46 protein-coding genes and 2 rRNA genes (2 of these 48 only partly in view) are annotated in these 57,671 nt (G+C 61.4%); 25 read left to right on the forward strand and 23 right to left on the reverse strand.

Annotated elements, in window-relative coordinates:
• From N008_RS21410 to N008_RS06715, 9 genes are all read right to left on the reverse strand, one after another.
• Positions 1–1,097, reverse strand: partial view of a hypothetical protein gene (locus N008_RS21410; RefSeq protein ID WP_052381279.1) — the 5' portion only. Its footprint begins 364 nt before the window's first position; the window shows 1,097 of its 1,461 coding nt (coding positions 1–1,097); it begins with the start codon at positions 1,095–1,097; the stop codon falls past the left edge of the window.
• 135 nt (positions 1,098–1,232) lie between these two features.
• Positions 1,233–2,663 carry a hypothetical protein gene (locus N008_RS06685; protein WP_156109056.1) on the reverse strand — a complete coding sequence of 477 codons (1,431 nt, stop codon included), beginning with the start codon at positions 2,661–2,663 and terminating at the stop codon, positions 1,233–1,235.
• Positions 2,664–2,752: 89 nt separating this feature from the next.
• Entirely contained in the window at positions 2,753–3,136 is a 384-nt protein-coding gene (locus tag N008_RS06690) for a DUF6678 family protein (RefSeq protein WP_044018408.1), read from the reverse strand.
• Positions 3,137–3,224: 88 nt separating this feature from the next.
• The gene (locus N008_RS06695; RefSeq protein ID WP_044014713.1) at positions 3,225–6,689 is read right to left on the reverse strand and encodes a hypothetical protein; all 3,465 of its coding nucleotides are present in this window, start codon (positions 6,687–6,689) and stop codon (positions 3,225–3,227) included.
• 34 nt (positions 6,690–6,723) lie between these two features.
• Positions 6,724–7,200: a hypothetical protein gene (locus tag N008_RS23040; RefSeq protein WP_156109060.1), complete on the reverse strand. Its 477-nt coding sequence runs from the start codon at positions 7,198–7,200 to the stop codon at positions 6,724–6,726.
• Positions 7,201–7,302: 102 nt separating this feature from the next.
• Positions 7,303–8,751 (reverse strand): hypothetical protein, encoded by a 1,449-nt coding sequence (locus N008_RS06700; RefSeq protein ID WP_044014715.1) that lies wholly within the window; start codon positions 8,749–8,751, stop codon positions 7,303–7,305.
• A gap of 189 nt (positions 8,752–8,940) precedes the next feature.
• Positions 8,941–9,333: a hypothetical protein gene (locus N008_RS06705; protein ID WP_044014717.1), complete on the reverse strand. Its 393-nt coding sequence runs from the start codon at positions 9,331–9,333 to the stop codon at positions 8,941–8,943.
• Positions 9,334–9,500: 167 nt separating this feature from the next.
• Complete coding sequence (locus tag N008_RS06710) at positions 9,501–10,871, reverse strand: hypothetical protein (protein WP_044014719.1); 1,371 nt, start codon at positions 10,869–10,871, stop codon at positions 9,501–9,503.
• A gap of 266 nt (positions 10,872–11,137) precedes the next feature.
• Entirely contained in the window at positions 11,138–12,139 is a 1,002-nt protein-coding gene (locus N008_RS06715) for a sugar phosphate nucleotidyltransferase (protein ID WP_044014720.1), read from the reverse strand.
• 193 nt (positions 12,140–12,332) lie between these two features.
• Between N008_RS06715 and N008_RS06720 the strand changes: the two genes are divergently transcribed.
• The 3 genes from N008_RS06720 (at position 12,333) to N008_RS24010 (ending at position 14,282) form a co-directional block, all read left to right on the forward strand.
• On the forward strand, positions 12,333–12,911 hold the full coding sequence (locus N008_RS06720) for a LemA family protein (RefSeq protein ID WP_044014722.1): 579 nt from the start codon (positions 12,333–12,335) through the stop codon (positions 12,909–12,911).
• An 85-nt stretch (positions 12,912–12,996) separates the two neighbouring features.
• Entirely contained in the window at positions 12,997–13,458 is a 462-nt protein-coding gene (locus tag N008_RS06725) for a TPM domain-containing protein (protein WP_044014724.1), read from the forward strand.
• Positions 13,455–14,282 carry a TPM domain-containing protein gene (locus tag N008_RS24010; protein ID WP_044014725.1) on the forward strand — a complete coding sequence of 276 codons (828 nt, stop codon included), beginning with the start codon at positions 13,455–13,457 and terminating at the stop codon, positions 14,280–14,282. Before N008_RS06725 ends, N008_RS24010 begins: the two co-directional genes overlap by 4 nt.
• A gap of 84 nt (positions 14,283–14,366) precedes the next feature.
• Here N008_RS24010 and N008_RS06735 read toward each other — a convergent pair whose 3' ends face one another.
• Positions 14,367–14,966: a 3'-5' exonuclease gene (locus N008_RS06735; RefSeq protein ID WP_044014727.1), complete on the reverse strand. Its 600-nt coding sequence runs from the start codon at positions 14,964–14,966 to the stop codon at positions 14,367–14,369.
• A gap of 445 nt (positions 14,967–15,411) precedes the next feature.
• On the opposite strand from N008_RS06735, the gene N008_RS06740 reads away from it, so the two are divergent.
• The 8 genes from N008_RS06740 to N008_RS06775 all read left to right on the forward strand — a co-directional run bounded on the left by N008_RS06740 (position 15,412) and on the right by N008_RS06775 (position 27,912).
• On the forward strand, positions 15,412–16,152 hold the full coding sequence (locus N008_RS06740; RefSeq protein WP_044014729.1) for a hypothetical protein: 741 nt from the start codon (positions 15,412–15,414) through the stop codon (positions 16,150–16,152).
• A 35-nt stretch (positions 16,153–16,187) separates the two neighbouring features.
• Complete coding sequence (locus N008_RS06745; protein ID WP_044014731.1) at positions 16,188–18,971, forward strand: TonB-dependent receptor; 2,784 nt, start codon at positions 16,188–16,190, stop codon at positions 18,969–18,971.
• Positions 18,972–20,120 carry a DUF4249 domain-containing protein gene (locus tag N008_RS06750; RefSeq protein WP_044014733.1) on the forward strand — a complete coding sequence of 383 codons (1,149 nt, stop codon included), beginning with the start codon at positions 18,972–18,974 and terminating at the stop codon, positions 20,118–20,120.
• Between the two features lie 22 nt (positions 20,121–20,142).
• Complete coding sequence (locus tag N008_RS06755; RefSeq protein WP_044014735.1) at positions 20,143–22,557, forward strand: MG2 domain-containing protein; 2,415 nt, start codon at positions 20,143–20,145, stop codon at positions 22,555–22,557.
• A 158-nt stretch (positions 22,558–22,715) separates the two neighbouring features.
• Positions 22,716–25,601 carry a DNA polymerase I gene (polA, locus tag N008_RS06760; RefSeq protein WP_044014737.1) on the forward strand — a complete coding sequence of 962 codons (2,886 nt, stop codon included), beginning with the start codon at positions 22,716–22,718 and terminating at the stop codon, positions 25,599–25,601.
• A 134-nt stretch (positions 25,602–25,735) separates the two neighbouring features.
• Entirely contained in the window at positions 25,736–26,215 is a 480-nt protein-coding gene (locus N008_RS06765; RefSeq protein WP_044014739.1) for a DinB family protein, read from the forward strand.
• Between the two features lie 191 nt (positions 26,216–26,406).
• Positions 26,407–26,829, forward strand: a complete 423-nt coding sequence (locus N008_RS06770; protein ID WP_044014741.1) for a DoxX family membrane protein — start codon at positions 26,407–26,409, stop codon at positions 26,827–26,829.
• Positions 26,830–26,895: 66 nt separating this feature from the next.
• Positions 26,896–27,912 (forward strand): YpdA family putative bacillithiol disulfide reductase, encoded by a 1,017-nt coding sequence (locus N008_RS06775; RefSeq protein WP_044014742.1) that lies wholly within the window; start codon positions 26,896–26,898, stop codon positions 27,910–27,912.
• 81 nt (positions 27,913–27,993) lie between these two features.
• Here the strand turns inward: N008_RS06775 and N008_RS06780 are convergent, their stop codons facing one another.
• The 3 genes from N008_RS06780 to N008_RS06790 all read right to left on the reverse strand — a co-directional run bounded on the left by N008_RS06780 (position 27,994) and on the right by N008_RS06790 (position 31,674).
• The gene (locus tag N008_RS06780; RefSeq protein WP_052381281.1) at positions 27,994–29,394 is read right to left on the reverse strand and encodes an SGNH/GDSL hydrolase family protein; all 1,401 of its coding nucleotides are present in this window, start codon (positions 29,392–29,394) and stop codon (positions 27,994–27,996) included.
• A 22-nt stretch (positions 29,395–29,416) separates the two neighbouring features.
• Positions 29,417–30,676, reverse strand: coding sequence for an OmpP1/FadL family transporter (locus tag N008_RS06785; protein WP_044014744.1), 1,260 nt, complete (start codon positions 30,674–30,676; stop codon positions 29,417–29,419).
• Between the two features lie 167 nt (positions 30,677–30,843).
• A complete protein-coding gene (locus N008_RS06790; RefSeq protein ID WP_156109064.1) occupies positions 30,844–31,674 on the reverse strand; it encodes a cyanophycinase in 831 nt (276 codons plus the stop codon).
• Between the two features lie 281 nt (positions 31,675–31,955).
• Between N008_RS06790 and mgtE the strand changes: the two genes are divergently transcribed.
• Complete coding sequence (gene mgtE, locus N008_RS06795) at positions 31,956–33,341, forward strand: magnesium transporter (protein ID WP_052381283.1); 1,386 nt, start codon at positions 31,956–31,958, stop codon at positions 33,339–33,341.
• Positions 33,342–33,389: 48 nt separating this feature from the next.
• Positions 33,390–34,307 carry a CorA family divalent cation transporter gene (locus tag N008_RS06800; protein WP_044014746.1) on the forward strand — a complete coding sequence of 306 codons (918 nt, stop codon included), beginning with the start codon at positions 33,390–33,392 and terminating at the stop codon, positions 34,305–34,307.
• A gap of 147 nt (positions 34,308–34,454) precedes the next feature.
• Here N008_RS06800 and arfB read toward each other — a convergent pair whose 3' ends face one another.
• The gene (gene arfB, locus N008_RS06805; protein ID WP_044014748.1) at positions 34,455–34,862 is read right to left on the reverse strand and encodes an alternative ribosome rescue aminoacyl-tRNA hydrolase ArfB; all 408 of its coding nucleotides are present in this window, start codon (positions 34,860–34,862) and stop codon (positions 34,455–34,457) included.
• 188 nt (positions 34,863–35,050) lie between these two features.
• On the reverse strand, positions 35,051–35,488 hold the full coding sequence (locus N008_RS06810; protein WP_044014750.1) for a hypothetical protein: 438 nt from the start codon (positions 35,486–35,488) through the stop codon (positions 35,051–35,053).
• Between the two features lie 72 nt (positions 35,489–35,560).
• Between N008_RS06810 and N008_RS06815 the strand changes: the two genes are divergently transcribed.
• Complete coding sequence (locus tag N008_RS06815; RefSeq protein ID WP_044014752.1) at positions 35,561–37,615, forward strand: M13 family metallopeptidase; 2,055 nt, start codon at positions 35,561–35,563, stop codon at positions 37,613–37,615.
• Positions 37,616–37,813: 198 nt separating this feature from the next.
• Here the strand turns inward: N008_RS06815 and N008_RS06820 are convergent, their stop codons facing one another.
• Positions 37,814–38,284 (reverse strand): nuclear transport factor 2 family protein, encoded by a 471-nt coding sequence (locus N008_RS06820; protein ID WP_044014753.1) that lies wholly within the window; start codon positions 38,282–38,284, stop codon positions 37,814–37,816.
• Positions 38,285–38,562: 278 nt separating this feature from the next.
• Here N008_RS06820 and N008_RS06825 point away from each other — a divergent pair, with 278 nt between their 5' ends.
• Positions 38,563–39,276, forward strand: a complete 714-nt coding sequence (locus N008_RS06825; RefSeq protein ID WP_044014755.1) for a head GIN domain-containing protein — start codon at positions 38,563–38,565, stop codon at positions 39,274–39,276.
• 93 nt (positions 39,277–39,369) lie between these two features.
• Here N008_RS06825 and N008_RS06830 read toward each other — a convergent pair whose 3' ends face one another.
• Positions 39,370–40,998 carry a PA14 domain-containing protein gene (locus N008_RS06830; RefSeq protein WP_044014757.1) on the reverse strand — a complete coding sequence of 543 codons (1,629 nt, stop codon included), beginning with the start codon at positions 40,996–40,998 and terminating at the stop codon, positions 39,370–39,372.
• A gap of 424 nt (positions 40,999–41,422) precedes the next feature.
• Between N008_RS06830 and N008_RS06835 the strand changes: the two genes are divergently transcribed.
• Positions 41,423–42,562, forward strand: coding sequence for a DUF3667 domain-containing protein (locus N008_RS06835; RefSeq protein ID WP_044014759.1), 1,140 nt, complete (start codon positions 41,423–41,425; stop codon positions 42,560–42,562).
• 83 nt (positions 42,563–42,645) lie between these two features.
• On the opposite strand, the gene N008_RS06840 is transcribed toward N008_RS06835, so the two are convergent.
• The gene (locus N008_RS06840; protein ID WP_052381284.1) at positions 42,646–43,209 is read right to left on the reverse strand and encodes a hypothetical protein; all 564 of its coding nucleotides are present in this window, start codon (positions 43,207–43,209) and stop codon (positions 42,646–42,648) included.
• A 160-nt stretch (positions 43,210–43,369) separates the two neighbouring features.
• On the opposite strand from N008_RS06840, the gene N008_RS06845 reads away from it, so the two are divergent.
• Positions 43,370–44,317 carry a 3-oxoacyl-ACP synthase III family protein gene (locus N008_RS06845; RefSeq protein WP_044014761.1) on the forward strand — a complete coding sequence of 316 codons (948 nt, stop codon included), beginning with the start codon at positions 43,370–43,372 and terminating at the stop codon, positions 44,315–44,317.
• Between the two features lie 30 nt (positions 44,318–44,347).
• Positions 44,348–44,995 (forward strand): DUF6992 family protein, encoded by a 648-nt coding sequence (locus tag N008_RS06850; protein ID WP_052381285.1) that lies wholly within the window; start codon positions 44,348–44,350, stop codon positions 44,993–44,995.
• Here the strand turns inward: N008_RS06850 and N008_RS06855 are convergent.
• Complete coding sequence (locus N008_RS06855) at positions 44,969–46,960, reverse strand: matrixin family metalloprotease (RefSeq protein WP_044014763.1); 1,992 nt, start codon at positions 46,958–46,960, stop codon at positions 44,969–44,971. The genes N008_RS06850 and N008_RS06855 overlap by 27 nt on opposite strands.
• 392 nt (positions 46,961–47,352) lie before the next feature.
• On the opposite strand from N008_RS06855, the gene N008_RS23515 reads away from it, so the two are divergent.
• A complete protein-coding gene (locus N008_RS23515) occupies positions 47,353–48,030 on the forward strand; it encodes a hypothetical protein (protein ID WP_197062962.1) in 678 nt (225 codons plus the stop codon).
• A 124-nt stretch (positions 48,031–48,154) separates the two neighbouring features.
• Here the strand turns inward: N008_RS23515 and N008_RS06860 are convergent, their stop codons facing one another.
• A complete protein-coding gene (locus N008_RS06860; protein WP_044014765.1) occupies positions 48,155–49,063 on the reverse strand; it encodes a DUF72 domain-containing protein in 909 nt (302 codons plus the stop codon).
• A 469-nt stretch (positions 49,064–49,532) separates the two neighbouring features.
• On the opposite strand from N008_RS06860, the gene N008_RS21415 reads away from it, so the two are divergent.
• The 6 genes from N008_RS21415 (at position 49,533) to N008_RS06890 (ending at position 56,434) form a co-directional block, all read left to right on the forward strand.
• Entirely contained in the window at positions 49,533–50,309 is a 777-nt protein-coding gene (locus N008_RS21415; protein WP_197062963.1) for a septal ring lytic transglycosylase RlpA family protein, read from the forward strand.
• 44 nt (positions 50,310–50,353) lie between these two features.
• On the forward strand, positions 50,354–51,064 hold the full coding sequence (locus tag N008_RS06870) for an outer membrane beta-barrel protein (protein ID WP_197062964.1): 711 nt from the start codon (positions 50,354–50,356) through the stop codon (positions 51,062–51,064).
• Between the two features lie 116 nt (positions 51,065–51,180).
• The gene (locus N008_RS06875; RefSeq protein WP_044014770.1) at positions 51,181–53,649 is read left to right on the forward strand and encodes a penicillin acylase family protein; all 2,469 of its coding nucleotides are present in this window, start codon (positions 51,181–51,183) and stop codon (positions 53,647–53,649) included.
• Positions 53,650–53,773: 124 nt separating this feature from the next.
• Entirely contained in the window at positions 53,774–54,139 is a 366-nt protein-coding gene (locus N008_RS06880) for a hypothetical protein (RefSeq protein ID WP_044014772.1), read from the forward strand.
• Positions 54,140–54,291: 152 nt separating this feature from the next.
• Complete coding sequence (locus tag N008_RS06885; RefSeq protein ID WP_156109067.1) at positions 54,292–55,260, forward strand: hypothetical protein; 969 nt, start codon at positions 54,292–54,294, stop codon at positions 55,258–55,260.
• Positions 55,261–55,408: 148 nt separating this feature from the next.
• Complete coding sequence (locus N008_RS06890; RefSeq protein WP_044014774.1) at positions 55,409–56,434, forward strand: hypothetical protein; 1,026 nt, start codon at positions 55,409–55,411, stop codon at positions 56,432–56,434.
• A gap of 77 nt (positions 56,435–56,511) precedes the next feature.
• Here the strand turns inward: N008_RS06890 and N008_RS22660 are convergent, their stop codons facing one another.
• The 3 genes from N008_RS22660 to N008_RS06900 all read right to left on the reverse strand — a co-directional run.
• Positions 56,512–56,982, reverse strand: a complete 471-nt coding sequence (locus tag N008_RS22660; RefSeq protein ID WP_156109069.1) for a carboxypeptidase regulatory-like domain-containing protein — start codon at positions 56,980–56,982, stop codon at positions 56,512–56,514.
• Positions 56,983–57,394: 412 nt separating this feature from the next.
• Positions 57,395–57,506, reverse strand: a 5S ribosomal RNA gene (gene rrf, locus N008_RS06895).
• A 96-nt stretch (positions 57,507–57,602) separates the two neighbouring features.
• Positions 57,603–57,671, reverse strand: a 23S ribosomal RNA gene (locus N008_RS06900) (it continues 2,846 nt past the right edge of the window).

A 57,671-nucleotide genomic window follows, 5' to 3' on the forward strand; every position in this document is an offset into this window, starting at 1 on the left:
TCGATGTGCTGCTCGGCGCGGTCCTTGAGGTTGCGCAGCTCCACCTGGTGTTTCTGGAAGAAATCCAGCATCAGCTGCACCGAGTTGTTGTTGCCGCCGATGTACTGGCCCAGGTCGTTGATACCTTTTTCGAAACCCCGCAGCCGGTCCAGAATACTGTTCACGGCCTCGGCGGAGTGGTAGCCGTTCTGCAGCATCTCGTTCAGGCGCTGCTGGTAGCCGGTGAAGGCGCTGAACATTTCCGCCGACTCGCGCACTTTCTCAAACACCAGAATATTGGCCGCCGCCATCTTGTCGTAGCCGATGGTGTCGAGGCGCTCCAAGAAGTCGCTCTGCACCCGGATGTTCTGCGTCACTTTCTCCATGAGCGGGTTGAACAGCTCCACCTGGCCCACAAACTGCTGGTTGAAGGCATCGAGCACCGACTTGAGGTTGGTGAGCGAGCTGGCCATATCGGCGTGCAGCACCGGCAGCAGGCGGGCCTGCAGGAAGGTGTAGTACTGGTTCTGGAGCCGATCCAGCTGGTGGCGGGCCTGGCGCAGCACGCCGTTGCCGAGCAGCGTGAGCAGCAGCCCCACAAAGGAGCCCGTCATGGCAATGAGCACGCCGGTGAGGAAAGGCGTCAGCGCGTTTTCATCCGACACGCCGTTGCGGGCAATGCCCACGAGGCCCAGAATCACGCCCAGAAACGTGCCCAGCAGCCCCAGGTAGAGGGGAGTGGCCACCTCGGCCTGCACTGCATTGTCCAGCACCTCGCTCTGGCGCTCCGAAATGTCCTTCAGAATCCCAAAATCGGCCGCTGCGCCCTTGTTGTGGCGCAGGTAGTCGTTGGTATCGAGTAGGATTTCCTGGAACTCGGGCGAGGCGTTTTCGGCCTTGAGCAGGTTGGAGGCGAAGGATTCGGGCGGGGCGTCGGCGGCGTACTCGGGCAGGTCGCGGCCGTCGGGCAGCACAATGCGGTGCTCCACGCGCAGGCTTTCCTTGGGCGGATACAGCACGGCCAGTCGCCGGGCATTGGCCCGCGTCCGCAGAAACGTGCGAATCTGCAGCCCCACCACCACGGTCACCACCAGAACTTCGAGGATGATTTCAAGCATAGAACAGTAAAGTACGGCATTCCCACGCTGTCATCCTGACGAAGGAAGGACCTTATCACGTTAGAACAAGCCACTATTACGAGGTTCGTTCAAACGTAAAAAGGTCCTTCGCAAGCTCAGGATGACAGACGGTGTCTACTCAAACCGGATGGCAGCTTTCTGCTCGATCTGCCAGGAGCCGGCGGCTTTGCGCAGCACGCCTTCTTCCTCCGTCACGATGCGCGTGACCGGACCGGCGGGCTGCTGGTATTTGCAGGCTTCACGCAGGGAATATTGCGCGCTCTGGATGGCGTAGGCGTGCACGGCGGGGTTCTGCGTTACGCTGAACGTGGCCAGCTCGGGCCACTGCGGGTCCAAGTGAATCTCGTAGATGCTGTCGTGCTGGGGCTCGTCGGAGAAGTCGTACTCGTTGAACACGCCGTTTACGGGTACCTTCACGTAGCGCGTGCGGGGCAGGTCGGCGGCGGATACGGCCGGGGCAGCGGCGGGCGCAGTTGGCAGCTGCACGGGCGGTATCAGGCTGTCGAACTCCTCCTGCGGAGCGGCGGGGCTGGTTACCGGGGCAGCCGGGGCAACCGTGGGCGGCACCGGAGCCGGCGCGGGCGCTGCAGCCGGTACGGGTGGGACTACCGGGGCCGGCGCAGGCGCTACGGGCTGCGGAGCCGGGGCAGCGGGAGCTACGTTGGCTTTAGGCGCGGCCTGACGCTTCTGCAACTCCTGCTCCACGCGCTGCTGAATCAATTGTTCCAACTCGCGCAGCTGGGCCGGCGAGAACCGCTCGGCGGGTTTGCTGCTGCTGCCGGGCGTTGTTTGCAGGGCCAGAATTTCGTCCCGACGTTTGTCGATGCGGGCGCTCAGCTCCTTCTGAAACTCCCCGAGGCTCTTGCGCATCAGTGCGTACAGCACCAGGCTCAGCAGGGCCAGAATCAGCCCCAGAGGGCCGAAAAACTTGTTCATCAGGCTTTCCCCGGCCCCGGATGCGGCGGCTGGTGTAGGAGTAGCCACACCCGCCTCGTCCAGACCAGCGTCGCCGGGGGCGGCAGCCGTGGCCTCGTCGGTGGTGGCGGTGGTGTCCACGGTTTCGGTTTCGGCGGCGGCTTCGGCCGCGGGCAGGTCGCCGATGGGCGTGCCCTGGTCGAGGTAGTTTTTCAGGGCCGTTTCCAGCTTCGTTACGCCGGCCAGCCGGGCGGCATTGCCCTTGCGCGAAGGAGACGTGCGCAGCCGGTTGATGATTTCGCGCACCAGCGTCTGCAGGCGGGAGTTGTCGGAGCCCAGGCCCTTGTACATCACGCCCTGCACTTCCAGCGGTTGGTACAGCGCCGAGTACACGCGCTGCTCATCGGCCTTGATGCTGCCGGCAAACTCCTTCAGCGGACCGCCGCATTTCAACTGGCTTTTCAGTTCCGGGTGGCCCGTGTCTTCGTATACGAACTTGGCCGTAGCGCACCAGATTTGCACTTTGCGCTCCTCCAGCGTGGGCTGGCCGAGGGGTGTTTGGGCATGGCCGCCCGCCGCGAGCAGCAGCAGGCCGGTAAGCAAAGAAGCAACGCGGCGGGAAAGGGTCATAGGGTGTTGGGGGTAGAAAGGAACGGACCTGGTTCCCAGGGTTGAAACCTTGGGCTAGTCAGCGGAAGGATAAGCGGGAGCAGCCGTTATCAACTATTCGGTTTCAAGTAGCCATTTATTCTGAAGATTCCTTCTGCCTCGTCAAATGGAATGGAGTGTTTACACAAAGCCTGTCGAACCCACGAGCTAAAATCAGAAGTGGACTTATCTACCAACTGCCCCACATAGGTTCGGCGGGTCGAATCAATTTCTATCCACTCTATTATTCGTGCATCCCCGAGCTTGACCCATTCCCAGTCAAGGTGACAAAAGCTACTCCCAGCCACCGGGTCATCCAAATACTTGATGCGTACCTCCGGATTGAACTCTGGATGAGAAGTCATTTCCTGCGCCAGTTCCTTCCATTTCGTCCGGTTCATGACGGATGAAAGCTGGTTCGCGAAAATGAACTCCGTTAGCTTGTCATTTTGCATAAGACCAGACACTTTACTGCTAATCTTTTCAGAAGCATAGCCGCTGCCTAGCCCAGGGTTTCAACCCTGGGCCACCGCGCCAGTAGTGTTACGCCTGCAGTTCGCGGCTCAGGTTGTACAGCGCCTGTTTCAGCGGCAAGAAAAACAGGGTTTCCGGCAGAGTTTCGTCGCTGGAAAGCTGGCGCTGGAACTGGTGCAGGCCCAGGCTCAGGCTGTCCTCGATTTCGCGGAGCAGGATGTCTTTCACGCGCTGACGGTCCACGTCCACGCCTACTTCGCGCAGGTAGGGCGCTACGTCGTCGCCTTCGAGCACGAGGGTGAGGTAGTTGCGCACGTTGTCGAGCACCGTGTTTTTCAGCTCGGCATCTACCTGGTTTAGTTTGAGGCGCTGCTGGTTGAGTTCGGTGCCTTCCACGGCGCCGCTGTACTTCACGGGCTTGATGTTGTCGTAGTCGGTGGTGGTTTTCTCCTCGAACAGCACGCCGCCGTTGGTGGTGGCTTCCTTGGGGTTGTCGGCCAGGATGACGCGGAAGTTATGGGGCGGCTCCACGCCCGTCACAGCCTGGAAGATGGCCTTCGTAATCTTCTCAATGGCCACCAGCGAGCTGCCGCCGGCCAGCAGGCGCAGGTAGAGGCTGCCTTTGCCCGAGAAGCACAGGTAGCGCGGCGTTTTAAGGCCGAGGTGCTTGGTAAGCTGGGCCGTGTGGTAGATGATGCTGGTGTAGTGCAGGTAGAACAGCACCCGCAGCTGCCGGCCCTTACCGAGGCCCAGCGCCTGGGTGAAGCGCAGGGCATCATCGTACTTGAACAGCAGGCTGGTCACGTCGGCGGAGCCGAAATCGGTATTGCTGAGGGCGGCGCGCAGGTAGCCTTTGTACTCCTGGTTTTGCTCGGAGTCGGGCAGGCTTTCCACGTGGCCCACACCGAGGCGCAGCAGGCCGTTCTGCTTGGGCGCGCCCTGCACGCGGGCGTAGCCATCGCCCCACAGGTCATCACCGGCGAAGCGGAACGAGGTGCTGTAGGCCGGTTTCTGGTCGGCGAAGAGCAGCAAGTCGGTGGTGCCGCCACCGATGTCGATGTTCACCACGTTTTCGTCGCGGTTGGGTACTACCTGGTTGGTGGCGGTGAGGTAGTAGTACGGGGCCACCGACTCGGTGAGGCAGATAGTAGCGCGGCGCGTTTTGAACACCTGCTGGAACGACTCATCCCACACCTGCTGGAACTGGTTGCGCAGGAACCCATCGAAGCTCAGCGGCGCAAACCACACCACGCGGGTGTCTTCCAAGATGCCACCGTGCAAGGCCGCCTTGTGGCGCAGCAGCAGCAGAATTTCCCGGAAAAACGCCTCAATGCGGGCCACGCCCTGCGGGTCCAGCTCGGCCGACCACTTCAGGTTGGTCACGAACCGGTTCTGGGGCAGCTCGGCCGTGTTTTCGGTGTTGATGCTGAAGCCGATGTTGATGTTGCTGAGCACCTTGGCCGGCTCGTTGGCAAACGACGTAGTTTCGCACACGGCCGTCCGAATCGGAAACTCATACACCGAGCCGCCTTCGCCCACGAACGAGGGCACAAACTCGCGGTTTTGTAGCGTGGCAATGTTGTCCCAGATCTGGCCGGCGCCCGTACGGTAGCGTTGCGCGGCCGAAAGCCCCTGATCAGCTACCGGCGCGTGCAGCCACTCCACCTGTACATCGGCCTCGCCAATGGTAAGTGGGCGCGGATGGGCGCTCGGCGAATCGGCGTAGGCAATGTGGGTGTTGGTGGTGCCGAAGTCGACAGCAAACGTGAAGCGGCGGGTGCCGCGGTCCAGCTCGCGCCAGCGCGGCACCAGCAGGCCCCGGGCCGGCTCCGCCCCGATGGTGGCGGGCGGGCAGGTCAACTCCGCAAGGTCGAAGTGGGTGCCAGTGACTTCATAGTAAGTGCTGCCGGCAGTAGCCATACTCTTCTGGGTGCGCTCATAACGGGTGGCGCGGCGGGCGGCCCCCTGCTCCGTAATTCGCTCCCCATTCACGAAGAACGTGAGGTCGTAGCGGCGGTTGAGCATGGTGGGCGCGTTGTCGGCATCCACCAGCATCACTTTGTAGAGGTCATTGTACTCGGGCTGGTAGCGCACCTTGTAGAACGGGAACACGCCCACGCCCACGGCGGCCTTCACAATGCGGCCCTTCTCCAGAATCTCGCGGCCCTGGGCGTCCTTGGGGTTCTGCGGATTATGGTAGTAGCTGCGCTCGAAGGTGATGAAGCGGCCCGCCTGCACCGGCACCCGCAGCTGCACGCGCACGTGGCTCAGGTCGATGGTGAAGGTAAGCAGCTCGGCCAGCTCGTTTTCGGTGAAATACTCAAAAAACGCCTGTTTCAGCGGCAGCAGGTACGGAAAACGCGCCCGGCCCTGACCATCAGCCCCGTACTGGAACGTGACTTTGCCGGTGTGGAAGCGCTGGGTGTTCAGCTCGTAGGGCAGCTCCACCAGGGAGTCTTCCAGCAGGTCGCCCACCGTCAGGTAGGGGTACTTGAAGCCTTTGCCGGGCAGCACGCGGCTTTCCAGCGCCACCTCGTCGTAGTAGGGCACCGGCGTGCGGTCGTCCCAGGGCTGGCCGTTGAGGTAGTTGGCGCCGGGCATCGTCAGGTTGGGGCGCAGCACTAACGGGCGCGGCCGGCCCGTCGTCGATTCGCGGGTGGGCTGGATGAACAGGTCGGAGCTGGTCACGGCCGACTGGTCGGCGCGGCCAGGCAGGGGCACGCCTTTCACGCTCACCAGGTTGCCCTGTACGTCGGCCAGGGCCGGGTAGCGGGCGGCAAACTGCTGGGCGCTCCGGTCGCCCTGCATCTGAAGCTGGTTGATTTTCGAGCGGTCGAGGCCGGCGTATACGCTACCGGCAAACTCGCGGCGCTGCAGCTGCGGATAGGCCAGAAACAGCTCGTACACGAACTCCCGGAACTGCGGGTCGCGGTCTTCGAGCAGCACGGTCTGCTGGTCGAAGTAGTGGCCGCGGGCCTGGGGCCGCTCCAGGTCCAGGGGCGTCACGGCGGGGCCGGTGAACAGGATGGTCAGCGGCGAGGTACCGCCCAGCAGGCGCGTACCGCCCGCCAGCTCCGGCGACTCATAGTACACCAGGTACATGTCGGAGAAGTCGCGGAACCGCTCGTCCTGCATGTACAGCTGCAGGGTTTCGCCTAATAGGCGCGTGCCCTCGTCTTGCCGCATCCGGCGGATTTCGGCCTCGGCATTCCAGCGGCGCAGCGTGATTTTACGGCCGGCCTGGGTGTAGAGGTGGTAGTTGTAGAGCAGCTCCAGCAAATCCCAGAAGTGGGTGGTCAGCTCGTGGTACACCGAGCCGGGGTTGCGCTGCCCCTCCCGGGCCAGGAAGTCGAAAGCCGTTTCAAACAGGTGCATCCGCGCAAACGGCGTCGGGATGCTCACGGCCAGGTTGCGCGACTTGCCCCCCGCGGGGTCGGTCACGGTGTTGATTTCGGTGCTGGTGACGGGGGCGGTTTTCTGCCAGCCCTGCACCTGCTGGGAGCCGTTGTTATGTAAGCGAAGGACTTTGGCCATTTGCTGCTTGGAAAGGTCTTTTTTGGGTGTGGTTCTAACGATAATTCTCTAGCAATCTGCCTATATCATGCTGCGGGTTATCCGCAAACAGATCATCATACCCACCGAAAGCATTTTTCTCTGTAGTCGGAATAAAAGTCAGGGTAGCGTACTCATTGTGATAAATATGAGACGACAATTTCTTACCGTCTGCAAATGAGAAGACTACTTCTACCTCCCAGTCGCCAGGTATTCGCCCTTGGCCTATTCGGTATTTAGATAAGCCCTTGTAATAGCGTACCAGCGTGTTGATAAACGTTGAGTCTTTTATGACTACAGCTTTATTAACGATAGATGGCCTGGAAGGAAAAGGCGCTAAGGTGACTGATGTGACATTAGCTGCTTCTAGTTTCTGAAGTTCTAATTGTCCCTGTTGCACATGGGTACGACTAGAGGAAGACGAAGAAACCTGTAGCACAAGAAAACCTGCTAAGAACCCTAATAGAAGCAAGCCTTTAATCTTGATACTCATCCTACAAGTCATTCAGGTAAACAACATCAGCGCGCGGGCAAACCACCCCAGCCGCGCCTTCGGCACGGCGTCCCCTCCTTTCCAAGGAGGGGAGTTTTCGTTCTACACCACTTTCACTTTCTCCTCAAACGCCTTATCGGTCACATTATAGAACAGCTCCAGCAGCTTGCGGAAGTTGTCGGGTTCCTGGATGGACTTCTCGGTTTTGTTGAGGTTGTCGAGCAGGTAGTTGTGGCTGAGGCCCTTGTTGAAGAAGTCGTTCCACTTCTTTTCCACCGGCTTACCCAGGATCATGGCGTTGAAGTCGTCGGTCTGCAGGTCGAAGGGGCGGAAGGCGCGGCGGTTTTGGGCCAGCTCTTGCAGCCACTGGTCTACGCCCGAGTCCTGGCTGTGCAGGAAGGTGTTCAGCTCCCGGAAGATGGGCTCGTTGCGCATGGCGTAGTCCAGCTTCAGATTGTCGGCGTAGGGCGCTTTGTCGGTGGGCAGGTGCTGCTTGTGGTAGCGCGTGAAGTACAGGAACTGCGTGAGCTGCTTGGCCATGATTTCCCGCGTCTCATCGGGCAGGTGGCTGAACTGAATTTCCGGCGCGTCGGTCTGTAGGCCGTACTCGTGGAAGTGCGGGCCGCCGGTGCGCAGCTCGGTGGGCGAGTAGCGCATGAAATCCACGATGCTCAGGGCCGCCAGCAGCTCAATCACGTGGGCCTTGTTCTTCTGCTGGGTACCGCCGGGCTGGTTTTCGTAGGGCGTGTCGGGCGTGTCGGCGAGGTAGTACAGCGCGTCGAGACCCTGCAGGTTGTGCTCGTAGTAGCTGAGCGCCGCCTTGGTCTTGGTGAGGAAGTTGTTGGAGTCGATGACGGCGTTGTCCTCGCTCTGGAGGGCGAAGTAGGGCATCACCGTCACGGCGCCGGTGGGGGCGTCGCGCAGGTAACGGGCGTTACTGAGGCGGGTGTTCGAATCCTTCAGGTTCTTGAGCATCAGCGGGAAGCCCGCCGCGCCCGTGCCGCCGAAGATGCTCGACACGAAGAACACCCGGTCGCCGTCCTGGAAATTATCGGCGAAAAACCGCATTTCCGGGCTTTCCACCAGCTTATTCAGCACAATGCTGCCCACGTTGGGTGAGCCGCGGAAGCCAATGGTGAGCGGGCTTTCCAGGTTATCCTGCGTAAACAGCAGATCCACCAACCCTTTCGAGTCCACGCTCAGCCCGTCGTAGCTCAGGTACTGCCGGAAGCTCTGGTTGATGCCGCCGAAGTCGAAGATGAAGGTGTCCTTCACCGAGCCGTTCACGTCCTGCGAAATGCCGCTCAGCGTGCTGATGTCTGTCTTGAAGAAGCCTTCTTCGCGGGGGCCGAGGCGCTTGTAAATCTGCTGGTAGCTCTGCAGCAGCTGCACCGTGCGGTTCATGTCGCCGTTGTGCGCGTCGGGGTCGATGATGATGGGCACCACCCGGTCGCAGTTGGGCAGGTCCACGCCCGCCGCCAGCAGCATCGTGAGCGAGCGAATCACGCGGGAACCCGTGCCGCCAATACCGAATAAAAAGAGTTTAGCCATGAGTTGCTGATGTTGAACAAAACTCCCCTCCTTGGAAAGGAGGGGACGCGGCGGCTTTAGCCGACGCTGGGGTGGTTGATTCGTTGCTGATGTTGTTTATCAAAACAACCCAAACGTCATCGTCCAACGATTATCAACCACCCCTAGCCCCTCCTTTCCAAGGAGGGGAACTAACTTTTAGCTTTAGCTCTAGAACGGTGTCGTGCTGGCGTTGGTGGAGGCGCGCTTGAGCAGCATGGAGAACAGGAAAAACCAGAACATACCCAGGATGGCGTTCCAGGTGGCCAGCCAGTAGATGTAGCTGTGGTCGGTGACCTGCTGGGCGTTGGTCTGCCAGATGGTGACGAAGAAGGAAATCAGCGCATTCAGACCCAGGAAGATGGCCCAGTGCCGGCCCTTGTTGAAGGTAGCCACGCCCATGGCCCGGTTGATGAGCAGATAGAACATCACCACCAGCCCCAGCGAAACGCCCAGGTTCAGCAGCCCCAGGTTGGGGAAGATAACGTCGCGGTACACGGGGGTATCGGCGGGTGGTTGGGGGGCGCCGATGAGTTCGTAGAGGAAACGGAAGAGTGCTTTCATGAAAGGAAGTAACGCGAAGTTTCCCTTCGCGGGTGATGGAACGATACGACGAGGGGCGAAATTGTCAGGGGCGCGAAGCTTTTGCTTCGCGCGGTGTTGAACGACTATCGTGCCAAGTAATGTGGCGAGCAGTGTGCGTTTGTACGCGAAGCAAAGGCTTCGCGCTACTACTCGGCGGGCTGTACGGTCAGGGGCAGCTCAAACACCGGGCGCTTCTCCCCGGCCGCCTGCGGCTCCAGGCCATCGAGCAGGGAGATGAGGGCGAAGGTTTTGGGCGCGGGCGTGCCATCGTTGCGAGTGGTCCACTGGGCTACCCAGGCGGGGCGCTGGTCCTGGAGACGCAGCACCAACGGGCGGGCCGCTTTGGGCGCTTTCGTGAGGCGGATTTTGGCGAAGTGCGTGAACTTGCTTTCCGGGCCGCTGCTGGCCTTGGTCTGGGCTGAGGCAGCCTGCACGTCGAGCAGCTTGGCATCCGTGTCCACGCCCTGCAGGGTCAGGTTCTGCTTAAGGTAGGCCACGTCGCGGTACTGGCCGGGCATCTGCGCCAGGTTCAGGCCCACCACAAACTCCACCGGCTGCTGCGCCGAGGCTTCCGATACGGCCACCACGCGGTAGGCGTCGGCGGTGCGCTTGCTGGCCCCGGCGTCGCCGTAGTACCAGCTGCCCTTATTCTGGAACTTGCTCAGCAGCGAATACGCCGGCCTTGGGTACGTAACGCCGAAGTGGGCCTGCTTTGCGGGCTGCTGCTCCAGCAACGCGGCATCAAACTGCCGCACCGCCGCCGCCGGCCCCAGCACCCAGATGTAGTAGGGAATTTCGGTGTCGCAGCAGGCCGTTTTCTTACCGGCCGCCTTCAGCGCTGGGTAGTATGTGCCCCGGAAATCCGAGGTGTAACCGTACACCGACACGGCCAGCTCCGGCTGCGCGCCGTTGCGCTGCAGGGCGTCAGTAATGTCGGTTTTGATGTAGGGAATGGCCCCGGCGTTTTTCGGGGAGTAGATGAAGTCCGAAATCAGCACGCTCACGGTGCTAGGCTGGTAGTAGCGCGTCATCAGCGTATCGAGCACGGCGGGCAACTCGGTGCTTTTGGCTGGCTGCTGAATACCACTGCGCACCGTTGCCGAAATACCCTGGTAGGTATCGGCGTAAGGCTTCTCCTTGATGCGGAAAAACGCCTTTTTCCGGGCGGCCGGCGTCCGGTTGATTTCCGAGAGCAGCTGCGCCACATGCTGCTGAAACTTAGTATTCTCGCCGCTGGCCCCGGTTTTGGGCATGAAGCCTTCCATCGAGCCCGATACTTCCAGGAACACGTTCACGGCCTGCAACGGCTGGGCAGCGGCGCCACTGACCACATCAGTAGCTTCTTCGGAAGCATCGGGCGTCGGCGTGGCGGCGGGCGTAGCAGCCGGCGTTTCCGTTTTGGTATCCGCGGCGGCCTCCTCTCCTTTCATATCGGAGCGGGAGTAGCAGCCGGGCAGCAGGAGCAGCGTCAGGCCCAGGGCGGGCAGCAGGCGGGGGAAGGAGGTCGGGTAGCGCATCGGGCTAAAGTAACGACAATCTGCCCGCAGCGGATACATGGAGAGTAACTGAGTAGCGGAGTAACTGAGTAATTGTTCTGTCAACCAGCACAATTACTCAATTACTCCGCTACGTCGTTGGCAGTAGCGCAAACTTTGTAGTTCGCGTATTCACGCCGCAAGAAGAACCTGCCCGAACGGCGCGGGGACGCGAACTACAAAGTTCGCGCTACTTAGCTACCTGGCAGCACGATTACTCCGTTACTCCGCTACGCAGTTACTCTCCCCTAGCTGTAGTCGATTTCCGTGTTGTCGCCGATGTTGAGGCTGTGGCGGGTGCCGCGGAACAGGGCGTCGGAGCCCACGATGCAGTCGTGCATCACGGCGGAGCGCAGCTCGGAGTAGGAGCCGATGATGGAGTCGGTCAGGATGGTGTTCTTGACGATGGTCCGGTCGCCGATGGCCACGTTAGGGCCGATGATGGAGCCGCTGATCTGGCAGTCGTGGCCGATGCTGACGGGCGGGATAATGATGGTATCCGGAAACTCGGGGTACTCACGGCGCTTCAGGAACTCGGGGCGATTGAGCAGGCGGGCGTTGGCTTCCAGCAGGCTCTCCTTGCGGCCGCAGTCAAACCAGTTATCCACCGGCGTGGTGGTCATTTCGGCCCCGTCCTGAATCATGAGCATGAGGGCATCCGTGAGCTGAAACTCGCCGTGGGTACGCTGGTCCTGGTCGATGATGCGCTCCAAGGCCGAAGCCAGCCAGTCGGGGTTGGCAATCTTATAGAGCCCCACCATGGCGTAGTTGGACTTCGGAATGCGCGGCTTCTCCACCACTTTCGTCACGCGGCCACCAGCGCCAGTTTCCACCAGCCCAAACAACGAAGGCGTCTTCACTTCTTTCACTGCCAGCACGTTGCCGGGCATGGCCATCATATGTGGCAGGTCGATGTCCACGATGGTGTCGCCGAGCAGAATCAGAATGCCGTCGGCTTCGTGGCGGAACTGCTCCCGTGCCAGCCAGAGGGCGTGGGCAATGCCCTCGCGCGGCTCCTGTACGACAAATGAGCACCGTAGCTGCGGATACTGGCGGCGCACGTAGCTCTCAATCTTTTCGCCGAGGTAGCCGATGATAAAGACAAACTCCTGAACGCCGGCCACGCTCAGCCGGTCGATAATATGCCCCAGGATGGTGTTGCCGGCTACCGGGACCAGGGATTTGGGCTGCGTGTGCGTGTGCGGGCGCAGGCGCGACCCAATGCCCGCGACGGGAATAATGGCTTTCATGAACTACTGGCGTGGCGTAAGTCCGCAAAATAGCGAATCGAGGCGGGAGCAACGCCAAACACAACCGCTGTGGCGCGAATTCGTACTTTGCCGGCAGAAGGCCGCCTGTTTCAGCATACCCGGCCATATTGCCGGCCCCGGCCACCCTCTTTCTGCTCTGTTTTCTCTCCCTTTCATTTCTTTCCTACTCTTTATGAAACGCTTTCTTCTCTACTTTGCCGGCCTCGTGCTGCTGCTTTCCCAGTCGTCGTGCGGCTACAATGGCATGGTTGAGCGCGACCAGGCTGTAAAATCTCAGGTTGGCAACGTGCAAAGTGCCTACCAGCGTCGTTCCGACCTGATTCCGAACCTGGTGAACACCGTAAAAGGCGCCGCCAACTTCGAGAAAACCACCCTCACCGACGTAATTGAGGCCCGCGCCAAGGCCACCAGCGTGCAGCTCAACGCTGACAACCTGACGCCCGAAAACCTGAAGCAGTTTCAGGAAGCCCAGTCGCAGGTAAGCGCCGGTTTGGGCCGCCTACTGGCCGTATCGGAAAACTACCCCGAGCTGAAGGCCAACGCCAACTTCCAGGAGCTGCAGGCCCAGATTGAAGGCACTGAAAACCGCATCAACGTAGAGCGTAACAAGCTTAACACCGTTACCAACGACTACAACGGATTCGTGAAGTCCTTTCCAAACAACATTTTTGCGGGGATGTTCGGCTTCAAGGAGAAGCCTTACTTTGAGGCTGATGCTGCAGCGCAGAAGGCGCCTACGGTTCAGTTCTAATTTATTGGTTGTCGGTTGTTGGTTGTCGGGCCTGCCTGCAGGTTCTTGCGGCCGGCAACCGACAACTGCTTACTGACCACTGCCCATGAACAACCCTCTCACCACAGAGCAGGAAAAGGCCTTGGTAGAGGCCATCCGGCAGGCTGAAATCCTGACCTCGGGCGAAATCCGGGTGCATCTGGAAGACCACTGCCCTACGCCCGACCCGCTGGACCGGGCAGCGCAGGTGTTTGCCGAGCTCAACATGCATAAAACGGCGCAACGCAACGGTGTGCTATTCTATCTAGCCTGGCAGAGCCGGCAGTTCGCCGTTATCGGCGACGCTGGCATCAACGCCGCCGTACCCGACGACTTCTGGGAAACCACCAAGGAAAACGTGCTCCAGCTGTTTCGGCAGGAGAAATATGCGGGCGGACTCGAAAATGGCATCCGGCTGGTAGGCGAGCAGCTGCAGCGCTACTTCCCCTACGACGCCGCCACCGACCAGAACGAGCTCGACGATTCCATTTCCTTTGGTGGTGGCACGCCCCAGCCTCCCCGCAAATGACACACTCCACTCTGTTACGGCCGCCGCTCTGGCTGCGGCCGCTGCTGGTAGCGCTGCTGCTGGCTGTCTGCTGGGCTGGCGTTGCCCAGCAACTGCCCCCGCGCCCCAACCCGCCACGCCTCGTCAACGACTTGGCCGGTATGCTGCGGCCGGATGAAGTGCAGGCACTTGAGCAAAAGCTGGTCGCCTACAACGATTCCACGTCTTCGCAGATTGCTGTTGTAACCGTACCCACGCTGGGCGGCGACGACATTGCCAATTTTGCGCAGCAGCTCTACGAAAGCTGGGGCATTGGCCAGAAAGGCAACAACAACGGCGTCCTGATCCTGATTGCGGAGCAGGAACGCAAAGCGCGCATCCAGCCCGGTTACGGCCTAGAAGGTGCTATTACCGATGCGCTGTCCAAGCGCATTATAACTAATACCATCGTTCCGGCGTTCCGCGAGAAGCAGTATTACATCGGCATTGACAAAGCGGCAGACCAGCTGATTGCGCTGGCGGCAGGTGAGTACAAGGCCGACCAGACCAAAGCCCCGGCCCGCACCCGTTCCAACGACAGCAGCGGCTCCGGCTGGATGTTCTGGCTGATTATCGGAGCGCTGGTGCTGTTTATGCTGCTTCGCAACCGCGGCGGCGGCGGCGGCGGTGGCCGCAACCGCGGCTTTGGCGGCGGCATGATTCCGCCCATCATCTTCGGCGACTTCAGTGGCGGCCGTGGCACCTTCGGGGGCGGCGGTGGGTTCGGCGGCGGCAGCTCCGGCGGCGGCTTCGGCGGGTTCGGCGGCGGCAGCTCCGGCGGCGGCGGCGCCTCCGGCGACTGGTAAACGAGTAGCTGAGTGGTTGTTCTGGTGCCTGCTTTACGTGCACTCGAACGATTACTCAGCTACTTTTCTAGCCCTGTTGCTCAGCTACTGATTTACTGCTTTGTATACCGGCAACTCGTAGAATGGGCGCAGAAGCTGCACTACGTCCAAGGCGTCAGCCAGAGCTTGGTGGGCCACGGTGTCGTCTGAGAAACCGGCGCGGGCCTTGCATATCTGCATGGTGGGCAGGCGGGTGTCTTTGTGCCAGTTGAGGTAGAAGGCAGCCGGATCGAGCATGGCGGGTTCGGCGCGTACCAACATGCCGTAACCTGGTAACTGACGCAGGAAGCCTAAGTCGAAGGATGCAATGTTCTTGCCGGCCATCGCTACTGCTACGCAGTCTTTTTTATCAGTTTTGAATCCCTGGGCCAGCAGAAACTCCCGCAGTTGGGGCAGCAACTCGTCGGGGGTGCACAACTCGGGGTTGGGTTCTTTGCGGGCCAACTCCTGTAGTAAACCAGCATTTAGAGCCAAGGCCCCGGCCGTCCCGGTTAGCTCCGGATACCGCACCACCCGGCGAAACGCCGGCAGCTCAGCTAGCGGCAGCAGGTGCCGGGTGTCTTCCACCACGGCGGCCAGCTCCAAAATCTGGTGCCGCTCAGGGTTGCCGCCGGTGGTTTCAAGGTCGAGGGAGATGTAGCGCATAGGGGCTGCTTACGGCATACCGAGCGGCTGGTTTGAGCCATGCCGCTTGCGTCTCTGCAACTATACGCCAGAGCCGGCCACGCTGCTGCGCGCAGCTTATTGCCGTAGTGGCGCACCCTATACGCTCCGGCCCGACGGCACAACCGCACTTCCGTCCATGCCACGGCGGCGGCAGCAACGTCCACCCAAACCACTACTCCCCTTACTCACGCCAACTGGCCGGATGGCTACTGCCGTCAGACAGAAGCATTGACAGCGCGCCAAACCGGGTTACATATAGTTAATGCAATAAATAGCAACCGCTTACGCACTGCTCATTTTCTTTCTTTTATGCTTATCTGTCAATCCCAACTACCTATATTTACAAGGCACCACCTGCCATTGCTTGCGCTATATTGCGGGCAGGCACGGGCATTATCCAAGTTATTTACTTTCTGTATTTGCTATGCTACGACTCGTATTACTCACGGCTTTGCTGGCGGCTGGTTACCCTTCGCTCTGCCAGCAGCTACCTGACAGTACTACCCTGACCTACAATCCGGCAGCGTATGTCCGGCAGGAATATTATCAAAACGAAATAGGCTTGACTAAATTATACAACGGCCCCGAATACATTGATTACACCAAGCTCTATACTACTATCAAAGGGCACCAGTTCTTTTTATCAGACCAGAAGCTGAACGGTAGCGTCACGTACGACAATCATTTATTCGAGAACGTAAAAATAGCCTACGACATAGCACGCAACCAGGTAGTTGTGCAGCATGCCAATAACCCATTCACTTTACGGCTCATCAACAAAGACATACAGAATTTCACTATCGACGGCCACTACTTTACGCGGATAGTTGCGGACAGCAGCAACCAGGCCGTTATTAAGACTGGTTTTTATGAGTTGCTGCTAGACAAAAGCTTCAGGGTTTTTGCACAACGCAGAAAGGGTACGCTGGAGAAGATAGAGGAGCAGAAAATTATTTTAGAATTCAATCCTGAAATCCGATTATACCTGGAAAAGTCCGGCATTTTTTATGATATCAACAGCCGGAAAAATCTTATTCTGGCATTAGGAAGCAAGGAAGTTGAGTTAAAAAAATACATAAAAAGCAACAAGCTTAAATTCGACACAAAACAGAGGGAATCCAGCATTATAAGTGCCGTTAATTATTTCGAGCAGCTGCCCCGTTAGGCAACTCTTTCATATATCTCCCCCGCTCTTCCGCTATGATACCTTTCTATCGACGACTACTGCTAGTGCTGCTGTGCCTGACGGGGGCAGGGCGCGAGGTGAGTGCCCAGCAACGGCCGCCGGACCGGGTGAGCGGCCGCTTCGACCATACGCTGTTCATCGACTTCGTGCGGCAGCTGGAAACCCAGGTGCCTACGCACTTTTTCTTTGAAGAAGCCGCCGTCGATAGTGTTTTTGTGACGCTGGAGGCCCACGACGAGCCCGTGGAAGCCGTGGTGGCGCGGGCGCTGCAGGGCACGGCCTTTTCGTGGGTGGCCGACGAGGAGCACCGCATATTCGTCACCGCTGGCCCGCGCATCAGGACAGAGCTGCCGGCCGACTTTTTCCGCCCCGGTACCGGCGGCGCCCCCGCTGACCTCCCTTCTGACGAGCCGCTACCGGCTACCACGGTAGCGGGCCGGGCACGCTACGTGCGCGAGGCCGAAGTACGGCTCTACGAAATTGGCACCGGAGGCACTGGCAACGGGCGGGCGACACTGGCGGGGCATATCCGGGACCTGAAATCGGGGGAACCCACCATCGGGGCGACCATCTACGTTGGCGCAACCGGCGTGGGCACCAGCACCGACCAGTTCGGCTACTACTCGCTCACGCTGCCCACGGGCCGCCACGAGCTCAACATCCGGGGCATTGGCACCAAAAACACCCGGCGGCAGGTGCTGCTGCGCTCCAGCGGCAAGCTGGAAATTGAGGTGGAGGAGGACATCACCCCGCTGAAAGAGGTGGTGATTGAGGCCGAGAAAGACAAAAACGTGTCGGGGATGCAGATGGGCCTGGAAAAGCTCGACATCAAGACGATGCGGCAGGTGCCCACGGCGTTCGGCGAAACCGATATTCTGCGGGTGGTGCTTACGCTGCCCGGCGTGAAGTCGGTGGGGGAAGGCAGCACCGGCCTCAACGTGCGCGGCGGCAGCACCGACCAGAACCTGATTCTGTTCAACGGCACGACCATCTACAACCCGTCGCACCTGTTCGGCTTCTTCTCGGCCTTCAACCCCGATATTCTGCAAACGGTAGAGCTCTACAAGAGCGGTATTCCGGCCAAATACGGCGGCCGGTTGTCGTCGGTGCTGGAAATCAAGACGCGTGAGGGCAACAAGAAGAAGCTGGCCGGCTCCGGCGGCATTGGGCCGCTCACCAGCCGCCTGACGCTGGAAGGCCCTATTGTGAAGGACAAGAGTGCCTTTATCGTCAGTGGCCGAGCCAGCTACTCCGACTGGCTGCTGCGCCGTCTCGACAACAGCAGCTTCCGGCAGAGTGCCGCCGCCTTCTCGGATGTTTCGGCGCACGTCAACCACCAGATCAACGAGAAAAACACGCTCTATGCCACCGGGTATCTGAGCTCCGACCGGTTCCGGCTGGCCAGCGACACCACCTACCAGTACCAGAACCGCACGGCCAGCCTGAAATGGCAGCACAACTTCAGCAACCGGCTGTACGGCGTGTTTACGGGTGCTTACAGCGGCTACGCGTACGATATCAGCAGCGAGAAAAACCCGGTTAATGCGTCGCGGCTGCAGTACGACATCAACCAGAACAGCCTGCAGGCCGACTTCAGCTACTTCCCGAATGCCAAGCACACTATCGATTTTGGGATCAGCTCGCTGTTTTATAGCATTTCGCCCGGCAGCCTGTTGCCGCGCGGCGAAAGCTCGCTGATTGCCCGAAAGGTTCTGCCCAGGGAAAAGGCCAGCGAAAGCGCCCTCTACGTTTCCGACCGGATTGATCTGACGCAACGCCTGTCGCTCTCGCTGGGCCTGCGCTACTCGCTCTTCCAGGCGCTGGGGCCGCGCGACGTGTACGGGTACGACCCCGGCCTGCCGAAGTCCGTCAGCACCATCGCCGACACCACCCGCTACGGCTCCGGCAAGGTGCTGGCCACGTACCACGGCCCCGAATACCGGGTGTCGGCCCGCTATTCGCTTTCCGAGAATTCTTCCGTGAAAGCCAGCTTCAACCGCACGCGCCAGTACATCCATCAGCTGTCGAACACGGCCTCGGTGTCGCCGGCGGACATCTGGAAGCTGAGCGATTCGCACGTGCGGCCCCAGGTCGGCGACCAGGTGTCGGTGGGCTACTACCGCAACTTCAAATCCAACACCATCGAAACGTCGGTGGAAACCTACTACAAGTCGTTGCGCGACTTCGTGGATTACAAGAGCGGGGCCACACTGCTGCTCAACGACCACATCGAAACCGACATTGTGAATGCGCTGGGCAAGGCCTATGGGGTGGAGCTGATGGTGAAGAAGCTCACCGGCAAGCTCAATGGCTGGGTGAGCTACACGTACTCCCGCTCGCTGGTGCAGGTGAATGCGGGCACCACGGCCGAGATGATCAACGGCGGCCGCTACTACCCCAGCAACTTCGACAAGCCGCACGACGTGACGATGATCGGCAACTACCGGTTCAGCCGCCGCTTCAGCACCTCGCTCAATTTCACCTACAGCACCGGCCGGCCCATTACGCTGCCGCTGGCCAAGTACTACGTTGCCAACTCCCTGCGCGTGTACTACTCTGACCGCAACGCCTACCGCGTGCCCGACTACTACCGGGCCGACCTGGCCCTGAACATTGAGGGCAGCCACAAGGTGAAAAAGCTGGCCCACAGCTCCTGGACGGTGGGGGTGTACAACCTGACCGGCCGCCAGAATCCGTATTCCATCTACTTCAAGGCCGAGGAAGGCAAAATCAATGGCTACAAGCTGTCGATTTTCGGCCGCCCGATTCCGACTGTCACCTATAACTTCCGATTCTAGATGCGCGCTATCCTACCCCTGCTTGCTCGTTTATCGTTGTTGTGGAGCCTGCTGCTCGGCAGCTGCATTGAGCCCTACCTACCGGAAGATATCGGCTCGACCCGCAGCTTTCTGGTGGTCGATGGCTTCATCAACCTCAGCGGCCCAACCACCATCCGCCTGTCGCGCACCTACGACGTGAAAGCCGGGGGCCAGCCGCCGGCCGAGCTGCGCGCCGCCCTGTATATCGAATCCGAAAACGGCCAGCGCTATCCTTTGGCTGAAGGGGCGGACGGCGTGTATACGGCCGCGCCGCTGCCGCTGGTAGCGGGCAACCAGTACCGGCTGCATATCACTACCGAGGCCGGGCTCCTGTACGCCTCCGAATTTGTGCAGGCCAAAGCCACCCCGCCCATCGACAGCGTGACGTGGCGCCCCAGCGCGAACGGCCTGACCGTGTACGTGAATGCCCACGACGACACCCGCGCCACGCAGTACTACCGCTGGGAGTTTCAGGAAACCTGGGAAATCAAGCCGCTGCTGGTGCCCACCGTGGCCTACATCAACCGCTCGGTGCGCCCGATCGTGACGCCTTACCCGGAACTCTGCTGGGCCAGCCAGCTGTCGACGCCTATCCAGCTCAGCAAAACCACGGCCCTCACCCAGGATGTGGTGGCCGATTATCCGCTTATTTCCATGAGTACGACCAGCCAGCGCCTGCTGCGCAAATACAGCATTCTGGTGAAGCAGTACGCCCAGACGCCGCAGGAATACCAGTACTGGGAGCAGCTCCAGAAGAACACGGAAAACATCGGGACCTTGTTTGACCCGTTGCCGTCGCAGCTTACCGGCAACGTGAAGTGCCTCAACGACGGCCAGGAGCTGGCCCTGGGGTACGTAGGCGCGCACGGCATCAGTGAGCAAAGACTCTTCATCGGCCGCGACCAGCTGCCGCGAGCCTGGCGCCCCCTGACCGGCTACGAGGACTGCATTCCGCCTGACACCGTGGAGCTGTCGGCTATCCACAACATCTTCGGGGGCAACAAGGTGGTACCCGTGCGGGCTGTGTATACAACAGGCGGGGCGTTGCGGGGCTACACGTCCGCCACCAAAGACTGCGTGGACTGCCGGCTGCGGGGCACTTCCGTCCGGCCCAGCTTCTGGCAGTAGCAGTATGCTGTACTCAGACCTTATGCTACTTGTTCGTTTTCTGCGCCTGCGCCACTGCTATCGGCTGGCGCTCCTGCTGCTGGCGGGGCTATCTGGTGGCGCCGGCGCCTATGGCCAGGCGCCTGACTTCAGCGCACTTGCCCGCCGGTTTGCCGGCTACCAGCAGAAGGCCGTTCCGGAGAAGCTGTTTCTGCACCTCGACCGGCCGCTGTACCTGAGCGGCGAAACCCTGTGGTTCAAGGCCTACACCGTAGACGGCACATACAACCGCCCCCTGGCTATGAGCAGCGTGGCGTACGTGGAAGTGCTGGACGCCCGCAACACGCCCGTGCTGCAAACCAAAATTGCGCTGGCCCAGGCGACCGGGCACGGCTCGTTCCTGCTGCCCGCCAGTATGCCGTCGGGCACCTACCAGGTGCGGGCCTACACCAGCTGGATGAAGAATTTTGGGGCGGAATCCTTCTATCAGCAGGCCGTGACGGTAGTCAATACGTTCACGACGGCCGGTGCCCAGGCGGCCAAAGACTCGGTGGCCTATGACGTGCAGTTTTATCCGGAGGGCGGCAACCTGGTAGCGGGTCTCAGCAGCAAAGTGGCTTTCAAGGCCGTGAATGCCGTGGGCCAGAGCGTGGCAGTTGAGGGCCGCGTGCTCAACCAGCAGAACAAGCCCGTGGCTACCTTCCGCACGCTGCGCCACGGCATGGGCAGCTTTATGCTGACGCCTGAAGTTGGCGCCACCTATAAGGCCATCGTGACGGTGCGCAACGGGCCAACCATCAGCCGGGACTTACCGCGGGCCTTTCCGCAGGGTGTGGTGATGCGCCTGGAGCGCACTGCCTCCCGGCAGCTCACCATTGCCGTGCAATCGACGCAGAAGCAGCCGGAAGCCGTGTTTCTGCTGGCGCACGCACGCCAGCAGGTGGTGGTAGCGGCGCAGAGCCAGCTTATCGACGGGCAGGCTACTTTCACCGTCGATGCACAACAGCTGCTCCCCGGTGTGTCGCACTTTACCGTGTTTGGGGCCAACCAGCAGCCGCTGTGCGAACGGCTGTTCTTCCAACCACCGCCGCCGCCCCTGGCCATTACGGCGGTTGCTGATCAGCAGGCCTACCCCACCCGCGGCAACGTGCGCATTGCCGTAGCCACCCCCGGCGCCACAGATTCCCGGGCCAACCTATCGATGGCGGTGTATCGGCTGGATTCTCTGAGTGCCAAACCGGGGCCGGACATCCACAGCTACCTGCAGCTCACCGCCGACCTGCGAGGCAGGGTGGAAAACCCGGAGTACTACCTGCAGTCCACGGCCCCAGACCTGCCGGAAGCTACCGACAACCTGATGCTTACGCAGGGCTGGAGCCGCTTCAAATGGGAGCAGGCGCTGGCCGCTACCCCACCGGTTTTCACGTACCTGCCGGAATTGCACGGCCCGGTTGTGGAGGGCCGGGTGCTGCACCCGGTCAGCGGCCAGCCCGTGGCAGGCATCACCACGTATCTGTCGTCGCCGAGCCTTATCGTACAACTCAACAATGCCGTCAGCGACGCCAGGGGCCGGGTACGTTTTGAGATGAACGACCTGTACGGGCCGCGTGACCTGATCATGCAAACCAACCCGGCCCAGGACAGCACCTGCCGCCTGGAAATTCTGCCGGCTTTTGCCAGCCAGTACACCCCCGCTTTCCCCATGGCAGCCGCGCCCGCCCTGCGGCTGCAGCCCAGCTACGCCGCGCGCCACCTGCAGGCGCAGCTGCAAACCCAGTATTTCGGGAAGTACCGCAACCGGTATACCCCACTTCGGCCCGACAGCGCCGCCTTCTACGGCTCGCCCGACGAGACCTACCTGCTGGACAAGTACACGCGCTTCAAGGTGATGGAAGAGGTGATGCGGGAGTACGTACCGGGCGTCATCGTCAGGATCCGGAAAGACGGCTTTCATTTCCTGGTCATAGACAAGGTAAACCAGACCGTATTGGATGAAAACCCGATGGTGCTGCTGGACGGGGTGCCCGTGTTCAACATCAACAAAATCATGGCGATGAACCCGCTCAGCATCCGCAAGCTGGATGTTATGGATGCGCGTTACTTCCACGGTTCCGCCATCTACGACGGGGTGGTGAGCTTCTCCACTTACAAGGGTGATCTGGAAGGCTTCAAGCTCGACCCGCGGGTGCTGGTGCAGCAGTACGAGGGCCTGCAGGCACAGCGCGAGTTCTACGCCCCCCGCTACGAAACCGCCGAAGCCCGGCAAAGCCGCCTCCCCGACCTGCGCAACCTGCTGTACTGGAACCCGGCCATCACCACCACCGGGCCCACCGCCAGCACTGTGGATTTCTATACCGGCGACCAGCCGGGCCGCTACTTGGTGGTGGTGCAGGGTTTGGCCTCCACCGGGCAGGCGGGCAGCACCAGCTTTGTGCTGGAAGTGAAGGGTGCGCTGTAAGGCAGCCGCCATTTTCAGCGCCTTTTGCGGCGAAAACTCCGGGTGGGTCCTGCAAATTAAAGCGCGCCGGCCACCGCGCCGCCCAGAAGTTGCGTAACCCGGAGGCCGGGCCGCGGGTTGTGCTGGCCCGGCCCGTTGCCTTCCGTACCTTCGCCCCTATGACTCCTGACGCCCCCGCCGCCCAGCCCCACAAGCTTTTCCTGCTCGACGCCTTCGCCCTGATTTACCGCGCCCACTTTGCCTTCAGCAAGAACCCGCGCGTGAACTCCAAGGGCCTCAACACCGGAGCCATCCTGGGCTTCACCAACACGCTGGTGGAGGTGCTGCAGAAGGAAAAGCCCACCCACATCGGGGTGGCGTTTGATGCCGCCAAGAAGACGTTCCGCCACGAGCAGTACGCCGAGTACAAGGCCCAGCGCCAGGCCATGCCCGAGGATATCGGCCTAGCCATTCCCTACATCAAGCAGATCATCAAAGCCTTCCACATCCCCATTTTGATGGTGGAAGGCTACGAGGCCGACGACGTGATTGGCACGCTGGCCCGCCGCGCCGAGGCCCAGGGCTTCGGCGAGGTGTTCATGATGACGCCCGATAAGGACTACTGCCAGCTCGTGACGGACTGCATCAAAATCTACCGGCCGGCCTTCATGGGCAACGCCGCCGAAATTCTGGATGTGGCGCACGTGCTGCAGCGCTTCGAGGTGGAGCGGCCCGAGCAGGTGATTGACATTCTAGGGTTGCAGGGCGACGCTTCTGACAACATTCCGGGCATTCCGGGCATCGGCGAAAAAACGGCTAAGACCCTGATTCAGAAGTACGGCTCCGTCGAAAACCTGATTGCTAACGTCGACCAGCTCAAGGGCAAGCAGCAGGAAAACGTGCGCAACTTCGCCGAGCAGGGCCTCATGAGCAAGGAGTTGGCCACCATTCACCTCGACGTGCCCATCGAATTTGAGGCCGACAAGCTGGTGCTGGATCAACCTGATGCTGACCAGCTGCGGCAGCTGTTCGACGAGCTGGAATTCCGCCAGCTGGCCGCCCGCGTGCTGGGCGGCGGCAGCCCCGCCGGCGTGAGTGCCGCCCCGGCCTCGCGTGGAGCGCGGCGGCCCAAAACCGCCGAGGGTCAGGGCAGCCTGTTTGGCTCGTCGGCGGATGCGGCCGTAGCCATTAGCGCCGAGGAAGGCGAAACCGGCGAGTTTGGCGCGCCAGCTGGGCCACGCCGCACGCTGCAGGACGTGCCGCACCAGTACCACCTGATGGACACGCCCGAGCTGCGCGCTTCTTTGCTGGAGTTCCTGCTGCAGCAAACCGAGGTCAGCTTCGACACCGAAACTACCGGGCTGGATATCATGACGGCGCGGCTGGTGGGCCTCTCCTTCTGCTGGCTGCCCGGCGAGGCCTACTACGTGCCCGTGCCCACCGACGACCACGCCGCCACCCAGGCGCTGGTGGATGAGTTCTGCCCGTTTTTCGAGGCTCAGCACATCCTCAAAATCGGCCAGAACATCAAGTACGACCTCACCATCCTCAAGCACTACCACGTGCAGGTGAGTGGGCCGCTGTTCGACACCATGCTGGCCCACTACCTGCTGGAGCCCGATATGCGCCACGGCATGGACGTGCTGGCCGAAACCTACCTGCACTACACGCCGGTGCCCATCACCGACCTCATCGGCCCCAAAGGCAAAAACCAGAAAACCATGGCCGACCTGCCCCCGGCCGAGGTGTCAGACTACGCCTGCGAGGATGCCGACGTGACGCTGCAGCTCAAGCACGTGTTCGAGCCTATGCTCAAGGAAGTAGGCCTGCTGGATTTGCTCAACGAGGTGGAAAATCCGCTGGTGCCGGTGCTGGCCGACATCGAGTACGAGGGCGTGAAAATCGACTCCTCGGCCATGGGCGAGTACTCAGCCGAGCTGCAGGGCTACATCGTGGACCTCGAAAAGCAGATTTTCGCGGAAGCCGGCCAGGAATTCAACATCGGCTCGCCGAAGCAACTGGGCGAGGTGCTGTTCGATAAAATGGACATCGGCAAAGGCAAAATCAAGAAGACCAAGACCGGCCAGTACGCCACCGGCGAGGAAATCCTGAGCCAGCTGGCAGCCGACAACCCCATTGCTGCCCTTATTCTGGAATATCGCCAGCTCACGAAGCTGCGCAGCACCTATGTGGAGGCCCTGCCCCAGCTGGTGAACGTAGCCGACGGCCGCGTGCACACCAGCTTCAACCAGGCCGTGACGGCCACCGGCCGCCTCAGCAGCACCAACCCCAACCTGCAGAACATTCCTATCCGCACCGAGAAGGGCCGGGAAATCCGCAAGGCCTTCGTGCCCCGCGACGCCAGCCACGTGCTGCTGGCCGCCGACTACTCGCAGGTGGAGCTGCGCATCATGGCCGATTTTTCGGGCGACCAGACCATGATTGAAGCCTTCCGCCAGGGCCTCGACATCCACACCAGCACGGCCAGCAAGGTGTTCAAAGTACCGCTGAATGAGGTGGACGGCGAGATGCGCCGCAAGGCCAAAACCGTCAACTTCGGCATCATCTACGGCATTTCGGCCTTCGGGCTGGCCCAGCGCATCGGCATCGGCCGCAAGGAAGCTACCGACATCATCGAGACGTACTTCCAGGAGTTCCCGCGGGTGAAGCAGTTTATGGATGAGAGCATCAACCAGGCCCGGGAACTGGAGTATGCCACCACCCTGCTGGGCCGCCGCCGCTACCTGCGCGACATCAACTCGCGCAACGCCACCCTGCGCGGCTACACCGAGCGCAACGCCATCAACGCCCCCATCCAGGGCACCGCGGCCGACATCATCAAGAAGGCCATGATCAACATCCACGAGTGGCTGCGCCAGGAAAAGCTCGGCACCCGCATGATTCTGCAGGTGCACGACGAACTGGTGTTCGACGCCGTGCAGGAGGAAGTGGCCTACATCACGCCCAAAATCAAGGAGTTGATGGCCACCGCCTTGCTCTTGCCCCACGGCGTGCCGCTGGAAGTGGAAGTCGGCACCGGCCAGAACTGGCTGCAGGCGCACTAACACCAGGAAACAGAAAGCAGTAGCGCGAACTTTGTAGTTCGCGTCCCCGCGCCGGTAGCATCATCTGAACGGCGCGGAGGCGCTAACTACAAAGTTCGCGCTACTGCTTTCTGCCACCCTTATCCCCAAACCCCATGGACCACGCCACGAAAGCCGGAATAGTCGCGGAGCTGATTAGCCTGCTTACCCAGGCCAATGCCCACGTTACGTTCGCTGATGCCTGCGCCGACCTTACGGCCGCGCAGTGGAACCAGCGTGTGCCGGAGGCGCCGTACACCATCTGGCAGCTGGCAGAGCACGTGCGCATCGCGCAATGGGATATTGTGGAGTTTTCCCTCGGCGCCGACCACGTTTCGCCGGACTGGCCCACCGGCTACTGGCCCGCCGACACTGCCACCGCCGACGAAGCCACCTGGCACCAGACGCTCACCCAAATTCAGACCAACCAGCAACGCTTCATCGACCTGCTGCACGCCCCCGATACGGACCTGCTGGCCCCTATTCCGCACGGCGACGGCCAGACCATCCTGCGCGAAGCCATGCTGCTGGCCGACCACGCTGCCTACCACACCGGCGAAATCATCCTGCTGCGTCGGCTTTTGGACGCTTGGTAAGCAACCGGCTCTGCCTGACGCTAGGCTTTCCCCTCTCCTTTTCCGGAGAGGGGGCCGGGGGGTGAGGCGCCACGTGCGCGCCGTTCGTGCACCTGCGTGGAGGAACCACATGGGCGAAATCCGCCGTGCATATCCGCGTGGGCGAAGTGGCCGTATAGCCAGCCTACACGCTCACGCTAACACGTCCTCACATGCCTCCTCAACCCCACACCACCACCCTGCAAGACGTAGCCCGCGTTCTGATGGGCTCCTTTATGGTAGTAGCCGGCACCGGCCACCTCACGTTTCAGCGCCAGGAGTTCCAGGCCCAGGTACCCGATTTTGTGCCCCTGAGCAAAGACACAACGGTACTGGCCTCGGGCGTGATGGAAATAGGTTTGGGACTGGCGCTGCTGGCGCTGAAAGGCAAAAACCGGGTACGCATGGGCATTGGGCTGGCGGCCTTCTACGCGGCGGTATTCCCCGGAAACATCCACCAGTACACCCACCACCTCTCCGCTTTCGGCCTCGACACCGACGACAAGCGCCTGGGCCGGCTGTTCTTCCAGCCCGTGCTCATTGGCGTGGCCCTCTGGAGCACCGGCGCGCTGACGTATCTGAAGCGCCGCAAGTAAGCCCTCATGGCCGCCGCCGGTTTGGCCCGGCCAAAACTCCCGGCCGCCGAGCCGGTATTACAGCGTATGACAACCGACGTTTCTTTTGATGTAGTGGTAATCGGGGCCGGACCCGTGGGGCTGGCCTGCGGGCTGGAAGTGCAGCGACGCGGCCTCTCGGTGTGCGTGCTGGACAAGGGCGCGCTGGTGAATTCCATCATCGGCTACCCTACCAACATGGAGTTCTTCTCCACGCCCGAGCTGCTCGAAATCGGGGGGCACCCCATGACGACGCTGCACTACAAGCCCCTCCGCGAAGACGCCCTCGACTACTACCGCCGCGTAGCCCAGACTGAAAAGCTCACCCTTCGCCTCTACGAGCGGGTAATCGGCCTCGAAGGCGAGCAGGGAAGCTTTGAAGTGGTAACCGAGAAGGGCCGCATCAAGGCGCGATTCGTGATTGTGGCTACCGGTTTCTACGACGTGCCCAACCTGCTGCGCGTGCCCGGCGAAGACCTGCCCCACGTCACGCACTACTACAAGGAGCCCTACGCCCACGCCGACCAGGACGTGGTGATTATCGGGGCCAAAAACTCCTCGGCCAAAGCCGCCCTGCAGTTACTGCGCGCCGGCGCCCGCCCCACGCTGGTCGTGCGCGGCCCGGAAATCAGTGAATCAGTGAAATACTGGATCCGGCCCGACCTGGTGAACCGCATCAAGGAAGGCCGCATCGGCTGCCTGTTCAACAGCACCGTGGCCCGCATTACCGAAACCACCGTGGAGTTGAACACGCCCGACGGCCCCCGCACCCTGCCGGCCCAGCACGTGTACGCCCTCACCGGCTACCACCCCGACTTCCGGTTCCTGGCCACGCTGGGCATCACCTGCGAAGCTGACGCCGCCCAGACGCCCACCCACAATGCCGACACGCTGGAAACCAACCGCCCCGGCCTCTACCTGGCCGGCACCGTGTGCGGCGGCCTCAACACCAGCCGCTGGTTCATCGAAAACGGCCGCTACCACGCCCAGCTCATTGCCGCCCGCCTGGCCGGCGAGGCCGCCCCAGAACTGCCCGAAGTGCTGCAACAGGTGCAGCTGTCGTAGCAGCAGCGTGCCGCCGACAAACACAAAAAAGCCCGCTCCCTGAATCAGGAAGCGGGCTTTTCTTATGCGGCTGGCAGCTGACTAGGGCAGCAGCAGGGCGTTGTACTCGGTGGGGTTCACCTGCGGGATAGAAGCGCCGTAGGTAGCGTTGATCACCTTGATGAATTCGTTGGCGATAACGGCGTAGCCACGCGAAGTGGGGTGCACGCCGTCCAGCGAGAACAGGTTGCCACGGATAAAGCCGGCGTTATTCGACGTAGCGTTGATGGCAATGCCACCCAGCGCCACCGTGCTGAAGAACGAGTTCATATCCACCAGACCCACTTTATACTGGCGGGCCGTCTTGGCGATGATGTTGTTGAGCTGCGTGGTACGGGTCTGGATAGCCGTAACCTCAGCAGCGTCCAGCACCAGGTTGTTAGGAATTGGGTTCGTGGGCGAAGAGCCAACACCGGTAGCTACCACCGAGGCGGCAGGCAGCGTAATCAGGTCAGCCGCAGTAGCTGCCCGCACGGGCGTGGTAGTAGAGCTGGTCTGGATGAACACGGCCGGAGCAGCGGGGTTCACCCGCTGGAAGCCTGCCAGCACGCTGGCTACCGTTACGGCCGTGAAGTACGGCACGTTTGCTACGTTCGGGATATTGGCTACTACGCCGCCCACCGTACCGTTTTTGCTGATGGTGCGCACGATGTTGCGGTAGCCCCGGCCGAAGCTGGTGGTGTCCGTCAGGTTGCTGAAGGGGTTGGTAGCTACGGCTACGCCGCCGTTGGTGGCGTAGGTCAGCACGTCGTTGCTGCCCAGCCAGCAGGTGAAGAACGTAGCGTTCTTACGGCTGATGAACGTGGTGTAATCGGTTACGCCACGGTCAGCAACGGGCAGCAGACGCTGGTAGTAGTTGTTGATAGTACCATAAGCCTGCGCTGCGCCGGCAATCTGCGGCACGGTGGAAGCCGTACGGTCGGCGCTCAGCACCGAAATACCGGGTACACCCAGGTTGTTGGGCTGAGTTGTATTGAATGGGGCTAGTTCGGCAGTACCGGAAGGCAGCGTCCGGCCGGTGAAGGCGAATTTGTAGTCGGCCGGGCTGTTGGTGAACGTGCGGGCTGTGGTTTCGCCGGCCAGCGTGGCGCTGGTGCTCTGGCCCGGGGCCAGAATAACCGGCGAGCCGGCCGTAGTGATGCCGTAGAACTTCAGGTAGCCGGAGCCGTCCCGCTGTCCGTCGTCGAACTTCGGCGACACGAAGTCGCCGCCGCCGGCCTTGGCGAACTGCTGCGCCAGAATAGCCGGATACGACGTCTCAATACCGAAATTAGCCAGGCCACCGCTCTGGAAACCCGCCGTGAGGGAGTTGCCAATAGCTACGTAGCTGCTGAAATCGGCGGAGCCTTTATCTACTGCGGGGGCATCCAGCTCGGGCTGGCAGGCCGCCAGGCCAAGCAGCGCTACTGCTGGCCAGGTTTTCTTGAGGGAAAACGTATTCATAGGAGAAGAGAAAGCAAAGAGATTAGAAAGTGTAGTTCAGGCCGATGCCGGGCACTACTACGCTGGTCTTGTAAGTACCCGCTACGCGGTCCGTCGTGCCGTTGCTGAGCAGGTCGGCCTGGGTCTGGGTACGCTTCTTCAGGTTTACGAACTGCGTGCTCAGGTCAACACCGAACTTCTCCCCAAACTTGTAGGAAGCGCCCAGCGTGCCGGTTACCCGGTCGGAGTCAGGCGTTTCAGGCGTGATGTAGCCGTCTTTCACCGGCGAGTTGTCGTAGGCACCACCGGCGCGCACGGTCAGGCCGCTCGTTACCTGGTACTGGCCACCGATACGGAATGTTAGGGCGTCCTCATAGAAGCGCTTCGACGTGCTGGTAGGCGAGCCATTTACCGGGGCGTTGAAGTCGAACGTCAGGTTCTTGTAAGCGCTCCACTCCACGAAGTTCACATCAAGGCCGATGGTGAGCTTCTCGGTTGGCATCACGCCGATACCGATGGAGGTGGTAGCGGGCAGCGGCAGCGTAGCCGCAAACTTGGTGGCCTGGAAGCCAGGCGCAGCCGTAGCCGACAGGTTGCGGAACGTCACGTCGCCGTCCTTCACCTCAGCATCAATTTTCGAGCGGTAGCTGATGCCTACGCTCAGCTTCTCGGAAGGCTTGAAGAACACGCCGGCGTTGAAGCCAAACTTGCGCTCAGCCTTGCCGTCCAGCTCGATGCTGGCGAACTGACCGTCGGCGTTCTGGGCCGGTACGTCGCGCTGCAGGTTCACCGAGCCCAGGGCCAGGTACGTCAGGCCGGCACCAATGCTCAGCTTGTCGGTAACGGCGTAGCTGAAGGTCGGCTGCACGTAGATGGCTTTCAGGTCAATCTGCGTCAGCGCGAAACGGCCTTCCCAGCCGTCGGCGTACTGCAGCTTGTTGCCGAAAGGCGTGTAGATGGCAATGCCCGCGCGGAACTTGCCTTCCGAGGGGCCGAAGCCGGCAAACAGGCTGAACGGCGTAGTCGTGTTGTTCTGCAGCTCGCGCTGCACGCTGCCGTTTTCGGCGCGGAAAGCCTGGCGGGCCAGCGTGGCATTGGCCCCGAGCTGCACGCCCCGCTCCTTCACCATGGCCAGGGCGCCGGGGTTGTAGAACATGGCCGTCTGGTCCAGCGACAGGCCGACGCCGACGCCGCCCATACCGTTGTTCTTAATCCCGGCCAGCGTCACCTGGTAGCCGCCCGCCGATGCGGCCGTACCCGTAAGTAGCGCACCACCCACGAGGAGTAGAGATTTGAAAGTCATAAAAAAGTGAGAAAGGTGAGAATTAGGGGTTGTCGCGACTTAAATGTAGGGAGAAAAATGCTTGGTTAGTCGGCTTGCCGACTATTTGTTACGTGCCGTAGAACGAACGGGAAAGCCCGGAAATTTCAGCGTATGGCTGGCGGCGTGCAAATATGGTGAGTTGAAGCTCACCTTGTATCCGGTTCCTCTCCTATCACCCGCCTATTCTGCAGCTGCAGGCGCTGCCCGGCCACCAGCAGATGCACCCGCAGGTCCTGCCCGCTCACCGGCTCGCCGCGTCCGATGCGGCCCAGGTTGTTGCCCTGCAGCTGGCGCCCGTCCACCACCATCACCACGCCGTCGCCGAACACCTCGGCCTCGGTGCCACCCCGGATGATGATGCCGGTTTCTTCGGCCAGGCCCAGGCCCAGGCACATGGGGTGGGCCAGCAGCGCGTGCGCCAACCTTCCGAAGCGGCCGCGCTCCACAAAGTGCTGGTCGATGAGCAGCTGGGGCAGCAGGCCGAGGCCGGCGCTGGTTTGCATGCCGCCCTTGCGCAAAGCGCGCCAGCCGTGGCCGTCCACTATCATATATTCGGGCAGCACGGCCGCGCCGGCGCTGGTGCCCGCAATGATGAACGTGGCATCGTGGTAGTACCGCTCGTGCAGCACCCGCGCAAACTCGGTGTGGTGCAGAAAATCGGTGATGCGCTCCTGGTCGCCGCCGCTGAAAAACACGAGGCCGGCGTGGCGCAGGCGCCGTAGCGTGTCGGGGGCATCGGCCGGGTGCTGCTCGCTGATGCGCAGGTGGCGGGCGCCGGTACAGCCCAGCTCGCGCAGGGCCCGCTCGTAGGCGCGGCCGGAGCGGGTATCGTCGCGGGAGGCCACGGTCACGATTTCGACGGCAGTGGCGGGGCTCGGCAGCAGGTCGCAGAGCAAAGCCAGCATGGCGTCGTCGTCGCCACCGCCGAGGGCAACAAGGGTGCCGAGCGGCGGGGCGGCAGGCGTCTGGTGAGGCATAGAAAGCGCGAAGAAGCGGGCCCAAATGTACAAGTACCCCCCTGATTTGCTACCGCCCACCCGGCAGAAGTATTGCCGGGGCGCGGCGCGGCCCGCCGGCAGCACGGTATCTTGCAGCAAGTGGGCCTGTTAGCGAAGGAGTTTCGGCGGCCGGCCGGCACCGGCTTGGCCGCCGACGTATTATTACCGGCCGGATTCTGCATCCCGAAACAGAATGGCTATTTTTGCGGGCTTTTTTGTCACCAACCCTCCTGCCTAGCGAGACATACCCTCTGCGTTACATGAATCAGAACCCGACCACCGACCACATCACGTCCCTGATTCAGGAGGGGGAATTTTTCAAGCTCAAGGAAATTCTCAAGCACTACGAGCCCGCCGAGCTGGTGGAGCTGATTGAGGCCGAGGAGGAGCGCGAGCAGCTCATCATCTTTCGGCTGCTGCCGCTGCGGCTGGCCACGCAGGTGTTCGAATACCTTGATCTGGAGGTGCAGAAGCACTTTCTGGCCAACCTGAGCCAGGAAAAGATTTCCGACATCCTCAACGAAATGTCGCCCGACGACCGGACGGCGCTACTGGAATTCCTGCCCGACGACTTCGTGAAGGAGCTGATTCAGACGCTGAGCGAGCCGGAGCGCAAGGTGACGCTGGAGCTGCTGGGCTACCCCGAGTACTCGGTGGGCCGCCTGATGACGCCCGACTACATTGCCATTCGCGAGAGCTGGACCGTGCAGCAGGTGCTGGACTACATCCGGCGCCACGGCGGGCAGTCGGAGACGCTGAGCGTACTCTACGTGACCGACCAGCGCGGCGTGCTCATCGACGATATCCGCATCCGGGAGTTTCTGCTCTCGGCGCCCGACCGGCCCGTGAGCGAGCTGATGGACCGCCGCTACGTGAAGCTCAACGCCATGCAGGACCAGGAAGCGGCCATCGACGTGTTCCGCAAAAACGACCGGGTGGCCCTGCCCGTGGTCAACGACGAGGGCGTGCTGTTTGGCATCGTGACGATTGACGACATCCTGGACATCCGGGAAGAAGAAGACACCGAGGACATCCAGAAGCTGGGCGGCTCGGCGGCTTTGGACGAGCCGTATCTGGCCACCTCCATTTGGGGCATGGTAAAGAAGCGAGCCGGCTGGCTGGTGATTCTGCTGATTGGCGAGATGCTGACCACCTCGGCCATGCACCACTTCGAAGACGATTTGCAGAAGGCGGCGGTGCTGGGGCTGTTTATTCCGCTGATTATTTCGGCCGGCGGCAATGCCGGCTCGCAGGCCACCTCGCTCATCATCCGGGCCATGAGCCTGGGCGAGTTCACCCTCTCCGACTGGTGGCTGGTAATGCGGCGCGAAATCATCTCGGGGCTAGCGCTGGGCGCTATTCTGGGCGTGGTGGGTGCGCTGCGCATCGTGCTTTGGGCTAAGGTAGTAGACCCCGGATACTTCGGGCCATACTGGCAGCTGATTGCCGTGACGGTGGGCTTCTCACTGCTGGGCATTGTGCTGTGGGGCGCGCTGTCGGGGGCCATGCTGCCCATGCTGCTCAAACGCCTGGGCCTCGACCCGGCCACGGCCTCGGCCCCATTCGTGGCCACGCTCGTGGACGTAACAGGCCTTATCATCTACTTCTCAGTGGCGACGCTGGTGCTGCGCGGCACGCTGCTGTAACGCGAAATTCCATTTCGCGACGAGGACCTGTTGCCAACCGCACTGCCCATGACCGAAACCCTCCTCACCCACCAGGAATCCGCCTTTGCCTGGCTGGATATCACCAGCCCCACCGTGGCCGAGCTGCAGGCCGTGGCCGCGCAGTACGACCTGCCCGACTCGCTGGTGCGCGACTGTCTGGAGCCCACCCACCTGCCCAAGTTTGAGGCCACCCACGGGCTGAGCTTCGTGATTCTGCGGGTGTTCAACCCGCCCAAAACCAACGAGGCCGACACCATTCAGGAGCTGAGCACCAAGATTGCCGTGTTCTACGCCGCCGACTACCTGATTACGGTGCACCGGCTGCCGCACCCGGTGCTGAACGAGCTGAAACGGGTGGCCCGCGCCCCCGGCCAGGAGTGCAACACGCCCGCCGAAGTGGCCTTCCATCTGGTGCGCTACGCCCTCAACAGCTACATGCAGCCTGCCCTCACGCTCACGCGGGAGCTGGACGACTACGAGGCCGAAATCTTCCTGAAGCAGGAAGTGCCCAACGCCCTGCAGGGCCTGTACTTCCTCAAGCGCAAAGCCTCCGCCGCCAAGCAGCTGCTGCTGCTCACGCGCGACATCCTGACGATGCTGCGCCGGCAGCTGGCCACCTCCGTCACGGACGATACGCTGCTACAGGACACCCAGGACCTGCAGGTGAAGGTGGAAACCATGTACCAGCAGCTCGACGGCGGCGCCACCAACCTCATGAACCTCTACCTCTCGCTGTCGTCGCAGCGCACCAACGAGGCCATGCGCGTGCTGACGGTGTTTTCGGCGTTTTTCCTGCCCCTCACCTTCATTGCCGGCATCTACGGCATGAACTTCAACTACATGCCCGAGCTGACCTGGAAGCTGGGCTACCCGGTTTCCATCCTGTCGATGGTGGTTATTTCGGTGGGGATTTACGTCTGGTTCAGGCGCAAAGGCTGGATTTAGGGTTTAGTGCTTAGTGCCTGGTGCTTAGTGCTTAGTTGGTTCAACCGTTAAGAACACCAGGCACTAGGCACCAGGCACTAGGCACCAGGCACTAGGCACCAGGCACCAGGCACTATGCACCAGGCACTATGCACCAAGCACTAGGCACTAAAAATCCACCCGGCCGCGGTTGGTTTTCTTGTCGGCGTGCTTCTTTTTGGACTCCAGACGCTGGCGCACGGCGCCTTTGCTGGGCTTGGTGGCTTTGCGGGCTTTGGGCTTGTGCAGGGCTTTGGTGAGCAGCTCATGAAACTTCTGCAGCGCCGTTTCCTTGTTACGCAGTTGGCTACGGTCTTCCTGCGCCACCACCAGCAACTCGCCCTCGGAGGTAATCTTGGAGGCCAGTTTCTGCTGCAGCGTCTGCTTCTGCTCGTCGGTGAGCAGCTGCGACTCCAGCAGCCGGAAGCGCAGCTCCACGCGGCTTTCTACCTTGTTCACGTTCTGCCCGCCGGGGCCGCTACTGCGGCTGGTCTGGAATTGAAGTTCGGGCAGGAAGTCGGCGGCGGCAGGCAGCATGGGTTGTGGTGCTTGGTGATTATTGATGTGTGCTGTTGGGGTGGCACGGGCGCCCCAGGGCTGAAGCCCTGGGCTACGGAAGGTTTCTACGTTCCGTTTTGGCTGTTCCGCTGACTAGCCCAGGGCTTCAACCCTGGGAGCATTGCGCCGCGCCATTCTGCAACGATACGCGAAGCAAAGGCTTCGCGCTACAATATTTTCCAGAGCAGCCAGCCCAGCAGGCCGCTTCGTAAGGTCCAGGCCACGGTGCGGAGCCAGTTGGTGCGCACCAGCCCGTCGATGGCCACGTAGCTGTAGCCGTCGGCGGCGAGGCGGTTGTGGAACGGTACGGAGATGAAGAACGTGGCCGCCCAGATGAGCAGTACCAGCGCCAGCGCCCACCAGCCGGCCGCGCCCAGCGCGCTGCGGCCCTGCCAGGCCAGCCACGCGGCCAGCCCCAGCTCCAGCACCATCGGGGCCAGCACCACAAAGCTCATGGTGCGGGTGTGGTGCTGATGAAACGCCCCGAACTTCTCGGGCGCCACGTAGGCGAAACCGGGATAATGCACGAGCTGCACCGTCCAGATAAGGCCCGTGAGGTAGGCGGCCAGCGCGAAGTTGAGCAGCAGCAGAAATTTTAACGGCATAGCTGCAACCTAACAGGTGTTTGGCAGAACTGTTAGGTTGCGTCCGCAATTGATTTCAACCTCCCTTTCTCCATGACCTTCCTTCCCTCCTCGCGCCGCTGGCTGGCCGCCCCCGCCCTGCTGCTGGCTTTGGCCGGCTGCAACTCCGGCGCCAAATCGGGCAGCGCCCAGCCCGACCTGCTCCAGGCTAACCTCGACACCACCGTGCGCCCCGGCGATGACTTCTTCCAGTACGCCAACGGCGGATGGCTGAAGCAGCACCCCATTCCGGCTTCGGAAAGCAGCTGGGGCATCGGCAAGGAAGTGCAGAATGAGGTGTACGCCCGCCTGCGCGCCCTCAACCAGGAAGCTGCCAAAGCCAACGCCGCCGCCGGCAGCACCCAGCAGAAAATCGGCGACTTCTGGGCCACCGGCATGGATTCCGTGGCCATCGACAAGCAAGGTTTGGCGCCGCTGAAAGCCGAGCTGGACCGCCTGGCCGCCCTGCGCACGCCCGCCGACGTGCAGGCCGCTATGGCCCGCCTGATTCCGCTGAACGTGAATGCGCTGGTGGGGCCCTACGTGGCGCAGGACGCCAAAAACAGCGAGAAGATGGCGCTGTACCTGTATCAGGCCGGCCTGGGCCTGCCCAACCGCGACTACTACTTCAACAAGGACGCCCGCACCGCCAACATCCGCAAGGAGTACGGCACGCACGTGGCCAAAATGCTCGGGCTGATGGGCGAAGACGCCGCCACCGCCCAGCGCCACAGCGCCCAGGTGGTGAAGCTGGAAACGGCCCTGGCCGGGGCCTCGCGCAAGCTGGAAGCCCTGCGCGACCCGTACGCCAACTACAACAAGATGACCCTGGCCCAGCTCAACCAGCTCACGCCCGGCCTTGACTGGAAAACCTGGTTCACGCAGGCCGGCATCCCCGGCGTGGATACGGTGATTGTGGGCCAGCCCGAGTTCTACCGCGAAGCCGCCCGCCTACTGCGCACGGCCCCCGTGGAAGACTGGCGCGCCTACCTGCAGTGGCAGCTGCTGCACACCTATGCCGAGCGCCTGAGCGCGCCCTTCGACAACGAGAACTTCCGCTTCTACGGCACCGTGCTGCAGGGCCGCAAAGAGCAGCGCCCCCGCTGGAAGCGCGTGCTCGACGACGAGGAAAGCGCCATGGGCGAGGCCCTGGGCCAGCTGTTCGTGAAAGAGTATTTCACGCCCGAAACCAAGGCCCGCTACGAAAAGCTGACCACGAACGTGGTGGCCTCCTTCCGCGAGCATATTCAGGCCCTGGACTGGATGAGCGACTCCACCAAGCAGAAGGCCCTGGTGAAGCTCACCAAAATCACCCCGAAGGTGGGCTACCCCGCCAAGTGGCGCGACTACTCGGCCCTGGACATCAAGCGCGACTCCTACGCCGCCAACATGATGCGCGCCAACCAGTGGCGCTACCGCTACGAGCTGAATAAGCTGGGCAAGCCCGTCGACCGCACCGAGTGGAGCATGACGCCGCAGACCTATAACGCCTACTACAACCCCAGCAACAACGAAATCGTGTTGCCGGCCGCCATTTTCGCGGTGCCGGGCCTCAAGGATGCCGACGCCGACGATGCCATCATCTACGGCTATGCCGGCGCCAGCACCATCGGCCACGAGCTAACCCACGGCTTCGACGACGAGGGCAGCCAGTTTGATGAGAACGGCAACCTGCGCAACTGGTGGAGCAAGAAAGACCGCGCCGCCTTCCAGCAGCGCGTAAACGGCATCGTGCGCCAGTTCAACGGCTACACCGTACTCGACTCGCTGCACATCAACGGCAAGGCCACAGCCGGCGAAAACATTGCCGATTTGGGCGGCATCGTCATTGCTTTCGATGCCTTCAAGAAAACCGAGCAGTACAAGAAAGGCGAGAAAATCGGGGGCCTGACGCCCACGCAGCGCTACTTCCTGGGCTACGCCCTCGGCTGGCAAAACCACCAGCGCGACGAGGTGCTGGCCCAGCGCATCCTCACCGACGTACACTCGCCGGCCAGCTACCGCGTCAACGGCCCCTTCGCCGACGTGCCGGCCTTCTACGAGGCCTTCAACGTGAAGCCCACCGACAAGCTCTACCGCTCCGACTCCGCCCGCGTGACCATCTGGTAACGGCGGCAGCGGCATAGTCGAAGCGTAAATGACCGTCCTGCAACGGCATAATTGAACGTCATGCAGAGGCGCAGCCGAAGCATCTCGCCAATGTGGTAAATGAGTTTACTCCACTAGCAAGATGCTTCGGCTGCGCCTCTGCATGACGTTCTTTTTATCCTGGGTTCTTTTTATTCCGGCTGCCCTCAAGTCGCACTCCTACTGACTCAATTTCGGCCGGTACGCCGCCAGCCCCTGCGCGGCCGACTTGCGCACCTTGTTCTGCAGAAACCCCGACCAGCCCAACAGCCACCCCACCGGCCCCAGCGCCTGCCGTGACCAGCGCCAGAAGCTGAACTCGTCGTGGTGGGTGAGGATGAGGCCGTTCTGGAACGTGAAGCGGGCCTGGATGTGGTTGTGCACCTTGCGGCCGGTTTGCGAGAAAGTATAGCGGGCGTCCCAGGTGGCGCGGCCGGCGTGGTCGTCGGCGTGGAGGTCGTTGTAGGCGAGGCGCAGGTCTTTGCCCCGCTCGCAGAGCATGCGCCACATCTTCCCGATGTCGGCCCCCTGCAGCTGAAACGCAGCATCTTCGAAGGTGGCTTCGGGATGGTAGCAAGCGGCCATGGCGGCGTGGTCGCGGCGCTGGAAAGCCTGGTAGAATCGGTGAAGAAGCTGTTCGTGCGGGTGCATGGCCGGGCTAGCAGACAGCGCGAAAGTGTAGCGCGACTTACTGCCCAAAGCTGCACAAAAAACACCACCTCCCTGCTGTCGGGAAGGCGGTGTTTTTGTGATGGCACCACGAGCAGCCTAGCATCTTAGCCGTTCAACACGGCCCGCTTGGCATATACTACCCACTCTTATCTGGCAGGTCATGGGTTATTTTTCATTGGCGGCCTGGTTGCAGGCAACTGTTGTAGACCGGCAATCATCTTTCCGGACATACCCCTCACTTTCAACCTTCTCCGCTTATGAAACTCTTACGCTACGCCTCCCTGACACTGCTGTTAGCCTTGCTGCTGCCCGCCCTGCTACTTGCTGCTCCCAACCGCGAGGTACGCTCTGTGGCGGCCTTCACCCGCCTGGGCGTGGCCAATTCGGCCAAGATAGTTTTGCGGCAAGGCAGTCCGCAACGCGTGGAAGTGGAGGCCACCACTGCCGACCTGGCCCGCATTGAAACGGTAGTTGAAGGCGGCCGCCTGCGCATCAGCACCAAGCAGCAGAATGGCAAGCTGTGGTCGAATGACAACCTCGAAGGCCCGGTGACGGTGTACGTGACCATGCCGGACGTGGCAGAGCTCAGCGTGAGCGGCTCCGGCCAGATTAAGGCAGAGGGTGCCATGAAGGCTGCCCGGCTTTCGTTGGCGGTTAGTGGATCGGGTAAAATCCTGCTGCCCCAGCTCACGGCCAGCGAATTGAAATCGGCCGTGTCGGGCTCGGGCGAAATCCAGGTAGCGGGCACCTGCCCGCAGCACGAGGCCCGCATCAGCGGTTCCGGTAGCATACTGGCCACTGAATTGCGCACAGAGGCTAGCACTATCGGCATCAGCGGCTCGGGTAACAGCCGCCTCTACGCCAGCCGCACGCTGGAGGCCAGCATTTCCGGTTCCGGCAACGTGTACATGCGCGGTGGCGCCACTGTCAGCAGCAAAATTGCCGGCTCCGGCCGGGTGCGCGAAGAGTAACCTTTGACGTCATTCGTCACCATGAGAAAGGGAGTTCCGGCTGCAGCGTTGTTCAGCCGGAACTCCCTTTTCTGTGGTGACAGGCTGTGCCGTTTACTCTATCACTACTTTCTGGGTAGCGGTGCCGGTTTCGGTAGTAAGACGCAGCAAGTACACCCCCACTGGTAAACTGAGTAGCTGAAGCTGCACCTGCTGCTCGGCAACATCCAACAGGCTGGTTTGGTAGCAGAGGCGGCCTTGCATATCCAGCAGATGCAGGGTACCTGAGCTCGGTTGTGGCTGCACAATACGAACTCCAAAACTGCCTTTGCTGGGGTTGGGAGCTACTACCATACTTGACTGCCGGGCAGCTGGCCGGACGCCAAGGGGCCGCCCACTACCGCCCGAGCAAAAAATGCTAGGGGGCATTACGCGCCGCGTTGGGGCATCCGGGCCTTCGTATTCTAGCACAAGCTTGTTGCGCCCACCGTTTTCGCCGAAATGAATCTGCAGGTCGTGCTGGCCGGCGAGCAAAGGCAGCGTAACGGCTACCGTGGAGTCGGGGTGCATGCCCCCATTATTGATAGTGGCCATGTTATTGGGTGGGGTCGACATCAGCGCGTAGGTATCAAGCCACAGCCGGGAGCCATCATCAGACCGGAGATAGAGCGTATACAGGCCGGATGTGCTGATGGTGAAACTTCCCCGAAAGCGCGCACTGTACTCGTTGGCATCGGTGGCAGTGCCCGTGGCCACAGCAGTCAGGTCGCCCCAGTTGGCATCAGTATCGAAGTTGAGGTGGCTTTCCAGGCGTACCAGGCCAGGCCGATTCGCTGAGAAGTAGGCCGGATCATCCGCAAAATAGCCTTGGTAGTATTCGCCGTATAGCCCTTGCGTTGGGGGGCCTCGGTCAGGGCGGACACTCACGCAGCCGGCAGCCGGCGGCACAGCCGCTACAAAGGTGTAGGCCTGCCGAAACAACGTAGCGCCCTGGCTGCCAATCACAAGTATATTAGGCTGGTACAGGCCCGTGGGCACATTCACGCCAAACGTCAGCTGGCCTGTGGCGGCGTTGAGGCTTATGCCGGCTGGCAGACTGGCAGCATTTGCCAACAGAAACTGCGGCGTAGCCCCTACTCCCGTCACTGTTGGCACCGACGACATAGTGCCGGTGCCAACAGTCACCGTCTGATTATCGTTGGCGTACATCAGGTTGGCAGGGAGGGTCCGCACGGGCTGCACGGCCGTGCAGAACACGCTGGCAGGCACTACCTGCCGGGCAGGAGCATCGGGGCCTTCGTATTCCAGTATCAGCGTGTTGGCGCTGCCTATTTCGCCGTAGTGTAGCAGGATGTTATGCAGCCCGGCCACCAGATACACGCTGGCCTGCTGCGCCACGGAGGCACTGTGCATCCCGCCGTTGGCAATGGTGGCCTGCGCCGAAATAGCCGGGCTGGCTAGCGCTGCATTGTCAAGCCAGAAGTAGGCCGCGTCGTCGGAATACAGATAAAATGTATACATGCCGGCCGTGGTAATGGCCAAACTGCCGCGCTGACGCAGACTAAAGCCATCCGGGTCCGCAAGCGTATTGGCAGCCACAGTCGTCAGGTCGCCAAACCCGCTGTTGGGGAAATTAGCCTGCGCATCTGTTCGGATCAGGCCAGCCGCCCGATTTGTGAAGAACAGCTGGTCATCGTCGAAGTAGCCACTGTAGTACTCGGCATATAAGCCGCTGGCAGCCAAGCTACCGCCCGGGTCCTGGCCAATGCAGTTGCTGGGTTGGGCTGTTGCCTTGGACCCACTGCTCAACACCGTCCACAAAGCTAGCAGACAACCAAAGCCGGTTATTCGCAGAGTTGTAAAGCTTGTATTCATGTGCTTCAGGGTCTGATGGTGAAAGCAAACAGCAACTACCTTAAGTGAATATACTGGATAACATACATTATTGCAACATTCTAATTTTATTTTGCATTATGAATAAAATCGAGCAGATCATCCTCCTTACCTTGTGAGCGTTCCTGCCAAGCAGCAACTGCAATATGAGCTAGATACCCATACAGCGCTGGTCTGCCAATGCCGTGTGGCCATTGCAACTGCTCCGGCGAAAGTGCTTACTTGCGCCAACGTACCACCAGTTGCAGCTTCGGTACGGCCCCAGCCCTTCCCTATGGCGCACCACGCTACCCACTTACCGGCCTGCGCAAACTGCGGCTACTCGTTTCCGGCCGACACGCCAGCCGAATTTTGCCCACGCTGCGGCCAGCAAAACCACGAAGTCAATATATCCTTTGGCCATCTGGTGGAAGAGACGCTGGAAGGACTATTCCATTTCGATGGCAAAGTATTCCGAACGGCGGGCCTGCTGCTGTTTCGGCCGGGCGTGCTCACGCGGCGCTTTCTGGAGGGCCAGCGCGTGCCCTACGTACCGCCGGTGCGGCTCTATGTGTTTCTGAGCTTTGTGTTTTTCCTGCTCCTGTCGTCGGCTACCAAGCCTGAGCACGGCCGTGAGCGGCCGGTACAGCTGTTTGCCCGGCAGGCCGCCACCCTGACGGAAACCGCCAACGATCAGGCCCGACAGCAGGAACTGCAACTGCTTCGCGACATTGCTCAGGCGCAGTCGCCGGCCCGCAGCGACAGTCTGCAGCGCCTCTTCACGGATTTGATGCAGCAGCGCCAAAAAGCCGGCCGGCCGCCGCAGGCTCTCACGCAGGCCACCACAGACTCAACAACCCGCAGAAGCGCCTCCGACGGCCTCAATCTCTCGGTGATGGGCGTCAAGCTTCCAGAAGAAGAGGTGGCAAAGCTGCCCGATGACATCACGCAGGCGCAGGTGGACTCTGTGCTGCGTAGCAAGGGTGCCGTGCCCGGCTTCTGGAACCGGCTGGGCGTGAAGCGGGCCGTGCGCTGGCACCACGTCACGAGCGAGGAGGCCATGCACCAGATTCTGCGCGGCCTGTCGCTGCTCATTTTCCTGATTATGCCGCTGGCGGCACTGTTGCTGAAGGGCGTGTACTTCCGGCAGCGCCGCCACTACATCAGCCACCTCATTTTCACGGTACACGTCCACTGCTTCCTGTTTGTGTACTTCGCAGTGGCACTGCTGCTGAGCAAGCTCAGCTTTATGGCCTGGGCCGAAAGCGTGCTGCTGCTGATACCGGGGCTGTACTTTTTGCTGGCACTCCGTAACTTCTACCAGCAAGGTTGGCTGAAAACGGTACTAAAATCCCTATTCCTGGGCGTCAGCTACGGCTTCACGCTGGCCCTGGCCCTGACACTGGTGGCGGTAGGCGGGCTGATCATGTTTTAATAAAAAGGTCCGGGGGCTGCCATGCGGCGCTTACACGTAGCACGGCAGCCCCCGTGCCTTTCACTCAACTCTCCCACTATTGGCTACCAGTCGAACAGGCCGCGGCGGCCGGAGCTGCGGGGCTTGTCCTTCGCTTTCGACTTTTCTTTGCCGCCGAATACGCCGTCGAGCAGGCCGGTTTTCTTCTCTTTGATCAGGATGTAGCGCACGGAGAAGGCCGTCGGGAAGCGGGCCCAGTCGTCGGAGCCGAACTCGATGCTGGGCTTGAAATCGGCGGAGATGACCAGCCGCGTCAGGGCCACTTTGTACTCCACGCCCACGATGCCATCCACGCCCCCGAACGTGCCGGTATCCTTGTGGTTGCCAACGTGGCCACCGGCCCCGAGGTAGTAGTTGAGGCTGGGCCCCAGGATGCCGAAGTGGCGCTCGGCCAGCACCGTGGCGCTGACTTCGCGGGTGCCGGCCAGCGCCAGCCCTTCGAGGGTAGCGCCGGGCAGAAACTTCTGCTGCACTGTGATGCCGTACTGGCCCGGGCTCAGGCGCAGGCCGGCCGCCGTGCGATACTTCTGGGCGGCAGCCGGGCTGGCAGCCAGCAGGCCCAGCCCCAACAGGGGCAGCAGGCCGCGACGACGAAAGCGAAATAGCATAATCTTGTAACGAGACGAAGCGAACGGAGCCTGCTGTGTGGGCGTTTGAACGCGCAAGCACCGTGCAAAGTACGGGCCACGGCCGCTAATTTGCCGGACGCCCGGGCCCGCACCGCGTACATTGCCGTAGTTTTAGGCCCAACTCATTCGCTTTCCATCCGTGTACATTCACCAGGTGGCATCCTATCTGCCGGAGCAAGTCGTTACCAACGAGCATTTTACCAATCTCAACGGCCTCTCTGCCGACTGGATCATTGAGCGCACCGGCATTCGGGAGCGCCGCAAAGCGGGCCCCGGCGAAAACACCAACACCATGGCCATCGAGGCCACCCGCCGCGTGCTAGCCCAGGCTCAGGCCTTTCCGGTCGCCGAGCTTGACCTCATCGTGGGGGCCACCTACACCCCGCACGACACCATCTACACGCTGGCCCACGCCGTGCAGCGCGACCTGGGCATCAACGATATTCCGGTGGTGAGCATTTCGTCGGCGTGCTCGTCGCTACTCAACGCCATTGAGATTGTGGAAGGCTACTTTGCCATGGGCAAGGCCAGCCGCGCCGTGGTGGTGGTGAGTGAGCACAATACCGCCTACAACAACGAGAGCGACACAGTGGCTGGCCACCTCTGGGGTGACGGTGCCTCGGCCCTGCTGCTTACCAAGGAGCGCCTCGCTCCCACCGACCTGCGCGTGGTGGAGGTGCTGACCGGCGGCGCCGCCGTGGCTGGCAAAGCCGACGAAGCCGTGACGCTGAAGCCCGTGGAGCGCGGCATCGTGATGCCCCACGGCCGCGACGTCTTCACGTACGCCTGCCAGTACATGGCCCGCGTGACCCGCCAGCTGCTGGAGCGCCAGCACCTGAGCCTCGACAGCCTCACCTACCTGATTCCGCACCAGGCCAACCTGCGCATCACCAAAAACGTGCTGCAGCAGTTGGGCTTGCCCCCCGAGCGCGCCGTGTCCAACATCGAGCGACTGGGCAACACAGGCTGCGCCGGCGCCGCCATCGGCCTCGGCGACACTTGGCCGAGTCTGCAGCCCGGCAACCGGGTTATCATCACGGTGTTCGGAGGCGGCTATTCCTACGGGGCTATGCTGCTGGAGCGGTAACTTATCAAGTCAACTGAAACGCTCTTGCTGATGCGCTGCTCCCTTGTTCTGCTTGCTCTGCCCCTGCTGGCAGCTAATGAACTGGCGGCGCAGCAGCTGCCGTTGCCAGCCACCGAGTTTCAGGCCCGGCGCACCACGCTGAACCAACGCGGCATGCTGGTGCTGGGTGGCTGGGCCCTCGGCAACGTGGGCGTGAGCGGGGCGCGCTACTTTGCCAGCGAAGGCCGCGAGAAATACTTTCATCAGATGAACGTGGGCTGGGGCGTAGTGAACCTGGCGCTGGCCGGCAGCTCGCTGTGGGCCACGCGCCGCCCGCACGCTGCCCCCACCGACCGCGCCACGTTGGTCCGCACCCATCTGCGCACCGAAAACCTGTACCTCTTCAACGCCGGCCTCGATGTGGCCTACCTGGCCACCGGCCTGTATCTGCGGGAGCGGGCCGCTTCGCGCCCCACTTTCCGCCGCCAGCAGCAGCTGCGCGGCTATGGCCAGTCGTTGCTGCTGCAGGGCGGTTTTCTGCTGGCTTTTGATGGGCTGATGTTTGCGGCCCACCACCGCCATGCCTCTCAGCGCCTGTATCCGCTGCTGAGCGGGCTGCAGGTGGGGCCGGGCACGGTGGCCTTCACGCTGCCCATCCGCCAGCGACAGCCGCTACTCGCCGGTCTTCACAAACCGTAGCGCGCCGGTGCGGCTGTCGGTATCGAGGTAGCGCAGTACATACCAACCAGCCTTTAGGCTTTCGGTCGGTACCGGCAGCAGGTTGAGGCCGGGCTGATACTCCAGAAACGCGGTAGAAACCCGCCGCCCTACGGCATCAAACAGCTCGGCCCGCACGCGGCCGGTGGTAGTGGCCGGGTATTGCAGCCGCAGCGGCCGGCCCGCCGTCGGGTTCGGAAACACGACGGGTTGGCTGGTACTGGCGGCATCGGTGGTAGCCAGCACCGGGGCCGTGGCATCGAAGCTGCCATCGGGGCGGCGCAGGCGCAGGCGGTAGTAGCCCAGGCCGGTTTGGGGCTGCGTATCGAGGTAGGTGTAGGCGGCCGAGGCGGGCACGGCGGCCAAGGTCTGCCAAGTGGTGGTGTCGGTGCCCCGGGCGCGCTGCACCTCAAAACCGCTCAGAAAGCATTCGGCGCGCGTAACCCAGTTCAGCAGGATACCCGTGGGAGCCGCCGCCGCCGAAAAGGCCGTGAGCGGAGCCGGCAGCATAGGCGCCGGGCCACAGCCCTGCGCCGCAAAGCTGCGCGTGCGCAGCACCAGCCGACCGCCCGTTACGTCATCGGCGGCGAGGAAGCGGGTGTTCTGGCCGCGCGCCACGGCAAAGTGCATGATGGCCCGCGGCAGAATCACGTGCGACAGCTGCTGCGCGTGTCCCAGCTCGTGCACCACCACCGACTCGAAATCCAGCTGCGTGCCCACGGCCGGTGCGGGCCCGAACTGCCAGGTGGTAGCGTCGTCAAACTGCATATCGATTTCCTGCACGTAGAACACCAGCCGCCCGTCGGGCCGGAAGCAGCCCCGGTAGTAGCTGGTGATGCGGCCCAGCACGTTTGCGGGCAGCTCGCCGCCCTGGTCGAAGCCGATGCTGTTCTCGCCGTCTTCGGCGGCTCCGCGGCTAGTACGCGGGGGCGCGTCGGCGTCCCAGTTGATGCCGGTCTTGCAGCGCCAGGTGGCCAGGGCCCGGTTCCAGGCGGCAGTAGCGGCGGTGTTGGCGGCAAAAGTGGTTTCGAAGCGGAAGCTGTAGCCGCCGCGGCCGTTCTGGCTGATGTGGTTGGGGCGCACCAGTTGGTTGCCGGGCGTGCTGAGCACGTTGCTGACGGCGTAAGGCACCGTGAGCGAAGTGGCGCTGGTGGCCTGCTGCTGGTCGTTGGTGGTGACGCGCACGGGGCCGCTGCCGGCCGGGGCGGCGGGCTGGCCCAGGGCCGGCACCCGCACCACAATGCGCGTATCGGTCCAGCTCACGTAGTCGGCGTCCTGGGGCTTCACGAGGGAGGCTCCGCCGTTATCGGCATTAGGGAATTCCACGAAGCCCGCGCCCCGCGTCGCGCCAAAGCCCGCGCCGGCCAGCGTGAGCACCGCGCCCGTTCCGGCGGGCACCGTGGCAGGGCTCAGGCTGCTGACTACCGGGGCCTGCCCACGCGCCACTATGGGCGCTGCCAGCCGCTGCCGGGCGGCAGTTAGGGCGGCGTTAGGCTGCACCAGCTGCCGCGCCTGCCCGGTGGCATCCGCCAGCTGTCGGTAGAAGGCGTCGTCAATAGCGCCCAGGGGCTGGAAAAGGTCGGCGACTGTGGCCGTAGCCAAGTCGTAGGGCAAAAAGCCCTGCTCACTGCCATACACCGCCCACGCCCCGGCCTCCGCGTCCGTGCCGACGAAGGTGGCCGGCACCAGAAACAGCACGCCCTGCTGGCCGGGGCGCAGCTGCAGCGTGTTGGTGAGCTGATGGCGGTCAAGCCCCACGGTGCCGCCTTCCGTCAGTACGGTTAGCTGGGTGGGGGCCGCGCCTTTCAGGGCGCTGAACACGCGCAGCTGGTGCGCCGTGTAGATACGGCGGTGGCCAGCTTCCCAGAAACTGCGGGCACTTAGCACCTCGGCTTCTACCACCAGCGGCGCAGCGGCGACCCGCTCCGCCAGACTCAGGGGCAGCACCAGACAATGGGTTTCTGTGGATGATTTAGGTACTTGGGCAACAGCTGATAATGCCAGTAGCAGCAGTACAGCAGCTATATAATTGTATTTCATCCGTTCTATCAGTCGGAAATGATGGGGTTCGCCGAGGCAGTAATTCCCAAGCGTCAGCAGGTTGATGCATGAACTTCAAATACGTGCTTCGGGCTACCGTAGTCAAGTTATGCTCCTTGCTCGACATAAATATTTTGGTGTCACTCACTCGTCCGTTTTGCTGCTTTGAACGCCAGACAGCCAGCCTCACCCGAATCCATGTTGACCCGTGATTCGCAGGCTTCAAGCACCGATTTGGCTCAATAGTTGTCGATAAGATTTTCGTTCCATTTTCTCTTATTTTATTAACGCTACTCCCTATGCCTTCTTTCTATGCTCAACCAGCTATGCTACTGGCTACTCTACTGATCAGTGTGACATGTAAGGCCCAAGAGCAAGCCGTAGTGCCTTCTGGGGTTGCTTCTGAAGTAACTGCTTCACACAGCACTCTGCTTAAATTCGGAACGGGCCTGACACGAGGATTCGATTGGGGTGGTTCCGGGGGGCTGTCGCTGCCTTTAGTGCTAGGGGCAGAACATGTAGTAGCATCTAACTGGAGCTTATATGGCAACGCTTTTACCGGAATACAGGTGCTACGTCCTGAACACTTAAGCTATAGCAAAACTCCCGTGTTCCGCGGAATTGGCCTCGACGCAGGTGTACGCTATTACTACCATCAGGCAAAGCGTGCAGCGAGGGGCCGAGCGGCTGGCCAGTTCGTGGGTAACTACGTAGCACTACATGTGCCTACTACCTCCATCTGGGTACTTCAACCTAATACCGATGCTGTAAGGATAGGATATAAGCAAACTGCAATCATGGGAATCTGGGGGCTGCAGCGGCGCTTAGGAGGCCACGGCTTGCTCGACGCCTTTGCAGGAGTAGGGGTTAACAATCATCGTGTAAGAGGATACAACGAGGCAACCATTACCTTACAAACACGCCGAAAACTTGGCTTTGAAACGGAAATAGGGCTTCGCTTAAGCTTAGTTAAATAAGGTAAACCCAACTGTTTTAGGCTATTCGACAAGACTGCAAAATTCTGCTAGATTCCCAGTTGTTGCAGAACTAAAATTACTCAGGAATCGGGCATGCACTAGCTTGAGTAGCCTGTGTCTACGCTTAAAACAGGCTGCCCTGGACCGCCTGCGGGATGATGCGGGGCGGATTGACGCCCAGTCCCGTGAGCGTGTGCAGGCGGCCCAGGAAGTGCTGCGTCCAGAGGGGCGTGTGCATGATATCCTTCTGGTGCACGAAGAAATACACGGTCTGCAGGCCCTGCTGCAGCCACCCCGCAATGCGCTCGGCCCAGGCGTCGGCGCGCTGGTAGTCAGAGGCCACCAGGCCGTGGCCGTTGAAGCGGATAAAGGCGGTGGGCGTGGTCAGGCGCATGTGCAGCACGTCACGGCGGCCGGCCACGTCGCTTATCACCAGCGTTTTGCCCAGCGCTTCCAGCATGGCGGCCACGGCGGCAAACGCCACGGAATCGGCAAACCAGGCCGGGTGGCGCAGCTCTACGGCCAGCGGCACGTCGGCCGGAAAGTCGAGCAGGTAGCGCTCCAGCCGGCTCAGGTGCTCGGGGCCGAAGGTGGGCGGCAGTTGCAGAAAGCACCAGCCCAGCCGGTCCTGCAGCTCCACAATGGACCGGCAGAACGTGGTGGTCAGGTCGTCGACATTATATAAGGCCCGGTCGTGGCTGATGATCTGGGGCAGCTTGGGGCAGAACCGAAAGCCCGGCGGCACGGCGTCGCGCCATTTGCGCACGGTGGGCGCCTCGGGGATGCGGTAGTGGGTGGTGTTCAGTTCCAGGCTGTTGAACTGTCGGCCGTAGTGGTGCAGGTAGTCGGCCTCGCGGATGCCGGCCGGGAAGTAGGAGCCCAGCCAGGCCTTATTGGTCCAGATGGGGCAGCCGACGTAGAGGCCGGGGCTGGTGGGGGCCGGCACCCGGGCCAGCAGCGCGGCCGTATCGGGGTGGTCCGAAGGGAGCCGGAAGTCAACGTAGCGTAAGTCAGAAAGTCGGCCGAAATCCATACGGCAACATACGGCAAAATGCCGCGCCGCGCCTAATTCCGCCCCCTGCTGCCAGCCGGTTTTTCGGTGGCGGTTCGTAACACGTTCATCAACACTTATCTGGCCCTGCGCCGTCGCCTACACCCTTAGTGAAATTCCGGGACTTTTGCAACCAGCCCGGAAAGGCGTCCGGCCTTCGATATCCAATATTTTTTGACCGGCGCATAGTCTCATTTTAATGCCCACATGCCAGCCTTCCTATTATAATACAAAATCACCCTTCAGGAAACACAAAACCCTATTTGACCCTTTCTGGCAGCGATAAATTAAATGCAAATTTTGTAGAAAAAAGACAATTTTAATCATCTCCACCATACTAACGCACTTGGGAATCAGGTCGGAGTTTGGTCAGCAATTTTAGATTTGTCGTGTTCACCAACGCCGCGTACTGATGACGGTTACTCTACGACTACCTACCATGGGCTGGCTGATGTCCCTCGTTCTGGTGCTGCTGACCGGCTTTGCACCGGCCTCCTACGCCCTCGGGCGTGCCGACGACGACAAAACGCCCGCTACCGCCGCCCGCCGCGCCACTGTGCTGCGGGGCCGCGCCTCATGGTATGGTCGGGAGCACCAGGGCCACCGCACCAGCAACGGCGAGCGGTTCGACCGCAACCAGTACACCTGCGCCCACAAAACCCTGCCCTTCGGCACCCGCCTGCGCGTCACGAACCCCACCACCGGCCAGGCCGTGGTAGTGCGGGTTACCGACCGCGGCCCGTTCCGCCACCAGCGCATTCTGGATCTGGCTGAAATTGCCGCCCGCCCGCTGGGCATCGTGCAGCACGGCGCCGTGAGCGTAGTAGCCGAAGTAGTACCGGCCACCACTCCCCTCGGCCCCAACGATGCTCCCGAGGACCTCGCCACCCTGGCGTCTGACTCGCTGAATACCCTTACCGCCACCACCACCATCCTGCCCGGCGCAACCGAAGCTGCCGACGTAGTAGTGGTGGCCGAGCCCAAGCCTACTTTCGTGGTGCAGGCTGGCACCTTCGGCGATACGCGCAACGCCCAGGCCGTGCTCGACAAGATCATGGCCCTGGACCGCACGCTGGCCGTGACGATGGCCGCCGGCACCAAGGAAGGCAAACCCGTCAGCCGCGTGCTGGTGGGCGGCTTCCAGGACCGCGCCGAGGCCGACCGGGTGCGTCTGCGCCTGCAGGGATGGGGCATTGCCGGTTTGGTGCGGCAGAGCGAGAATCTGTAAAAAATTATCTGCCTGATATAGAAGGAGAGGTGCCGGCACGTTGTGTGGGCAGCTCTTTTTTGTGCAACCTTTGGCCGACGTCTGGCCTCTTCCTGACGGTTCTATCCTCCTTTTTTATCTGTTTTCATTCAATGAAAAACCTATTCCTCCTCGGCCTGGGCTGCGCGCTGGCCTCCTCGGCATTTGCCCAGACCGAAAAAGGCGCCCGCTACATCGGGGCCAACGTGGGCAACCTGAGCTACAGCCGCAGCGACAAGAACAACAGTTTTTCGGCAACCCTGACGCCTTCAGCAGGGGTATTCGTGGGCAACAATTTTCTGCTGGGAGCTGGCCTGCCGATCAGCTACTCACGCGGTCATTTTGAAACCACCTTTCAAAAAAGCACGCGTCGCGAGGTAGAGGTAGGCTTGGCGCCATTTGCGCGCTATTATCTGCCGGGCTCGGGTGCGCATCGTTTTTTCGGGCACTTGCAGGCAGGCATTGCACGTGGTAGTTACCGGTACCAGTCGGAGGGTATGTACATAGGCTCCGGTGGACAGATGGTTGCCACCAAAGAAGATCAGCGCAGCAACGATACTTCCACCATCTTCGGTGCTGGCCTGGGCTACAACTATTTCCTGACACCGGGCGCAGCATTAGAAGTAGTAGCCAGCTATAACCGGTACGGATACGGTGACTACGACAGTGCCGGCGCCCTCAACGTTTCGGCCGGCTTTGCCGTGTTCCTGCCCTCAAAAGGCACGGCGGCCAAGTAAGCTTGCCGAAGCTTACTGCCTGCACAGCGCGGCGCGCAAACCCCCAGTTGGTTTGCGCGCCGCGTTTTTTTGTCGGATGTTGTGGCACGAGACTGAGACTATCCGGACTGCCTGCTATGCTGCGTATTATCAAACCTGTTCTGGCGCTGCTCGTCAGTGTTTCGCTGACGTGGGTGCTCAACACCCGGCAGGGCGACGTGCCGCCGTTCGGCAAGTTCCTGAGCCCCTTCCGCGGGTTCTGGCGCAATGCTGAGCCCGCCGCTGCGCCCGCCGCCCTCCAGACGCTGCGCCTGCCGGGCCTGCGCCAGCCCGTGCAGGTCCGCTTCGACGACCGGCACGTGCCCCACATCTTCGCCCAAAACGACCACGACCTGTACTACGCGCAGGGCTACCTCACGGCCCGCGACCGGCTCTGGCAGATGGATTTCATTGCCCACGTGGCCGCCGGGCGCCTGTCGGAGATTGTGGGGCCCGCCCGGCTGGAAACCGACCGGTTTTTCCGGCGCATGGGCCTGCCGTTTGGCGCCCGCCGCTCCCTGGACTCGGCCATGACCGACCCGGTGACCCGCACCGTGCTGACATCCTACGCCGACGGGGCTAACGCCTACATCGGCAGCCTCACGCCCCAAACGCTGCCCTTTGAGTACAAGCTGCTCGACTACCAGCCCGAGCCCTGGGAGCCGCTGAAAAGTGCCCTGATTCTGAAATACATGGCTTTCGATCTGAGCGGCCGCTCCGACGACCTGCGCATGAGCAACGCGCTGGCCCGCTACGGCCCGGCCGTCATCAAGGACCTGTTTCCGGATTACCCGGTGCAGGAAGATCCCATCGTGCCCGTGGGCACGCCGCTCGACTTTACGCCTCTGCCAGTTCCGTCCACGCCGCCGGGCTTTCTGGCGGCCATGTCGGGCAAGGTGCCGCAGAACGAGCCCGACCCGGAGTTGGGCTCCAACAACTTCGCGGTGAGCGGGGCCAAGTCGGCCTCGGGCTTTCCGCTGCTGGCCAACGACCCGCACCTGCAGCTCAACCTGCCCAGCATCTGGTACCAAGTGCAGCTGGCCGCGCCCGGCCTAAACGTGTACGGCGTGAGCATTCCGGGCACGCCCACGGTCATCATCGGCTTCAACGAGCAGGTGGCCTGGGGCGTGACCAACGTGGCCGCCGACGTGCTCGACTGGTACCAGCTGAAGTTCAAGGATAGCACGCGGCGCGAGTACTGGCACGATGGCCGCTGGAAACCTATCCGGCGGGTGGTGGAGCGCATTACGGTGCACGGCCAGCCCGACCGCCTCGACACAGTGCTCTACACCCACCACGGCCCCATCGTGTACGATAAGCCGGAGAAGCCCTTCCTTGCGGGCCACGCGCCCGTAGCCCACGCCATGCGCTGGACCGCCCACGATGCCGCCAACGAGTACCAGACCTTCTACCGCCTCAACCGCGCCCGCAACTACCAGGACTACACGGCCGCGCTCAGCACCTACGGCTCGCCGGCCCAGAACTTCATTTTCGCCAGCGCCGACAAGGACATTGCCATCTGGCCCAACGGCCGCTTTCCGCTGAAGTGGCGCGAGCAGGGCAAGTTCATCCTCGATGGCACCGACCCGGCCTACGACTGGCAGGGCTGGATTCCGGCCGCCCAGAACCCGCACGTGCTAAACCCGCCGCGGCAGTTTGTGTCGTCGGCCAACCAGTTTTCCACCGGCCCCGATTACCCTTACTACCTCAACTGGAACTACGGCGACGGCAGTTACGACCGCGCCCACCGCATCAACGAGCGGCTGGCCGGCATGCGCCAGGTTACGCCCGACAGCCTGCGGATGCTGCAAAACGACAACCTCAACCTGACGGCCCAGTTGCTGCTGCCCCGCCTGCTGCAGCTGGCCGCCGGCCCCGCCAACGCCGATACGCTGGTTGCGGCCAGCTCACCCGAGGCCCGCGTGTTGGCCGAGCTGCGCCGCTGGAACTACCATTATACCGCCGACGCCCTGGCGCCCAGCGTGTACGAGCTGTGGTACGGCAACCTCGTGAAGCGCATCTGGTCCGACGATTTCGGGCTGAAAGCCACCGGCCTGGAGATGCGCATGCCCGCCCGCGACCGAACCAAAACCCTCATCCTGCGCGAAGCCAACAGCCGCTGGATCGACGACCAACGCACGCCGCAGCGCGAGACCCTGCCGCAGCTGGTGCGCCGCAGCCTGCGCTTCGCCACCGACTCGCTGACCCGCAAATACGGCCCGCTGGGCCCGCGCTGGGCCTGGAAAAACCAAAAAAGCACCGACATCCTGCACATGCTCCAGATTCCCGGCTTCGGGCACATGGACCTAGACTGTGGCGGCGGTGCGGGCATCGTGAATGCCACCACCGAGCGCACTGGCCCTTCGTGGCGCATGGTGGTGGCGCTGGGCCCGCGCGTGAAGGCCTACGGCGTGTTTCCGGGCGGGCAAAGCGGAAACCCCGGCTCCGTCGCCTACGACGATATGCTGGAAACCTGGCGCGTGGGTCAGCTCAATGAGCTGATTTTCCTGCGCTCGGCCACCGAGCCCAACCCGCGTGTCCGAGCCGCTTGGACGCTGGAGCGCTAAGGCCGCCCAGCTCTATCCTTGCTGGGATTCACTGCCGCATATCAGGCGGCCACTCTATTTTCCTGCCAACTCATCGGTTAGCCGCGGCGCCCATCGCCCTGCTGCCTGCCCTCCATTAACCCCCATGAAACCTGCGCTGCTCCTGTTCCTGATGATTCTGGCCCTGGCCACCGTGGCCCAGCTGTTCCTGCCTTGGTGGGTGATTACGCCGCTGTGTATGGGGCTGGCGTTCTTTTCGGCTGCTACACCCGGGCCGGCGTTTGGGACCGGCTTCCTGGGCATTGGGCTGGGCTGGCTGGGGCTGGCCGGCTGGCTTAGCCTGCAAAACCATCATATACTGGCGCAGCGGGTGGCGCAGTTGCTGCCACTGGGTGGCTCGGCCGGGGCACTGTTGCTGGTTACGGCTATAGTAGGCGGGCTGGTAGGTGGGCTGGCAGCACTGGCCGGCAGCTGGGCCCGGCAGGCCGTCCGACCCCGCCCTATCGCCTGAGTGGCTGCCCGTGTCAAATATGGCATCCTATGCAACTTAACTTCCGTAGGCGTGTTACCTGATTTCCTCTACCTGCAGCAGCGCCGTGGTGGAGGGCTTGTCCATTAGGCAAGGCGGCGGATGTTGTACCTGGAAGTTTTCTGTTGGAAGTATTGATTTCAAACGCCCGCCTCTTCTGCGGCGTTCTGGCATTGCCGCTGCTGGCGGCGTCAGTGGCTGGCTGCGAACCAGCTCCACCCCGAGGCAATTCACACGCAGCCCAGACACGTCCGCAGCCGCGCAACCTCCGCCTCGATTCGCTCCGCGCCGACTCCATCAGCCGCACCGATGGCCGGCTGCCTGGCGCCATCCTGCCCAGCCAGCGCATTGTGGCTTTCTATGGCAATCCACTACACAAAGGCATGGGCATTCTTGGGGCACTGCCCAAAGACCAGATGCTGCTGCGTCTGCAGCAACAGGCAGCCGAGTGGCAACAGGCTGATTCAATACCTGTACGCCCTGCCCTGCACATGACGGCCATCATTGCCCAGCGAGACTCTGGAGCAGATGGCATGTACCGGCTGTCGCTGCCCGATAGCACCATCCGGCGCGTCATCCGCTGGGGCCAGGAGCACAAGGCGCTGGTGTTTCTGGATGTACAAGTAGGCCTGAGCACCTTGCCGCAAGAGCTGCCGCAGCTTGAGAAATACCTGCGCCTACCGTTCGTCCATCTCGGCATCGACCCGGAGTTCTCCATGAAGTCGGGCCGGCGCCCCGGCACAGAAGTAGGCGAGTTTGACGCCCGCGACATCAATTACGCCCGGCAGTTTCTGGCCCGCGTGGTCAGCCAGCACCAGTTGCCGCCCAAAGTGCTGGTCGTGCACCGCTTCCGGCAGGACATGGTTACCAACTACCAGCAAATCCGGCTCGACCCGCGAGTGCAAATTGTGATGCACATGGATGGCTGGGGTACCCCCAGCGTAAAACGCAGCTCCTACCGCAAATTCATTCGCCGGGAGCCAGTAGAATATGCCGGTTTCAAAATTTTCTACCGCAACGACAGCCGCACCAACTCGCGCCTCATGACACCGCAGGAAGTCGCTGGCCTAACCCCCACTCCCCTTTATATTCAATACCAGTAGGTTAGGCAAACCAGCCTCTTCTGTATGCTAACTGATATTTCTAGATAAAACACGCAGTTAGCTTCGCAAAAAATACCGCCTTGGTTTCGGTAGCTGCCCACGGAAAACGTAACTTTCGGCAACTACCTTCCTCTTTTTAAGTTTCTCAGTGCGGCATTTTTCTTCCCTCAGCCTCGGGCTCACTTCGCTGGGCCTGGCCCTTTCCCTCACCACGCTGCCCGGTTGCGGTTCCCGCTCTGGCACCGACTCCGAGAATCCAGCGGCTGTAGCCGATACCGTCGCCCAGCCCGTGGCTGTGGATACCGTGCAGCTCAAGCTGCAGGCCATGCGCCGCGATTCGCTGCTGGCTGATTCGATTGCCAAGAAAAACGGTCAGTTGCCCGGCGCCATCCTGCCCGGCCACCGCATTGTGGCGTTCTACGGCAACATCCGCTCAAAAGGCATGGGCATTTTGGGCCGCGAGCCCAAAGAACAGATGTTGGCCAAGTTCCGGAAGGTGCAAAAGGAATGGCAGGAAGCCGAGCCCGGCCTGCCTATCCAGCCCGCGCTGCACAGCGTCACCATCACCGCCCAGGCCGATGCCGGCAAAGATGGCAAGTACCGCCTGATGAACTCCAAGGCTACCATCGAGGAAACCATCAAATGGGCCAAGGATAACAACTGCATCATCTTCCTGGACGTGCAGGTGGGCCTGAGCGACCTGGAGCACGAGCTGCACAAGCTGGAGCCCTACCTCAAAGACCCGATCGTCCACATGGGCATCGACCCCGAGTTTGCCATGGCCACTAAAGGTGTGCGCCCCGGCAAGAAAATCGGCACCTACGATGCCAAGGATGTCAACTACGCCATCAACTTCCTGGCCCGCATCGTCAGCGAAAACAAGCTCCCCCCCAAAGTCCTGACGGTGCACCGCTTCACCCAGGGCATGGTTACCAACTACAAGAACATCAAGCTGGACCCACGCGTCCAGGTTGTCATGCACATGGATGGCTGGGGCGACCCTACGCTTAAAAAGGACTCCTACAGAGCGTATATCGAGAAGCAGCCTGTCCAGTACACTGGCTTCAAGCTGTTCTATGAGTACGACATCAAGCCCAAAAACTCTCACTTGATGACTCCCAAGGAAGTGTTGGCAGAGTTGAATCCCAAGCCTCTGTACATCCAGTACCAGTAACCTTAGGGTTGATATAAACAGAAAACGCGGCCATAGCAGCCGCGTTTCTGTTATATCAACCCATGCAGGCAGGTAGCCTATTTTAAGCTGCGCAACAGCCTCTTTTCGCGCATCCCAGATGCAGGCTCATTCGGCTCGGCAGGAAGCAGGGTTATATTTTGTATTCCTGCCCCCCGTACCTGCACCTCTTCGTTGACGTAGCCAGCGTAGCTAAACTGAACCACCGTATGTCCGGCGGCCAGTGGCAGTTGATAGTTGCCTTGCGAGTCCGTTGTGACGCCATATGGACTTCCTTTCCACAACACGGTTGCCCCTGTGATTGGCTTGCCCACCTCGTTCAGCACTCGTCCACGTACGGTAGCCGCTGCAACAGCTTCCGTAGGTTCGCTCACGCTCGTTGCAAAGCCAGCAGCCTCGCTGTAATTGATGCCACAAAGGCTTACAGCAAGGGCTAATGTGCAACAGCAAAAAATGCTCAAAGCAGTACTTGAACGGTAAGCGCGAGCCGATAAACGAAGCATGACCAAAAGATATAAGGAAAAATCCATGAAAGTCTCTCCTAACGCCACCAAGCGCTACATGCCACAATGCTCACACTGCAATCATAATAGCCATGCAATCAGGGGGCGAGAAAGAATATACAATAATACTATATTGTTACTATTCTGTTAATATTTTGAACAATCTATTTTCATTAAACCCTGAAAAGTTTGTTTAAATAGAGAACGAGGCATCTATACGCCGTACGGCCAGCTATATTCTACTCTACAATGATAGCGTGCATGATCGTATAGTGGACTCCTGCACGTCTGTGACTCTTGCAACAGACATAGGCACGCATTGCATCACGAAGTATAAATCATAGCGCTGCTGTTCATTCTGGGCAACGCTTATAAACGCCGTTGCCCCCGCGCCAGGCCCCGGGAGGGGGCGGCACGGGGGCAACGGGCAATGCAGTAAGGTTGGCGGCGACCGACTCTCCCACCGATGAAGGCAGTACCATAGGCGCTCCGGGGCTTAACGACTCTGTTCGGAATGGGAAGAGGTGAACACCCGGGCTAAAGCCACCATTACTGGGGCGGCAGCTCTGTGTTCAAGGTGAGCTGCCAACAAAACCGTTGACGTAAGGACAAAAGAGAAAACTAAAGAAGCAAATTCCGAGCATTGTCAAGCAAAGCGTTCGAGTCCTTAGTACGGCTCGGCTGTGGCATTTCGGCCTCTACACCTACCGCCTATC

The organism is Hymenobacter sp. APR13 (assembly GCF_000737515.1).
GTDB lineage: Bacteria > Bacteroidota > Bacteroidia > Cytophagales > Hymenobacteraceae > Hymenobacter.

Excerpts from the sequence above, each read along its gene's own strand:
- N008_RS06860 (WP_044014765.1), bottom strand. The coding sequence starts at position 49,063 with ATGGATTTCGGCCGACTTTCTGACTTACGCTACGTTGACTTCCGGCTC.
- N008_RS06720 (WP_044014722.1), top strand. The coding sequence starts at position 12,333 with ATGAAACGCTTTCTTCTCTACTTTGCCGGCCTCGTGCTGCTGCTTTCC.
- N008_RS23040 (WP_156109060.1), bottom strand. The coding sequence starts at position 7,200 with ATGAGTATCAAGATTAAAGGCTTGCTTCTATTAGGGTTCTTAGCAGGT.
- N008_RS06780 (WP_052381281.1), bottom strand. The coding sequence starts at position 29,394 with ATGAATACGTTTTCCCTCAAGAAAACCTGGCCAGCAGTAGCGCTGCTT.
- N008_RS06775 (WP_044014742.1), top strand. The coding sequence starts at position 26,896 with ATGACAACCGACGTTTCTTTTGATGTAGTGGTAATCGGGGCCGGACCC.
- N008_RS06690 (WP_044018408.1), bottom strand. The coding sequence starts at position 3,136 with ATGCAAAATGACAAGCTAACGGAGTTCATTTTCGCGAACCAGCTTTCA.
- N008_RS06850 (WP_052381285.1), top strand. The coding sequence starts at position 44,348 with ATGCGCTGCTCCCTTGTTCTGCTTGCTCTGCCCCTGCTGGCAGCTAAT.
- polA (WP_044014737.1), top strand. The coding sequence starts at position 22,716 with ATGACTCCTGACGCCCCCGCCGCCCAGCCCCACAAGCTTTTCCTGCTC.
- N008_RS21415 (WP_197062963.1), top strand. The coding sequence starts at position 49,533 with ATGTCCCTCGTTCTGGTGCTGCTGACCGGCTTTGCACCGGCCTCCTAC.
- N008_RS06705 (WP_044014717.1), bottom strand. The coding sequence starts at position 9,333 with ATGAAAGCACTCTTCCGTTTCCTCTACGAACTCATCGGCGCCCCCCAA.
- N008_RS06820 (WP_044014753.1), bottom strand. The coding sequence starts at position 38,284 with ATGCACCCGCACGAACAGCTTCTTCACCGATTCTACCAGGCTTTCCAG.
- N008_RS06875 (WP_044014770.1), top strand. The coding sequence starts at position 51,181 with ATGCTGCGTATTATCAAACCTGTTCTGGCGCTGCTCGTCAGTGTTTCG.
- N008_RS06750 (WP_044014733.1), top strand. The coding sequence starts at position 18,972 with ATGCGCGCTATCCTACCCCTGCTTGCTCGTTTATCGTTGTTGTGGAGC.
- N008_RS06735 (WP_044014727.1), bottom strand. The coding sequence starts at position 14,966 with ATGCGCTACATCTCCCTCGACCTTGAAACCACCGGCGGCAACCCTGAG.
- N008_RS06880 (WP_044014772.1), top strand. The coding sequence starts at position 53,774 with ATGAAACCTGCGCTGCTCCTGTTCCTGATGATTCTGGCCCTGGCCACC.
- N008_RS06770 (WP_044014741.1), top strand. The coding sequence starts at position 26,407 with ATGCCTCCTCAACCCCACACCACCACCCTGCAAGACGTAGCCCGCGTT.
- N008_RS06835 (WP_044014759.1), top strand. The coding sequence starts at position 41,423 with ATGGCGCACCACGCTACCCACTTACCGGCCTGCGCAAACTGCGGCTAC.
- N008_RS06815 (WP_044014752.1), top strand. The coding sequence starts at position 35,561 with ATGACCTTCCTTCCCTCCTCGCGCCGCTGGCTGGCCGCCCCCGCCCTG.
- N008_RS06745 (WP_044014731.1), top strand. The coding sequence starts at position 16,188 with ATGATACCTTTCTATCGACGACTACTGCTAGTGCTGCTGTGCCTGACG.
- N008_RS06755 (WP_044014735.1), top strand. The coding sequence starts at position 20,143 with ATGCTACTTGTTCGTTTTCTGCGCCTGCGCCACTGCTATCGGCTGGCG.
- N008_RS24010 (WP_044014725.1), top strand. The coding sequence starts at position 13,455 with ATGACACACTCCACTCTGTTACGGCCGCCGCTCTGGCTGCGGCCGCTG.
- N008_RS06810 (WP_044014750.1), bottom strand. The coding sequence starts at position 35,488 with ATGCCGTTAAAATTTCTGCTGCTGCTCAACTTCGCGCTGGCCGCCTAC.
- N008_RS06685 (WP_156109056.1), bottom strand. The coding sequence starts at position 2,663 with ATGACCCTTTCCCGCCGCGTTGCTTCTTTGCTTACCGGCCTGCTGCTG.
- arfB (WP_044014748.1), bottom strand. The coding sequence starts at position 34,862 with ATGCTGCCTGCCGCCGCCGACTTCCTGCCCGAACTTCAATTCCAGACC.
- N008_RS06790 (WP_156109064.1), bottom strand. The coding sequence starts at position 31,674 with ATGCCTCACCAGACGCCTGCCGCCCCGCCGCTCGGCACCCTTGTTGCC.
- N008_RS22660 (WP_156109069.1), bottom strand. The coding sequence starts at position 56,982 with ATGGATTTTTCCTTATATCTTTTGGTCATGCTTCGTTTATCGGCTCGC.
- N008_RS06825 (WP_044014755.1), top strand. The coding sequence starts at position 38,563 with ATGAAACTCTTACGCTACGCCTCCCTGACACTGCTGTTAGCCTTGCTG.
- N008_RS06785 (WP_044014744.1), bottom strand. The coding sequence starts at position 30,676 with ATGACTTTCAAATCTCTACTCCTCGTGGGTGGTGCGCTACTTACGGGT.
- N008_RS06765 (WP_044014739.1), top strand. The coding sequence starts at position 25,736 with ATGGACCACGCCACGAAAGCCGGAATAGTCGCGGAGCTGATTAGCCTG.
- N008_RS06800 (WP_044014746.1), top strand. The coding sequence starts at position 33,390 with ATGACCGAAACCCTCCTCACCCACCAGGAATCCGCCTTTGCCTGGCTG.
- mgtE (WP_052381283.1), top strand. The coding sequence starts at position 31,956 with ATGAATCAGAACCCGACCACCGACCACATCACGTCCCTGATTCAGGAG.
- N008_RS06710 (WP_044014719.1), bottom strand. The coding sequence starts at position 10,871 with ATGCGCTACCCGACCTCCTTCCCCCGCCTGCTGCCCGCCCTGGGCCTG.
- N008_RS23515 (WP_197062962.1), top strand. The coding sequence starts at position 47,353 with ATGCCTTCTTTCTATGCTCAACCAGCTATGCTACTGGCTACTCTACTG.
- N008_RS06725 (WP_044014724.1), top strand. The coding sequence starts at position 12,997 with ATGAACAACCCTCTCACCACAGAGCAGGAAAAGGCCTTGGTAGAGGCC.
- N008_RS06715 (WP_044014720.1), bottom strand. The coding sequence starts at position 12,139 with ATGAAAGCCATTATTCCCGTCGCGGGCATTGGGTCGCGCCTGCGCCCG.
- N008_RS06695 (WP_044014713.1), bottom strand. The coding sequence starts at position 6,689 with ATGGCCAAAGTCCTTCGCTTACATAACAACGGCTCCCAGCAGGTGCAG.
- N008_RS06740 (WP_044014729.1), top strand. The coding sequence starts at position 15,412 with ATGCTACGACTCGTATTACTCACGGCTTTGCTGGCGGCTGGTTACCCT.
- N008_RS06700 (WP_044014715.1), bottom strand. The coding sequence starts at position 8,751 with ATGGCTAAACTCTTTTTATTCGGTATTGGCGGCACGGGTTCCCGCGTG.
- N008_RS06840 (WP_052381284.1), bottom strand. The coding sequence starts at position 43,209 with ATGCTATTTCGCTTTCGTCGTCGCGGCCTGCTGCCCCTGTTGGGGCTG.